The sequence below is a fragment of the Micromonospora sp. NPDC047074 genome (assembly GCF_040643815.1).
Taxonomy (GTDB): domain Bacteria; phylum Actinomycetota; class Actinomycetes; order Mycobacteriales; family Micromonosporaceae; genus Micromonospora.
Map to the genome: position 1 here is coordinate 57,672 of NZ_JBEYVB010000018.1, position 57,671 is coordinate 115,342.

Annotated in this window: 46 protein-coding genes (1 of these 46 only partly in view); 22 read left to right on the top strand and 24 right to left on the bottom strand. The window is 72.4% G+C overall.

Going from position 1 to position 57,671, the window contains the following annotated elements; translation table 11 throughout:
• Both ABZ809_RS21460 and ABZ809_RS21465 read left to right on the top strand, forming a co-directional pair.
• Positions 1-574, top strand: the 3' portion of a protein-coding gene (locus ABZ809_RS21460) for a hypothetical protein (protein WP_357564335.1). 425 nt of this gene lie to the left of the window's left edge; the window shows 574 of its 999 coding nt (coding positions 426-999); its start codon lies beyond the left edge, outside the window; it ends in the stop codon at positions 572-574.
• Between the two features lie 198 nt (positions 575-772).
• Positions 773-2,128: an MFS transporter gene (locus ABZ809_RS21465; protein WP_357564336.1), complete on the top strand. Its 1,356-nt coding sequence runs from the start codon at positions 773-775 to the stop codon at positions 2,126-2,128.
• A gap of 141 nt (positions 2,129-2,269) precedes the next feature.
• Here the strand turns inward: ABZ809_RS21465 and ABZ809_RS21470 are convergent, their stop codons facing one another.
• Entirely contained in the window at positions 2,270-3,031 is a 762-nt protein-coding gene (locus tag ABZ809_RS21470) for a FadR/GntR family transcriptional regulator (RefSeq protein WP_357564337.1), read from the bottom strand.
• A gap of 144 nt (positions 3,032-3,175) precedes the next feature.
• Between ABZ809_RS21470 and ABZ809_RS21475 the strand changes: the two genes are divergently transcribed.
• From ABZ809_RS21475 to ABZ809_RS21510, 8 genes are all read left to right on the top strand, one after another.
• The gene (locus tag ABZ809_RS21475; protein ID WP_357564338.1) at positions 3,176-4,465 is read left to right on the top strand and encodes a sugar ABC transporter substrate-binding protein; all 1,290 of its coding nucleotides are present in this window, start codon (positions 3,176-3,178) and stop codon (positions 4,463-4,465) included.
• Between the two features lie 78 nt (positions 4,466-4,543).
• Entirely contained in the window at positions 4,544-5,494 is a 951-nt protein-coding gene (locus ABZ809_RS21480) for a sugar ABC transporter permease (RefSeq protein ID WP_357564339.1), read from the top strand.
• A complete protein-coding gene (locus ABZ809_RS21485) occupies positions 5,491-6,306 on the top strand; it encodes a carbohydrate ABC transporter permease (RefSeq protein WP_357564340.1) in 816 nt (271 codons plus the stop codon). Before ABZ809_RS21480 ends, ABZ809_RS21485 begins: the two co-directional genes overlap by 4 nt.
• Positions 6,307-6,313: 7 nt before the next feature.
• Positions 6,314-7,462, top strand: coding sequence for a galactonate dehydratase (gene dgoD / locus ABZ809_RS21490; RefSeq protein ID WP_357564341.1), 1,149 nt, complete (start codon positions 6,314-6,316; stop codon positions 7,460-7,462).
• Positions 7,463-7,466: 4 nt separating this feature from the next.
• Positions 7,467-8,105, top strand: a complete 639-nt coding sequence (locus ABZ809_RS21495) for a bifunctional 4-hydroxy-2-oxoglutarate aldolase/2-dehydro-3-deoxy-phosphogluconate aldolase (RefSeq protein ID WP_357564342.1) — start codon at positions 7,467-7,469, stop codon at positions 8,103-8,105.
• The gene (locus ABZ809_RS21500) at positions 8,102-9,055 is read left to right on the top strand and encodes a sugar kinase (protein WP_357564343.1); all 954 of its coding nucleotides are present in this window, start codon (positions 8,102-8,104) and stop codon (positions 9,053-9,055) included. Before ABZ809_RS21495 ends, ABZ809_RS21500 begins: the two co-directional genes overlap by 4 nt.
• A gap of 37 nt (positions 9,056-9,092) precedes the next feature.
• A complete protein-coding gene (manD, locus tag ABZ809_RS21505; RefSeq protein WP_357564344.1) occupies positions 9,093-10,322 on the top strand; it encodes a D-mannonate dehydratase ManD in 1,230 nt (409 codons plus the stop codon).
• Positions 10,312-10,869 (top strand): gluconokinase, encoded by a 558-nt coding sequence (locus ABZ809_RS21510; RefSeq protein WP_357564345.1) that lies wholly within the window; start codon positions 10,312-10,314, stop codon positions 10,867-10,869. The genes manD and ABZ809_RS21510 overlap by 11 nt, the downstream gene beginning before the upstream one ends.
• Before the next feature lie 58 nt (positions 10,870-10,927).
• Here ABZ809_RS21510 and ABZ809_RS21515 read toward each other — a convergent pair whose 3' ends face one another.
• From ABZ809_RS21515 to ABZ809_RS21545, 7 genes are all read right to left on the bottom strand, one after another.
• Positions 10,928-11,302 carry a YchJ family protein gene (locus ABZ809_RS21515; protein ID WP_357564387.1) on the bottom strand — a complete coding sequence of 125 codons (375 nt, stop codon included), beginning with the start codon at positions 11,300-11,302 and terminating at the stop codon, positions 10,928-10,930.
• 277 nt (positions 11,303-11,579) lie between these two features.
• Positions 11,580-11,951, bottom strand: a complete 372-nt coding sequence (locus ABZ809_RS21520; protein ID WP_357564346.1) for a hypothetical protein — start codon at positions 11,949-11,951, stop codon at positions 11,580-11,582.
• A 111-nt stretch (positions 11,952-12,062) separates the two neighbouring features.
• Positions 12,063-13,094, bottom strand: coding sequence for a methyltransferase (locus ABZ809_RS21525; protein WP_357564347.1), 1,032 nt, complete (start codon positions 13,092-13,094; stop codon positions 12,063-12,065).
• The gene (locus ABZ809_RS21530) at positions 13,091-14,263 is read right to left on the bottom strand and encodes an aminotransferase class V-fold PLP-dependent enzyme (RefSeq protein ID WP_357564348.1); all 1,173 of its coding nucleotides are present in this window, start codon (positions 14,261-14,263) and stop codon (positions 13,091-13,093) included. Before ABZ809_RS21530 ends, ABZ809_RS21525 begins: the two co-directional genes overlap by 4 nt.
• Positions 14,260-15,543, bottom strand: a complete 1,284-nt coding sequence (locus tag ABZ809_RS21535; protein ID WP_357564349.1) for a tryptophan 2,3-dioxygenase family protein — start codon at positions 15,541-15,543, stop codon at positions 14,260-14,262. The genes ABZ809_RS21530 and ABZ809_RS21535 overlap by 4 nt, the downstream gene beginning before the upstream one ends.
• A gap of 66 nt (positions 15,544-15,609) precedes the next feature.
• Positions 15,610-16,314 carry a tryptophan 2,3-dioxygenase family protein gene (locus ABZ809_RS21540; protein WP_357564350.1) on the bottom strand — a complete coding sequence of 235 codons (705 nt, stop codon included), beginning with the start codon at positions 16,312-16,314 and terminating at the stop codon, positions 15,610-15,612.
• Between the two features lie 349 nt (positions 16,315-16,663).
• Entirely contained in the window at positions 16,664-17,659 is a 996-nt protein-coding gene (locus ABZ809_RS21545; protein WP_357564351.1) for an alpha/beta hydrolase-fold protein, read from the bottom strand.
• A 482-nt stretch (positions 17,660-18,141) separates the two neighbouring features.
• On the opposite strand from ABZ809_RS21545, the gene ABZ809_RS21550 reads away from it, so the two are divergent.
• From ABZ809_RS21550 to ABZ809_RS21580, 7 genes are all read left to right on the top strand, one after another.
• Complete coding sequence (locus ABZ809_RS21550; protein WP_357564352.1) at positions 18,142-21,426, top strand: DUF2961 domain-containing protein; 3,285 nt, start codon at positions 18,142-18,144, stop codon at positions 21,424-21,426.
• Between the two features lie 2 nt (positions 21,427-21,428).
• Entirely contained in the window at positions 21,429-23,555 is a 2,127-nt protein-coding gene (locus tag ABZ809_RS21555; protein ID WP_357564353.1) for a family 43 glycosylhydrolase, read from the top strand.
• 97 nt (positions 23,556-23,652) lie between these two features.
• Positions 23,653-25,272, top strand: a complete 1,620-nt coding sequence (locus tag ABZ809_RS21560) for a sugar ABC transporter ATP-binding protein (RefSeq protein WP_357564354.1) — start codon at positions 23,653-23,655, stop codon at positions 25,270-25,272.
• On the top strand, positions 25,269-26,357 hold the full coding sequence (locus ABZ809_RS21565; RefSeq protein WP_357564355.1) for an ABC transporter permease: 1,089 nt from the start codon (positions 25,269-25,271) through the stop codon (positions 26,355-26,357). Before ABZ809_RS21560 ends, ABZ809_RS21565 begins: the two co-directional genes overlap by 4 nt.
• Before the next feature lie 28 nt (positions 26,358-26,385).
• Positions 26,386-27,390, top strand: a complete 1,005-nt coding sequence (locus ABZ809_RS21570; RefSeq protein WP_357564356.1) for a substrate-binding domain-containing protein — start codon at positions 26,386-26,388, stop codon at positions 27,388-27,390.
• Positions 27,391-27,473: 83 nt separating this feature from the next.
• Complete coding sequence (locus ABZ809_RS21575) at positions 27,474-29,027, top strand: FGGY-family carbohydrate kinase (protein WP_357564357.1); 1,554 nt, start codon at positions 27,474-27,476, stop codon at positions 29,025-29,027.
• Entirely contained in the window at positions 29,024-30,658 is a 1,635-nt protein-coding gene (locus ABZ809_RS21580; protein ID WP_357564358.1) for a fucose isomerase, read from the top strand. Before ABZ809_RS21575 ends, ABZ809_RS21580 begins: the two co-directional genes overlap by 4 nt.
• A gap of 76 nt (positions 30,659-30,734) precedes the next feature.
• Here ABZ809_RS21580 and ABZ809_RS21585 read toward each other — a convergent pair whose 3' ends face one another.
• Together ABZ809_RS21585 and ABZ809_RS21590 are read right to left on the bottom strand one after the other, a co-directional pair.
• Positions 30,735-31,736: a LacI family DNA-binding transcriptional regulator gene (locus ABZ809_RS21585; protein WP_357564359.1), complete on the bottom strand. Its 1,002-nt coding sequence runs from the start codon at positions 31,734-31,736 to the stop codon at positions 30,735-30,737.
• A 233-nt stretch (positions 31,737-31,969) separates the two neighbouring features.
• Positions 31,970-33,490, bottom strand: a complete 1,521-nt coding sequence (locus ABZ809_RS21590; RefSeq protein WP_357564360.1) for a VCBS repeat domain-containing M23 family metallopeptidase — start codon at positions 33,488-33,490, stop codon at positions 31,970-31,972.
• Positions 33,491-33,936: 446 nt separating this feature from the next.
• On the opposite strand from ABZ809_RS21590, the gene ABZ809_RS21595 reads away from it, so the two are divergent.
• Together ABZ809_RS21595 and ABZ809_RS21600 are read left to right on the top strand one after the other, a co-directional pair.
• A complete protein-coding gene (locus tag ABZ809_RS21595) occupies positions 33,937-35,382 on the top strand; it encodes a VCBS repeat-containing protein (protein WP_357564361.1) in 1,446 nt (481 codons plus the stop codon).
• A gap of 20 nt (positions 35,383-35,402) precedes the next feature.
• Positions 35,403-37,469 (top strand): N-acetylmuramoyl-L-alanine amidase, encoded by a 2,067-nt coding sequence (locus ABZ809_RS21600; RefSeq protein ID WP_357564362.1) that lies wholly within the window; start codon positions 35,403-35,405, stop codon positions 37,467-37,469.
• A gap of 115 nt (positions 37,470-37,584) precedes the next feature.
• Here ABZ809_RS21600 and ABZ809_RS21605 read toward each other — a convergent pair whose 3' ends face one another.
• Both ABZ809_RS21605 and ABZ809_RS21610 read right to left on the bottom strand, forming a co-directional pair.
• Positions 37,585-38,961 (bottom strand): M23 family metallopeptidase, encoded by a 1,377-nt coding sequence (locus ABZ809_RS21605; RefSeq protein WP_357564363.1) that lies wholly within the window; start codon positions 38,959-38,961, stop codon positions 37,585-37,587.
• Between the two features lie 228 nt (positions 38,962-39,189).
• On the bottom strand, positions 39,190-39,960 hold the full coding sequence (locus ABZ809_RS21610) for a TetR/AcrR family transcriptional regulator (RefSeq protein ID WP_357564364.1): 771 nt from the start codon (positions 39,958-39,960) through the stop codon (positions 39,190-39,192).
• Positions 39,961-40,014: 54 nt separating this feature from the next.
• On the opposite strand from ABZ809_RS21610, the gene ABZ809_RS21615 reads away from it, so the two are divergent.
• A complete protein-coding gene (locus ABZ809_RS21615; protein WP_357564365.1) occupies positions 40,015-40,992 on the top strand; it encodes an ATP-binding cassette domain-containing protein in 978 nt (325 codons plus the stop codon).
• A complete protein-coding gene (locus ABZ809_RS21620) occupies positions 40,989-41,804 on the top strand; it encodes an ABC transporter permease (RefSeq protein ID WP_357564366.1) in 816 nt (271 codons plus the stop codon). The genes ABZ809_RS21615 and ABZ809_RS21620 overlap by 4 nt, the downstream gene beginning before the upstream one ends.
• Positions 41,805-41,943: 139 nt before the next feature.
• Here ABZ809_RS21620 and ABZ809_RS21625 read toward each other — a convergent pair whose 3' ends face one another.
• The 12 genes from ABZ809_RS21625 to ABZ809_RS21680 form a co-directional block, all read right to left on the bottom strand.
• Positions 41,944-43,980, bottom strand: coding sequence for a glycosyl hydrolase family 28-related protein (locus ABZ809_RS21625; protein ID WP_357564367.1), 2,037 nt, complete (start codon positions 43,978-43,980; stop codon positions 41,944-41,946).
• A 70-nt stretch (positions 43,981-44,050) separates the two neighbouring features.
• Positions 44,051-46,435, bottom strand: a complete 2,385-nt coding sequence (locus tag ABZ809_RS21630; protein ID WP_357564368.1) for a discoidin domain-containing protein — start codon at positions 46,433-46,435, stop codon at positions 44,051-44,053.
• A gap of 165 nt (positions 46,436-46,600) precedes the next feature.
• Positions 46,601-47,605 carry an LLM class flavin-dependent oxidoreductase gene (locus ABZ809_RS21635; RefSeq protein ID WP_357564369.1) on the bottom strand — a complete coding sequence of 335 codons (1,005 nt, stop codon included), beginning with the start codon at positions 47,603-47,605 and terminating at the stop codon, positions 46,601-46,603.
• Complete coding sequence (locus ABZ809_RS21640) at positions 47,602-47,928, bottom strand: TIGR04076 family protein (RefSeq protein ID WP_357564370.1); 327 nt, start codon at positions 47,926-47,928, stop codon at positions 47,602-47,604. Before ABZ809_RS21640 ends, ABZ809_RS21635 begins: the two co-directional genes overlap by 4 nt.
• Positions 47,925-48,302: a nuclear transport factor 2 family protein gene (locus ABZ809_RS21645; protein WP_357564371.1), complete on the bottom strand. Its 378-nt coding sequence runs from the start codon at positions 48,300-48,302 to the stop codon at positions 47,925-47,927. Before ABZ809_RS21645 ends, ABZ809_RS21640 begins: the two co-directional genes overlap by 4 nt.
• A 54-nt stretch (positions 48,303-48,356) precedes the next feature.
• Entirely contained in the window at positions 48,357-50,003 is a 1,647-nt protein-coding gene (locus ABZ809_RS21650) for a DUF885 domain-containing protein (RefSeq protein ID WP_357564372.1), read from the bottom strand.
• Positions 50,000-51,238, bottom strand: coding sequence for an amidohydrolase family protein (locus tag ABZ809_RS21655; RefSeq protein ID WP_357564373.1), 1,239 nt, complete (start codon positions 51,236-51,238; stop codon positions 50,000-50,002). The genes ABZ809_RS21650 and ABZ809_RS21655 overlap by 4 nt, the downstream gene beginning before the upstream one ends.
• A 10-nt stretch (positions 51,239-51,248) precedes the next feature.
• The gene (locus ABZ809_RS21660) at positions 51,249-52,232 is read right to left on the bottom strand and encodes an ABC transporter ATP-binding protein (protein WP_357564374.1); all 984 of its coding nucleotides are present in this window, start codon (positions 52,230-52,232) and stop codon (positions 51,249-51,251) included.
• On the bottom strand, positions 52,229-53,206 hold the full coding sequence (locus ABZ809_RS21665; RefSeq protein WP_357564375.1) for an ABC transporter ATP-binding protein: 978 nt from the start codon (positions 53,204-53,206) through the stop codon (positions 52,229-52,231). The genes ABZ809_RS21660 and ABZ809_RS21665 overlap by 4 nt, the downstream gene beginning before the upstream one ends.
• A 1-nt stretch (position 53,207) precedes the next feature.
• Entirely contained in the window at positions 53,208-54,128 is a 921-nt protein-coding gene (locus ABZ809_RS21670; protein WP_357564376.1) for an ABC transporter permease, read from the bottom strand.
• Positions 54,125-55,213 carry an ABC transporter permease gene (locus ABZ809_RS21675; RefSeq protein ID WP_357564377.1) on the bottom strand — a complete coding sequence of 363 codons (1,089 nt, stop codon included), beginning with the start codon at positions 55,211-55,213 and terminating at the stop codon, positions 54,125-54,127. Before ABZ809_RS21675 ends, ABZ809_RS21670 begins: the two co-directional genes overlap by 4 nt.
• A 7-nt stretch (positions 55,214-55,220) precedes the next feature.
• Positions 55,221-56,828 (bottom strand): ABC transporter substrate-binding protein, encoded by a 1,608-nt coding sequence (locus tag ABZ809_RS21680; protein WP_357564378.1) that lies wholly within the window; start codon positions 56,826-56,828, stop codon positions 55,221-55,223.
• A 306-nt stretch (positions 56,829-57,134) separates the two neighbouring features.
• Between ABZ809_RS21680 and ABZ809_RS21685 the strand changes: the two genes are divergently transcribed.
• A complete protein-coding gene (locus ABZ809_RS21685) occupies positions 57,135-57,671 on the top strand; it encodes a helix-turn-helix domain-containing protein (RefSeq protein ID WP_357564379.1) in 537 nt (178 codons plus the stop codon).

Genomic DNA, 57,671 nt, shown 5'->3' on the forward strand with positions numbered 1-57,671 from the left:
CGGGCTGTCGTACGGCCGGTTCCTGGCCACCATCGCCTCGGTCTTCATCCTCGGCCTGGGTGTCATCGCCGCGCTCAACCAGATCGGGGTGGCCACCGCGGTCACCACTCCGGTGCTGATCGCGGTGCTGGCCACCATCGGCGGCATCCTGGTCGTCGGGGTCGGCGGCGGGCTGGTCCGTCCGATGCAGAGCCGCTGGGAGTCGTGGCTGGCCCGGGCCGAGCAGGAGTCGCGGCAGATCGCCACGCACGCCCGCGCCTACCAGGCCGGTCGGCGGGACGCCGAGGCCCACCTCGCCAACGGGGCTCCGGGCGGCACCCCGGTGCCCGGCGGCGACCCGGAAGACACCCAGGTGGTCTCCGCGCCGCGCGTCGACGCCGACCCGGAGGCGACGCAGGTGATCTCCGATCCGCGGGTCGACGTCGCGCAGACCGTGCCGGCGCCCCGGCGGGGCGACCCGGACGCCACCCAGGTCACCGCCCGAGGTGCCGGCGTGCCGGCCGCGCCGACCAGCGTCGACAGCGAGGCCACCATGGTCATCCCGCCGGTGGGCGGGGAGCGGGAGCACCGCTGACCACCGCCGCCCGGGGTGGGATCCGATCAGGGATCCCACCCCGGCGTGTGTCCGGCGAATGGGCGTGACCGCCCGGGCCGGCGCGGCTACCATCGCCGGCATGACGTGGCGATGTTGATGCACTGCTAGGGGCCACTGCCGTGGGCCGCCGCGGTCGCCGTACGTCCGGCGTCCGCTTCGTCCACCCAGGAAGGTCCCATGACTGTCCACCCTCCGCGCGTCTGGAAGCCGCGCGTCCACCGCCTGGCGGCCACCCTCTACGGGTACGCGTTCCTCACCGAACTCGTCCTGCTCTACCCGCTGTACGCGCTGCTGTTCAGCGACACCGGCCTGTCGGTCTGGCAGATCTCGTCACTGTTCGTGATCTGGTCCGCCAGCAGCATCGTGCTGGAGGTGCCCTCCGGCGCGTTGGCCGACGCCGCCTCCCGACGGCTGCTGCTCTGCCTCGCGCCGCTGGTCACGGCCGCCGGCTTCGCCCTCTGGGTGCTCGCGCCCTCGTACCCGGCCTTCGCCGTCGGGTTCGTCCTCTGGGGCGCCGGCGGGGCGCTCGCCTCGGGGGCGTTGGAGGCGCTGGTCTTCACCGAACTCGACCGGCTCGGCGCCGCTGGCCGGTACGCCCGCGTCATCGGCCGGTCGAAGACGGCCGGGACGCTCGGCGTGCTCACCTCGATCCTGCTGGCCGGCCCCGTGTTCGCGGTCGGCGGCTACCCGGCCGTCGGCGCGGCCAGCGTGCTCGCCTGCCTGCTCGCCGCCGCCGTCGCCACCCGCCTGCCGGAACACCGCCACGCCGTGACCGGTACGGCCGCCGCCACCGCTGACGGCACGGTTCAGGCCGGACCGGAGGAAAGCGGACGGGACGTCGATGCCGGACCGGGGGGCAGCGGACGGGACGTCGATGCCGGACCGGGGGGCAGCGGACGGGGCGTCGATGCCGGGGCCGGCGAGGACGACGAGGAACTCGGCTGGTGGGCGAGCCTGCGCGCCGGGTTCGCCGAGGTCCACGCCGACCGGGCCGTCCGCGCGGCGGTGCTGCTGGTCGCGGTGGTCGCGGCGGTCTGGGGCGCCCTCGACGAGTACACCCCGCTGCTGGCCCGGGACACCGGCGTCGGCGAGGCGACCGTGCCGCTGCTGCTCCTGCTCACCTGGGCGGGGGTGGGCGCGGGCGGCCTGCTGGCCCCGGCGGGGGAGCGGCTGACCGCCCGTGGGTACGCGGGGCTGCTGGCGCTGTCCGCCCTGGCCCTGGCCGTCGGGGCGCTGCTCGCCCGGCCGGTGGGCTTCGCGCTGGTCGCCGTCGCGTTCTGCGGCTTCCAGCTCGCCACCGTGCTCGCCGACGCCCGGTTGCAGGCCCGGATCACCGGCGCCAGCCGGGCCACCGTGACCTCGCTGGCGGGGATGGCCACCGACCTGACGATCATCGCGGTCTACGGCGGGTACGGGCTGCTCGCCACCGGGGCCGGCAACGGCGTCGCGTTCGCGGTGGCCGCCGTCCCGTACCTGATCGTCGCCCTGCTCCTGCTGACCCGCCCCCACCGCCCGCCCCACCCCCGGCAGTAGCGCTCCGGGGCGCCCCAGCCCGTCGATCTTGCACTTTCGGCCCTGACAAAGGGGGCATTCCTCGTATTCAGAGGGCCGAAAGTGCAAGATCGCGAGGGGGGGCGGGCGCGGCGCGGGGCGGGGCGGGGCGGGGCGGGGGCGTCAGGGGGTGGGTGTTTCGCCGGTTTGTTCCCAGATGGAGCTCATCTCGTCGAAGGCCTGCTCCATGAGCTGGACCATGGCCCGCCGGGCGCGTTCGCCGTCGCGTCGCTGGATCGCCTGGGCGACCTCGGCGTGCAGTTGGAGGGCCTGCTCGTGCGGGTGGTGCGGCATGAGGTGGTGCTGGTGCCGGCCGGTGAGTACCTCCGCGATCAGGTCCTGCAACCGGACGAACATCTCGTTTCCGGACGCGACCAGGATCCGCCGGTGGAACTCGATGTCGAGCTTGAGGAAGCGTTCCTCGTCGCCGGCCTTGCCGGCGGCCCACATCTTCGCCGCGAGCCCGACGAGGTCGCTCGCCTCGTCGTGACCGACCCGGGTGGCGGCGAGCCAGGCGGCGTGCGGCTCGACGGCGGTGCGCAGCTCGGTGATCGAGCGGAGCTGGACGATGCGGCCGGCCGAGGCGAGCCGCCAGCGGATCACCTGCGGGTCGAAGACGTTCCAGGCCTCCGGCGGACGGATCATGACCCCGACGCGGCGGCGGGTCTCGATGAACCCGATCGAGGCGAGCACCCGCAGCACCTCGCGGACGACCGAGCGGGACACGGCGTAACGCTCGACCAGCTCGTCGATGTTGAGGACCGACCCGGGTGCCAGCTCGCCCCCGCAGATGGCCGTGCCGAGGCGGTCGAGGACACGTGCGTGCAGCCCGGGCTCGGCGGGAGCGAGCCGGGCGGCGGCAACCCCCGGGGAGGACGATTTCACGCGGCGGAGCATATCAGTTGGGTTTCCCACTTGTATAAGTCTGCTTTTTCGGCCTAGCATCCCGAAGTTAAGCGGATGTAAACCGCGAGGTGGCGGCCCACCCGTCCGGGCGGCGGCCACGGCCACGGCAAAGGAGAGATGGACGTGAGACGTCGCTCAGTAATCGGGACTTCCCTGGCGATGGTCGTCGCCCTCGGCCTGTCCGCCTGCGGTGGCGGCGGGGACGACGCCGGCAGCTCCAACACCGTCCGCGTGACGCTGGTGAACCACGTCTGGACGGAGAACATCAAGAAGGCCCTGCCCGAGTTCGAGAAGCAGTCGGGCCTGAAGGTCGAGGTCACCCAGCTCGGTGAGGACCAGCTCTCCGACCAGTACAACGTCAAGCTGAACGCCGGGTCCACCGACCTGGACGTGATGATGTACCGGCCGCTGCAGGAGGGGAAGCTGTTCGCCAAGAACAAGTACCTCGCCGACCTGACCGACAAGAGCAAGTCGGACAGCGCGTTCGAGATCGGTGACTTCCAGTCCGGACCGGTCCAGGCGACCACGTACGAGGACAAGCTGGTCGGCGTGCCGATCATCACCGAGCAGGAGGTCCTCTACTACCGCAAGGACCTGCTGGAGAAGTCCGGCTTCACCGCCCCGCCGAAGACCCTGGACGAGCTCAAGGCGCAGGCGGCGAAGGTCGAGGCGGACAACCCGGGCGTGGCGGGCTTCGTGTCCCGCACCGGCAAGGCCGCCGCGGTCACCCAGTTCTCCAGCTTCCTCTACAGCTTCGGCGGTGACTTCGTCGACGCCAACGGCAAGGCCTCGGTCAACACCGAGCAGGCCAAGCAGGCGTACGCCTACTACGGCGGGCTGCTGCGCGAGCACGGCCCGGAGAACATCAGCACCGACATGAGCTGGTCCGAGGCGATGGCGATCTTCACCCAGGGCAAGGCGGCCTTCTACACCGAGGCCAACTCCCTCTACAAGAACGCCACCGACCCGGCCAAGTCGAAGGTCTCCGAGACCGTCGGCTTCGCGGCCTTCCCGGCCGGCCCGGCCGGCTCGAAGCCGTACAACATCCCCTCCTGGGCGCTGGGCGTCAACGAGTCGTCCAAGAACCAGGACAACGCCTGGAAGTTCATCCAGTGGGCGGCCGGCAAGGAGCAGGCGCTGGCCCAGCAGAAGGCCGGCGTGCCCAGCGCCCGTACCTCCGTCTGGGAGAACCCGGAGGGCGCGGCGACGTACCCGAAGGACCTCGCCGAGGCCACCACGGTCAGCACCGCCAACGGCGTGGGCCACGACCGCCCGCTGGTCGTGAAGGTCGCCGAGGCGCGCGAGATCGTCGGCCAGCCGATCGTCGACGCGATCACCGGCAAGGACGCGGCCGCCTCGGCGGACGCGGCCAACGAGAGGTTCCAGAAGTTCCTCGACGACGAGGCGAAGTAGCCCGAAGCGCAGGTGGCGGAGCCGGTCGGCTCCGCCACCCCGCGTCGGGACCCTGGCCCTGACCCTTTCGGAGACCTCATGTCAGCCGTCACCACACCAGTCACCACCTCGCCCGAGGCGCGTCCGGCGCCCCCGGAGACGTCGGGCTGGTCGCGCTGGGCCAACGAGCACCGCAAGTGGCTCTTCGCGGCACCCGCCATGTTGTTCGTCGCCGTGCTGATCGTCTTCCCGGTCGCCTGGACCGGGTATCTCAGCCTGACCGACGCCGAGGGCTCGGTGCGCGCCGTGAGCTCCTTCATCGGCATCCAGAACTACCTCGACGTGCTCGGCGACACCGAGCGGTTCTGGCCGGCCGTGTGGCGCACCGCCCTCTTCACCGGCGTCGTGCTCTTCTTCGAGGTCGTCCTCGGCATGGCGATCGCCCTGCTGCTGTGGCGGCCGTTCCGCGGTGAGAAGTGGGTCCGGGTCGCGATCCTCCTGCCGCTGGTGGCCACCCCGGTCGCGGTCGGCATGATGTGGCGGCTGATCTTCGACCCCAACATCGGCATGGCCAACCAGATGCTCGGCTGGGTCGGGATCGGCCCCCAGCCCTGGCTGTCCGGGCAGTCCTCGGCCCTGCCGACGACGATGTTCATCGACATCTGGCAGTGGACCCCGATGGTCGTGCTGATCCTGCTCGCCGGCCTGACGTCGCTGTCCGACGAGCCGCAGGAGGCGGCGCTGATCGACGGCGCCAGCACCTGGCAGCGGTTCCGGCACGTCACCCTGCCGCTGCTGATGCCCACCGTGATCGTCGCGATCCTGCTGCGCGGCATCGACGCCCTGAAGACCTTCGACATCCTCTACGCCACCAAGGGGCGCGGCGGCGGGTCGTTCCACGAGGTGGAGACCCTCAACGTGTACGCCTACGGGCTCAGCTTCGACTACAACGACTACGGCGTCTCGTCGACGGTCCTCATCATCTTCTTCCTGATCATCATCGGGGTGATGTGGGCCCTGACCTCCCGCAAGAAGGGGCTGAACCGATGAAGCTGCGCAGGCCGTACAAGGTCTTCCGGACGGTCGCCCTCGTCCTCGTGGTGTTGTCGCTGATCGCGCCGCTGGTGTGGATGGTCGCCGCCTCGCTGAAGACGAACGTCGACATCTACGACACCGAGAAGGCCTTCGTCTTCTCCCCGACGCTGGACAACTACGCCAACGTCCTCCAGCAGGCCAACTACATCCAGTTCATCGGCAACAGCCTCTGGGTGGCGCTCGCCGCCACCGTGCTGTCGCTCGTGCTCGGGGTGCCCGCCGCGTACTCGATGAGCCGCTTCAACATGAAGAAGTCGGCGCTCGTCGTGCTCATGGCGCGGGTCATCCCCGGCGTCTCGCTGCTGGTGCCCTGGTACTACGTCTTCTCGAACCTGCAGATGGTCGGCGGGTTCACGGTGCTGATCCTCAGCCACATGTTCGTGTCGCTGCCGTTGATCGTCTACATCATGATGGGCTACTTCGACGGCCTGCCGGCCGAGTTGGAGGAGGCGGCGCTCGTCGACGGGCTGACCCACATCGGCGCGTTCCGCCGGATCACCCTGCCGCTGTCGGTGCCCGGCATCGCCACGGCCGGCATCCTGTCGTTCATCTTCTCCTGGAACAACTTCATGTTCGCCCTCGTGCTCTCCGGGGCCGACACCAAGACGCTCCCGGTGGCGATCTTCGACTTCGTCGGCTACGCCAGCATCGACTGGGGCGGCCTGATGGCGGCGGCCACCGTGGTCACCCTGCCGATCATGCTGATCGCCCTGTTCGTGCAGAAGTACGTCGTCTCCGGCCTCACTGCCGGCGCCACGAAGGGCTGAGGACACCATGACCACGATCGCACGGGTGGAGACCTTCCTCGTCGCCCCGCGCTGGCTGTTCGTCCGGGTCGAGACCGACTCCGGGATCGTCGGCTGGGGCGAGGCGACCTGCGAGGGCCGGTCCGAGACCGTCCGCACCGCCGTCGAGCAGCTCAGCGAGCTGCTGGTCGGCCGGGACGCGCTGCGCATCGAGGACCACTGGCAGGTCATGACGAAGGGCTCGTTCTACCGGGGCGGGCCGATCCTGGCCAGCGCCGTGGCCGGGCTCGACCAGGCGCTGTGGGACATCGCCGGCAAGCACTACGGCGCGCCGGTGCACCAGTTGCTCGGCGGCCCCGTCCGGGACCGGATCCGGGTCTACGGCTGGGTCGGCGGCGACGAGCCGAACGAGGTCCGCGACCAGATCAGCGCCGCCGTCGAGACGGGCCTGACCGCGGTGAAGATGAACGCGTCCGGGCGGATGAGCGCGGTCGCGTCCGTCGCCGAACTCGACGGCGTGGTGCAGCGGGTGGCCGCCGCCCGCGAGGTGCTCGGCGACGAGCGGGACGTGGCGGTCGACTTCCACGGCCGGTTCACCCTCGCCACCGCCCGCCGGGTCGCCCCGCTGCTGGAGCCGTACCGGCCGTTCTTCCTGGAAGAGCCCGTGGTCCCGGAGAACTCGCACCTGATCGGCGAGTTCGTCCGCTCGACCACCACGCCGGTGTCGACGGGGGAGCGGCTCTACAACCGGCAGGAGTTCCTTCCGGTGCTCCAGGCCGGCATCGCGGTCGCCCAGCCGGACCTCTCGCACGCCGGTGGCATCACCGAGGTCCGCAAGATCGCCGCGCTGGCCGAGGTGTACGACGTGCAGCTCGCCCCGCACTGCCCGCTCGGGCCGATCGCCCTCGCTGCCTGCCTCCAGGTCGGGTTCGCCACACCCAACTACCTGATCCAGGAACAGAGCATCGGCATCCACTACAACCTCGGCGCCGAGGTGCTCGACTACTGCCTCGACAAGACCCCGCTGACGTTCGTCGACGGGTACGTCGAGCGGCTCACGGCACCCGGCCTCGGCATCGAGATCGACGAGCACGCCGTGCGGACGGCCGACAAGCGCGGGCACGCGTGGCGCAGCCCGACCTGGCGGCACGCCGACGGCTCCTACGCGGAATGGTGACCAGATGACCGTCGACCTCGCCGCCGAACTCACCGCCGCCCGCGTCCTCGCGATCATCCGCGGCACCGACACCGCCGCCGCGATCGCCGCCGGCACCGCTCTGCTGGAAGAGGGCGTACGCGTCGTCGAGGTGGCCCTCACCACGCCGGACGCCGTGCGGGCGATCGAGGCACTGCGCGCGGTCGCGCCTGCCGGGTCCCTGGTCGGCGCCGGCACGGTGCTCACCGCCGCCGACGTCGAGCGGGTGGCCGCGGCGGGCGCGCAGTTCGTGGTGACGCCCGCCGTGGTCGAGTCGATCCCCGCGGCGGCGCGCCGGGGCCTCCCGGTCGCCGCCGGGGCGCTCACCCCGACCGAGGCGTACACCGCGCTGCGGATGGGGGCGTCGGTGGTCAAGCTGTTCCCGGCGTCGGTCGGCGGCCCGGCCTACCTCAGGGCGGTGCGCGACCCGTTCCCGCAGATCCCGTTCGTCGCGGTCGGCGGCGTGGGCCTGGCCGACGTGCCCGGCTACTTCCGGGCCGGGGCGATCGCCGTCGGCCTGGGCGGCCCGCTGGTCGGCGACGCCGCCTCCGGCGGCGACCTGGACGCGCTGCGGGCCCGGGCACGCACCTACCTGGCCGCGGTGCGGGAGCCGGCCGGATCATGACCGCACCGGATCTGCTCACCGTCGGCGAGGCCCTGGTGTCGCTGCGCTCGGCCGGCCCGATCGCCGCCGGGGGCCCGCTGACCATGCACCTGGCCGGCGCCGAGTCCAATGTGGCGGTCGGGGTGGCCAGGCTGGGCCACCACGCCGCCTGGGTCGGCCGGCTCGGCACCGACGAGTTCGGCGAGTACGCGCTGCGGCAACTGCGCGCCGAGGGCGTGGCCGTCGACGGGGTGACCCGGGATCCCGACCGGCCGACCGGCCTGATGTTCCTGGAGCGGCGTACCGCCGACGTGACCCGGGTGCAGTACCACCGGGCCGGGTCGGCGGGCTCCGCGCTGGGCGCCGACGACCTGCGGGCGCCGCTGGCCGCCGGGGCGCGGATGCTGCACCTGAGCGGGATCACCCCGGCGCTGTCCGACAGCGCCCGGGAGGCGACCCGGTGGGCGGCCGAGGCCGCCGCCGCGGCGGGCATCCCGGTCTGCCTCGACGTCAACCACCGCGCCCGCCTCTGGTCCCGCGACACCGCCCGCGCGGTGCTCACCCCGCTGGCCGGGTACGCCTCCGTCGTCGTCGCGTCCGCCGACGAGCTGGATCTCGTCGGCGAGCCGGGTGCCGACGAGCCGGCCGTCGTGGCGGAGCTGTTCCGGCGGGGCGTGCACACCGTCCTGGTCAAGCTGGGCGGCGACGGCGCCCGCGCGTACACCCCGGACGAGGTCCGGCACGTCGGCGCGCTGACCGTCACCGCCGTGGACGCCGTCGGCGCCGGTGACGCGTTCACCGCCGGTTACCTGTCGGGCTGGTTCGACGGGCTCGACCTGAACGGTCGGCTGCGACGCGCGGCCACCCTCGGCGCCTTCGCGGTCTCCAGCCCGGGCGACTGGGAAGGCCTGCCGCGCCGCGCCGAACTCTCTCTTCTCGACGGCCACGAGGCCGGAGCCGTCCTCCGCTAGCCGCCCCGAGCACCCCGAAGGAAGAAAGGCAGACCCCGTGAAGATCGTCGCCGCTGACGTCATCGTCTCCAGCCCCGACCGCAACTTCGTCACCCTGAAGATCACCACCGACGACGGCATCACCGGCCTGGGCGACGGCACCCTCAACGGACGGGAACTCTCCGTCGCCTCGTACCTGCGTGACCACGTCGTGCCGCTGCTGATCGGCCGGGACGCGCACCGCATCGAGGACGCCTGGCAGTTCCTCTACCGGTCGGCGTACTGGCGGCGCGGGCCGGTCACCATGGCCGCGATCGCGGCGGTCGACGTGGCCCTGTGGGACATCAAGGCCAAGGCCGCCGGCATGCCGCTGTACCAGCTGCTGGGCGGGGCGTCGCGCACCGGCATCATGGCCTACGGCCACGCCTCCGGCCGGGACCTTCCCGAGCTGTTCGACTCGATCCGCCGGCACCTCGACCTCGGCTTCCGCTCGATCCGGGTGCAGACCTCGGTGCCGGGCATCAACGCCGTGTACGGGGTCGCCGCCCAGCCCAGCGCCGACGGCAAGCGTTACGACTACGAGCCGGCGCAGCGCACCCCGCTGCCGGCCGAGGAGGACTGGGACACCCGCTCCTACCTGCGGCACCTGCCCGGCGTGTTCGAGGCCGTCCGCAACGAGTTCGGCCCGGAGCTGCCGCTGCTGCACGACGGCCACCACCGGATGACCCCGATCCAGGCCGCCAAGCTCGGCAAGGCGCTGGAGCCGTACGACCTGTTCTGGCTGGAGGACTGCACCCCGGCGGAGAACCAGGAGGCGCTGCGGCTGGTCCGCCAGCACACCACCACCCCGCTGGCGATCGGCGAGATCTTCAACACGGTCTGGGACTACCAGACGCTCATCCGCGAGCAGCTCATCGACTACGTCCGCTCCGCCGTCACCCACACCGGCGGCATCACGGCCATGCGCAAGCTGCTGGACTTCGCCGCCCAGTACCAGATCAAGTCCGGCATCCACGGCCCCACGGACATCTCGCCGGTCGGCATGGCCGCCGCGCTGCACCTGGACCTGGCCATCCACAACTTCGGCATCCAGGAGTACATGCAGCACGGGCCGCTCACCAACGAGGTGTTCCGGCAGTCGTTCACCTTCGCCGACGGGTACCTGCACCCGGGCGAGCAGCCCGGCCTCGGCGTCGAGCTGGACGAGGAGGCCGCCGCGAAGTTCCCGTACGTGCCGGCGTACCTGCCGTTCAACCGGCTCCAGGACGGCACCGTCCATGACTGGTGAGCCCGGCCCGCGCGGCGCGGGCCCGACGCGGCACGTCATCGTGATGGGGGTGTCCGGGGCGGGCAAGACGACAGTGGCCCGGGGCGTCGCCGCCCGTGCCGGACTCACCTTCGCCGAGGCGGACGAGTTCCACTCGCCGGCCAACGTGGCGCGGATGCGGGCCGGTGTGCCGCTGGACGACGCCGCGCGCCTGCCCTGGCTGCGCGACCTGGCCGGGTGGATGACGGCGCGTGCCGCCGAGGGCGTGTCTACGGTGCTGGCCTGCTCGGCGCTGCGGCGGTCGTACCGTGACGTGCTGCGCCACGGCCCGCCGAGCGTCGAGTTCGTCCACCTGGACGGGTCGGCCGAGGTCATCCGGGAGCGACTTGCCCAGCGTGCCGGGCACTACATGCCGGCGAGCCTGCTGGAGTCGCAGCTGGCCACCCTGGAACAGCCCGACCCGGACGAGTCCGTGCTGGTGCTCGACGTGTCGCTGACGCCGGAGGAACTCGTCTCGGCCGCGCTCGACCGGCTCGGCCTGTCGACCGGCGTCGCCGCGAAGAGGTGACCGCCGGGCCCGGGGCCGGCGGCCGGGCCGCACTGCCCGCCGCCGCCGGCACCGGGCATCAGTCGGGCAACCCGTCGAGGTAGACCCAGCGGCCGTCCTCGCGGACGAACCGGCTGCGCTCGGCCTGCGTCCCGGGCCCGCCGCCGTCGCGGTGGTGGGCCCGGAACTCGACGGTGCCGGTGGCGTCGAACAACCCGCCCCGCTCGGTGTCGACGATCTCCAGAGCGGTCCACCGCACGCCGGGATCGAGGTCGAGCCGGCGCGGCCTGGTCGAGGAGTGCCAGCTGCGCAGCAGGTACGCGGGATCGCCGACGGCGAAGGCGGCGTACCGCGAGCGCATCAACGCCTCGGCGGTCGCCGCGTCGGCCTCCCCCCGGTGCAGCCGCCCGCAGCACCCGGCGTACGGCTGCCCGGAGCCGCAGGGACAGGGCATCCGGTCCTGGTCGTCGGCCGTCCTCCGGCGGGTTCGCTTCGCCACCGGACCATTCTGGCCGACGGCTCACCGCCGCCGACGTCCGCACCCGCTGCCCAGCGTCCGCGCCCCGCCGCCCTGCCACCCCGCCGCCCTGCCGCCCGCGATCTTGCACTTTGTGCCCACGGTTTGGGGCGTATGTCGGCTTTGCGGGGGCAGCAAGTGCAAGATCGCGGGGGGTGGGCGAAGGGCAGGGCGGGATCGCGTGTGCACCCCGCCGCACTGGCGTCCGCGCGGGTCAGCGGGCGCTCGACCGGGGCGTACGCCGGCTGCCGAAGGACTCCATGGTCGTCGCCTTGCGGGCCGGGGCCTTCGTGGCCGCGCCGGCGCGGGTCGCGGCGGCCTTCGTCGCCTTCCGTGCGGGCGCCTTCTTGGCGGGGGCGGCGGTGGCCGGTGCCTTGCGGGCACGGGCGGGGGCGGCGGTGGCCGAGGTGTCCTTCTTCCGGGCCACCCGGGCGGTCGTCGCCGTGGGCTTCCCGCCCGGGGACTTGGCCGCGGTCGCCCCGGTGGCCCGTTTCGTGGCCGTCGCCACCTTCTTCGCCGCCGTCGCCCGCTTCATCGGGGCCTTGCGCGCCCCGGTGGCCTTCCTGGCCCGTCCTGCGTCCGCCATCGTCGCTCCTCGGAATCGGCCCTGGGCGCAGGGTCTTCCCCCGGCCCCGGCGGTCAAACGCCGCCGGGCGGGCGTGGCGGGGGAGCGGCCCCGCCACGCCTGCCCGGCGGGTCACGCCCCGGCCACCGGCTTGTACGCGCAGACCACCTCCCAGCCGCCGGGCAGCACGGCCACCCGGTCGAAGCCGACCTCCTTGAGCAGGCCGGTGTAGAACTCGACCTCCCGCAGCCGGCTGACGCAACTGTCGACCCCGATGAGGAAGTAGCTCCAGAAGAACTGCATCGCCAGGCGGTCCGGGGTGCGGAACTCCTCGCAGATCACCAGCAGGCCGCCCGGTTCGAGGGCCGCGTACGCCTTCTCGACCAGCCGGCGGGCGACGTCGTTCGGCCAGTCGTGCAGCACCCGGACGAACGCCATGGCGTCGTAGCCCGTGGGCAGCGGCTCGGCGAAGAAGTCGCCGCCGACGAAACCCAGCCGGCCGGCGTGCCCCGTACGGGCCCGGGTGGCCTCCACCAGCGGTGCCACGGCGGGCAGGTTGTACACGTCGACCCGCAGCCCCGGGGCGTCGTCGAGGACGTGCGCGGCGAGCGTGCCGTCGCCCCCGCCGACGTCCAGCAGTCGGCGCCGGTCCGACCACAGCAGGTCGGCGTTGCGGTGCACCGTCTCGATCACCGGGCCGAGACCGACGGCCATGCTGCGCTCGAAGTCGGCGGTCTGCTCGTCGCTCTTCGGGGGCCAGGCGAAGTCGTCGTCGCTCATGCTCACCTCGCCGCGCAGGCTCTCGGCCAGCCGACCGTGCAGCCGCCGCCAGGGGTAACGGTCCCGGTCGCGTTCGACGGCGCCGGGGCCGACGACCGCCGTGACGGCGTCCCGGAGGCCGGGCACCGCGCGGTACGTGGCCGTCGTGATGTCGTCGCCCGGCTCGCTGCGCTCGACGACGCCGAGGCTCTCCAGGCAGTCGAGGAACTTGTAGAGCCGCAGGGGCCGCACGTCGAACCGGGCGGCCAGCTCGCCGAGGCTCGCCGGCCCGGGCTCCAGGGCGTCGAGCAGGCCCGTGCCGAGCGCGGTCTCCAGCACGTCCATGGCCTTGGGCCCGTTGGCGAGCAGACTCATCAGCGCCCGGGGGGACAGCGTGACCTTCACCGTTTCAGCTCCTCTTCCAGGGCATCCATGAACGTGTCGATCTCGTCGAGGGTGTTGTAGACGTGCGGGCCGACCCGCAGGTGGCCCCGCCAGCTGCAGACCATGTCGCGCGCGACCAGCCGCCGCTTGACGGCCTCGCCGTCGGCGACGTCCAGGCACACGACGCCGCCGCGCCGGTGCGCCTCGGTCGGGCTGACCACGTCGATGCCGGCCGCCGCGGCCCGGTCCAGGACCCGTTGCGTGCAGGCGAGCGAGTGCCGGCGGATCGCGGCGATGCCGACGCCGGCCAGCAGGTCCAGGCCGACCTGGGAGACCAGTGAGGTCAGGGGGAACGGTGTCCCGCCCGCGAACCGTCGGGCCCCGTCGGCCCAGCCGGTCGACGGCTGGAACGTGAACGCCCGGTCGCCGGCCTGCCAGCCGGTCGCCGCCGGCTCCAGCTCCGGCACCAGGCCCGGGCGGACGTAGAGGAAGGCGGTGCCGACCCCGCAGAGCCACTTGTGCGCGCCGCCGAGGACGACGTCGACGCCGAGCGCCGCCACGTCCAGCGGCATGACCCCGACGCTCTGGAAGGCGTCGACGACCACCAGGGCGCCGACGTCGTGGGCGCGCCGCACCAGCCGGGGCAGGTCGATGGTGGCCCCGGAGGAGAAGCTGGCGTGCGGGACGCACACCAGCAGGGTGCGCTCGTCGATCCGTGCCTCGATGGCGTCCTCGTCGAACCGTGGGCCGCCCGAGCCGACCACGTCGAGCCGGGCGCCGTAGCGGCGGAACGCGTTCCAGATGAACGGCACCGTCGGATACTCCAGGTCGGTGGTGACGACCCGGTCGCGCGGCGGTCGGTAGTCGAAACAGGACGCCACCCGGGCGAGCAACGTGCTCAGGTTCGCGTCGGTGACCACGCTGCCGGCCGGCGCGCCGATGAGGGCGGCGACCGAGTCGGCGTACCGGTCGAGGCCGACGTGCCAGCCCTGCCAGACCTCGTCGCGCCAGCTCCGCAGCGTCTCCCAGTAGCCGGTGAGGACTTCTTCCGCGCCTCTGGGCACCGCGCCGGTGGAGTTGTTGTTGAGATAGACGGCGGTCTGGAGCAGGGGGAACTCGGCGCGCAGGGCGGCGTGCGCGGTGGCGTCGAGGCACTCGGGCACGTGCGGTTGCGGTTCGGGCGGGCTCACTCGGGGCTGCCTCCGGTCGGCTCGGTCGGGGACGGGGGTCGGGAGTCGTCGGCGACGGAGGTGAAGACCGGAATGGACCGGACGGCGGCCAGATAGGGCGTGCCCTCCGTGTAGCCGGTGCCGGGACGGGGGCCGAGCATCCGGGTCGCGAGCCGGTGGTGTGTGCGCCGCCACTGGAGCAGCGCAGCGGCGAACGACCGCATCTCCTCCTCGACCCGCTCGCCGCCGGGCGCGGCGAGCAGGCCGTCACGCACCGCCGCCCGGAACGCGTCGTCGATCGACGGCCGTCCGGCGTGCACCAGGTCGCGCACCTCCGGCACCTGGTGGTACGCGGCCGAGTCCAGCCGCGACCCCTCGGGCGTACGGCACAGCGCCTCCATCAGCTTGTAGGAGCGGGACTGGATGGCACTCGCCCCCTCGGTGTACTCCCGGAACGTCCGGAACGCCTCCGGCTGCATCGTGGCCAGCAGCGAGAACAGCGGCCCGGCGGCGGTGAGCTGCTCCCGGGCGTACGCCAGCCGCTCGGCCGCCGGCCCCGCGCGGCCGGCGGCCAGGGCGGCGATGGTGGCGCGCAGCTCGTCGGCGATCCCCGCGAAGAGGCACTCGTACGCCTGGAGCACCCGGATGAACAGGTACTCGTCGTGTGTCACGTGGACCGGCAGCATGCTCAGCCGCAGCACCAGCTCCCCGACGGGATCCGGGTCGGCGGCGAGGGCCCGCAGCTCGTCCGGGGTGGCCACCGGCTCCCGGTCGGGGACCGTGCCGGCGAGCCCCATCCGGACGAGGGCGGGGGAGGCGGCCCGTACGCCGAGCCGGTAGCGCTTGACCACCACGTCCCGGCTCGGGCGCTGCTCGGGCAGCAGGTCGGTGGCGCCGGAGGCGGCGGTCAGCTCGAAGGCCAGGGCGTCGGCGACCAGGCGGACGAGGAGCCGGTCCCGGTCCCGCCGGGCACCGACCGGGTCGGCGGCCGGCCCGTCGTCAACGTCGTCCCCGCAGGGCAGCCGGAGCAGTCGCAGCGCCAGGTAGCTGCGGTAGTCGTACCGGCCGTCCCACTTGTCGAGCGCGGCGTCGAGGAAGTCGCCCAGCAACCGGGCGTGGGGGTCCCGCGCGGCCGCCGGCACCGTCGAATGCGCACGGGCCTGGTCGAGCAGGGCCAGCAGTTCCTTCTCGACGAAGTGTTTACCGACCCGGTGAAACTCCGCCAGCACGGCGGAGTATGGGAAACTGTCGGGCTCACCGGCACCGGACAGCCAACTCGTCAGTTCACGCACGAACCGCACCTCGACATTTCGGTCGCCACGCAGACGGGTGGGGAGGGATTGACAATTTCTGGTGGGCGAGGATTGTCAGGGACGGCCGACCTGTGATTCGTTACCGGATCCGTCGGTGAGCTTCAGGCGGGCCCGCCACAGTTCGGGGAAGAACCGGTACCCGACGAGCTTGGCGAGCATCGTCGCCTCGGCGCCGTCGGGAGCGTGGCCCCCGACACGCAGGGCGAGCTGGTAGTGCCGCGTCCGCCACAGCGACACCCGTTCGTCCCATTCGACGAGCGCCTCGGCGAGCCGCTGGACGGGGTCCGCCGGATCCGGTCGGCCCAGTGTGGCCGGGTCGACTCCCTGGGCTTCCAGGTGCTCGGCGAACGCCCGGCCGAGCTGCCGGCTCGTGGCCTGGACCTGCCGCCAGCCGGGTGACTCGGCGCCGGATCCCTTGCCCAGCGCCGGTTGCATGGCCTGGAAGTCGGCCGGGGACAGGTGCCGGAACATCTCCAGTTGGTCGGTGACCAGCCGGATCCCGAGCGTCGCCCGGGCCAGCAGCGACTCGGTGACCGCCAGCTCGCCGGCGCGCAGCCGGGTGACCGCCTCGGCCAGCTCGGCGGCGGCGAGCTTCAGCCACAACTCGGTGGACTGGTGCACCACCTGGAAGAGCAGCTCGTCGCGGTGGAGCATCTCCTCCGGACGCCGTTGCAGGTCGAGCAGCGCGTCCAGCCGCATGTAGCGCGCATAGTCCGTGGCGCCGTCGCCAGGCAGCACAGGTGAGTGGTCCCGCTTCACGGAATTGTGTCCCCTTCGGTTGGCGTCGCCGCATCGGAAACCGACGGTGCGACAGCGCGTGCGGCGGCCATTATGCAACGACGAAAGGCAATGTGTCACGTCTCTGTCGCGGCCCGTGTCCGGTTTCGGAAAGGGGAGGGTTTCCGCCATTTTCGGCGGCATTCAAAGGCGGTTTGTTAGCACGTTCGGTCGACATTCGTCAATCGTGGTGAACGGCTGACACGTCACACGGCCGGCGGGTGGGTGCGGGGTTGGGTCGACGGTTCCCGTCGGGCGGGGCACGAGAAAGCCGCCGCCGTACCGGGGGTGTCCCGGTACGGCGGCGGCTGGCGGTGGCGCGGCGGCCGGGTCAGCCGGCGCGGCGGAGGCGGCCGAGCATGCCGTTGAGGTCCTGGACGAACAGCTCGTGGCGGAAGTAGTGGCCGCCGGTGGGCTCGCGCCACTCGTGCGGGATGCCGGCGCGGCCGAGCGCGGCGCGGAACTCGCGCTGGCCGGCCAGCACCTGGGTCTCGTTGACGGTCTCGAACCAGTTGACCGGGTTGGGCGAGGTGCCGGCGACGAGGAAGATGCGCTTGTTGCGGTAGCTCTCGATGCGCTGGATCGGGTTGTCGGCGGTGACCCGCGCCTCGTCCCACAGGGGCGCGCCGTAGACGGTGCCGCCGCCGAGGTCGAGGGCGGCCGAGGTGGCGTTGGCCCAGTGCACGACGAGGCCGAAGTCGCGGCGGAGGCTGGCGGGGCCGGAGTGGGAGCTGACCGAGCAGAAGTGCCCGTAGTACTTGGCGGTGTACTTGAGGGCGCCGAAGCCGCCCATGGAGAAGCCGGCGACGGCGCGGCCGTTGTACTCGGGGAAGGTGCGGAAGTTCTGCTCGATCCAGGGCAGCAGCTGGGCGATGTGGAAGGTCTCCCAGTTGCGGGGCCCGGTGTTGCTGTGCACGGGGTTGGAGTACCAGCCGGTGGAGGCGTCCGGCATGACGACGATGAGCTCCCTGCCGGCGGTCAGGTTGATGATGTTGTCCTGCATGTGGAAGGTGCGGAAGTCGGCGTTCCCGCCGTGCAGCAGGTACAGCACCGGGTAGCGCTTGCCGCTGGTGTGGTAGCCGTCGGGCAGCAGCACGTTGACGGCCGGATCCCACTCGATCGCGTCGGTGGCGAAGCGGTAGTACTGGAGGCGGCCACCGTTCTCGTTGCGGTCCACGATGCGCAGGCCGTGCCCGTCGCCGGCGGCGCTGGCCGCCGAGGGCGCGATGAGCGTGCCGCCGAAGGCCCCGGCGGCGGCGACTCCGGCCGCGCCGGTCAGGAGCCGGCGGCGGCTGAGGGCTGCGCGGGGGGCGGGGATGTTGTCCATGGGATCCTCCATCAGGGACGTGTCAGGTGCGCCGTCACGGGCCTGCCGAGCGGGGTGGCGCGGTGGGCAGGCGGTTTCGCCGTCGCGACCGAGCCGGCCGTGTCGGCTGCCGGCGGGATCACCACCGCACCGTGCCGGCACGAGAGAAACCGATTTCCCGGTACAGTCTTGAACGTCGATGGATGATTGTCCAGTCGGGGGAGCGATCGAATCGGGTCGAGGTCGGTGGCCGCCGAGGCCGCGGACCCTCGGTCCCCGGGCCGTGACGGAGTGTCCCGTATTCACCCGCTCCGCCCCGCCTGCGGGGGTGGGCTCCGGTGGCCGTGGTGGGCCCCGGTGGGGGCGCTAAACGGGACCGTCGCGGGTGAAGGAAGATTTCGTCACTCATGCCGGGCGGGCAAGTATTGACAGTCATCGACTATGCCAGTTAACTCGCGAGCAATCGATTTCTTGTCACCGACGGCGCTCCCGAAGGGACACCCATGAGGCTACGTACCCTCCGCTGGCTCGGCGCCGCCACGGCGGCGCTGGTGACCATCACACCGGGAGCAGCGGCCGCCGCCGCGCCCACCACGCCAGGAGCAGGCGCGGCCGTCCTGGCCGTCGCCGACGACAAGGGCCCGGTCGGCTGGGACGCCTACCGCAGGCTGGACCGGCTGCCGGAGCTGGCGGCGGGCACCCGGACCCGCCAGTTCTCCAGCTTCGACCGCGCCGGCGCCAACGACGACGGCTTCGTCGGCACCTACTCCTGCCTGCGCCAGTCGAACGGCTGCGTCCTCGCCGAGGACCGCGGGCCCGGTGAGGTGCAGTCGATCTGGTTCACCCGCGACGAGGGCAACGTCAGCGCCACCGGCTGGATCCGCATCGAACTCGACGGGGTCGTGGTCGTCAACAGCAGCCTCCAGGGCCTGGTCAACGGAGCGCTGGGCAGCCCGTTCGTCGCCCCGCTGGTGAGCAACGCCGACCAGACCTCCGGCGGCGTCACGGTCAAGGTGCCGATGCCCTACCGCGACTCCATGCGGATCACCACGCAGAACAATCCGCTCTTCTACCACGTCACGTTCCGCGAGTTCGCCGACCCGGTGGGGATCACCCGGTTCGACCCCGCCGACCCCGCCACCGACGTGCTGGACAGGCTGCGGGCCGCGGGCACCCGGGATCCCAAGCCGGCCCAGGCCGGTGCGGGCACCACGAGCGCCACGGTGTCGGTGCCCGCAGGCGGCCAGGCGACGCTGGCCACGCTCACCGGCCCCCGCGCGGTCACCACGCTCCGGCTGCGGGTGCCCGACGCGGTGGCGAGCGAACCCGTCCTGTCCGGGCTGCGCCTGCGCATCACCTTCGACGGCCGCCGGACCGTGGACAGCCCGGTCGGCGAGTTCTTCGGCGGCGGGCTCGGCGAGCGGCGCGTACGGTCGCTGATGTTCGCGATGGACGACGCGCCCGGCGGCTGGTACACCGCGTGGTGGCCGATGCCGTTCCGGTCGAACGCCACGGTGGTGCTCGCGAACACCACCGGCACGCCCGTCAGCGGGGTCCAGGCGGAGGTGACCTCCGCGCCCGGTACCCAGTGGACAGCCGCCCTCGACCCCGCCGGCGCCGCCGGTTACTTCACCACGCAGTCCCGGCGGGCCGAGACGGTCGGCGGCAGCGACTGGATCTTCGCCGACACCATCGGCCGGGGCCGCTTCGTCGGGGTCTCGCACACGATGCGCGGCCACATCGTCGGCGGCAACACCCGCAACTACCTGGAGGGTGACGAGCGGGTGTACGTCGACGGCTCGCCGACGCCGCAGATCTACGGCACCGGCGCCGAGGACTTCTACGAGTCCGGGTGGTACTTCAACCGGGGCGAGTACAGCGGCGTCTTCACCGGCAACACCGCGCATCTCTTCCGGGCCGGCGGCTGCGTGGACGAGTGCGACGCCGCCTACCGCCTGATGATCGGCGACGCGGTCCCGTACGCCACCGCGCTGCGCTTCGGCATCGAGCACGGGCCGGTCAACGACATGCCGGCCGACTACGCCTCGACCGCGTTCCTCTACACCCAGCCCACCGTCGCGATGCGGCGCAGCGACACGCTGGTCACCGGCGACGCCGCCAGCCGCGCGGCGCACGGCTACAGCGACGGCGCGGCGACCCAGTACGCGCTGACCGCGCCGTTCGAGGGCGACGACGACAACGTCACCGTCACCGGGCAGGTCCGCGCCACCACGGCGGCGGTCAGCTTCCGCGTCGCCGTGGATCCGGGCAACCAGGGGGTCCGGCTGCGCCGGCACAGCGACCAGCAGAGCGGCTACCAGCAGGCGAACGTGGCGGTGGACGGCGCCCCGGCCGGGGTCTGGTCGCAGCCGCTGGGCAACGCCCGCCAGCGCTGGCTCGCGGACGAGTTCGTCCTGCCGGCGGCGCTCACCGCGGGCCGGACCTCGGTGACCGTCACGCTGACCCCGGTCGCCGGCTCGCCCGCCTGGACGGCGGCGCGGTACCTCGCCGACAGCATGGTGTCGCCGCGCGCCGACACCACCGCGCCCGGTGCCGTGGCCGGCCTCACCCTGGCCGGCGGCCGGATGCACGCCCTGGGGCTGTCCTGGGCCGAGCCGTCGGACGACGTCGGGGTGGCCAGCTACCGGATCTACTCCGCCACCGGCCCCGGCGTCGCGATCACTCCGGCCAACCTGGTCGGGACGTCGCGCGCCACCACCTTCCGGCACGGTCCGCTACCGGCCAACCAGACCCGCTACTACCGGGTCGTGGCCGTGGACGTGGGGGGCAACGCCGGCGCCCCGTCGGCCGAGGTGTCGGCGACCACCCGGGCGCGCAACACCAGCGACCTCGACGGTGACCGGCGCGACGACGCGGTGGTCTTCACCAGGGGCGGCGCGGCGGACGTGTTCGCCTCCCTCTCCGACGGGAGCCGTTTCGTGCAGGACGGCTGGAAGTGGAACGACTTCTTCGCGGTGGGCGAGGAGGTGCCGTTCACCGGCGACGTCAACGGCGACGGCCGGGCGGACGCCATCACCTTCACCCGGGGCGACGCTGCCGACGTCTACGTGGCGTTGTCGAACGGTTCGGGCTTCGGACCCGGGGTCAAGTGGCACGACTTCTTCGCCGTCGGCACCGAGGTGCCGGCGGTCGGCGACGTCAACGGCGACGGGCTGACCGACATCATCACCTTCACCCGGGGGGACGCTGCCGACGTCTACGTGGCGTTGTCGAACGGTTCGGGTTTCGGGCCCGGCGTCAAGTGGCACGACCACTTCGCGCTCGGTGCCGAGACGCCCGCCGTCGGCGACTTCAACGGCGACGGGCGCGACGACATCGTGACGTTCACCCGGGGCACCCACGAGCAGGCGGACGTCTTCGTCTCGCTCTCCGACGGCACCCGCTTCGTCGAGGACGGTTGGAAGTGGCAGGACCGCTTCGCGGTCGGCAGCGAGGTGCCCGCGGTGGGTGACGTGAACGGGGACGGCCGCGACGACATCGTCGCGTTCGGCCAGGGCACCACCGGCGACGTGTTCGTCTCCCTCTCCGACGGCGGCCGGTTCGTGCAGGTCGGCTGGAAGTGGCACGAGCTGTTCGCGGCCGGGACGGAGGTGCCCGGGCTCGGCGACGTGAACGGGGACGGCCGTGCGGACGCGGTCTCGTTCACCCGTGGCACGGCGGCGGACGTGTTCGTCGCGGTCTCCGAGGGGGGCCGGTTCGCGCCCACCCCCCGCAAGTGGCACGACCGCTTCGCCACCGGCACCGAGTTCCCCCGGCCGAGCGTGTGACCATGCGACTCTTCCGCGTGTTCTGTGTGGCCCTGCTCGGGGCGGCCCTGGTGGCCGCCCCGGCGGGACCCGCCGCCGCTGCCGACGAGCCGATCCGCGTCGAGGCGGAGTCGCTGTCGGTCGTCTCGGCCACCGCACCCGTCGAGTCCCAGCCGAACTGTTGCGGGGTGGCCTGGTCGGGCGGGCGGCAGCTGTGGCTGCGCGGGGCCCGCGCGGGCGACTCGGTCACCCTCGCCCTGCCCTCGGTGCCGGCGGGCCAGTACGACATCGGGGGCGTGCTGACCCGGGCCGGCGACTACGGCACGGTGCGGTTCGCGATCGACGGGGTGGCGGTCGGCCAGCTCTTCGACGGGTACGCCCCGAGCGTCCAGCGCACCGGGGCGGTGCCGCTGGGCTCGGCGTCGCTGACGGCGGGCAGCCACCGGCTGACCGTGACGGTGACCGGTCGCGCGGCGGCGTCGACGGGGTTCTTCGCCGGCCTGGACACGGTCACCCTGCGCCGCGTCGGCCCGCTGGCCGCGGTCACCTCGACGCCGTACGAGACGGTCGCGGAGACGCCCGCGCGCGGCACGCTCACCCGGGTCTACGACCCGAGCGTCGGCGAGGCGGTGTCGTGGTACTACAACGACCACACCATCGTGCGCAACCAGCAGACAGGGCTGTGGCACGTCTTCGCGATCACTCACGCGGAGCCAGGTGCGCCGCTGGACGAGAAGACCTTCGGCCATGCCACGGCGCCCACCCCGACCGGGCCGTGGACCAAGCGACCACCCGCGCTGACCGCCGATCCGGCGGCGGGCGAGCAGTGGATCTGGGCGCCGCACGTTGTCTACGACGCGGGCGTCTACCACATGTTCTACGCCGCCGGTAATCCGGACTTCGCGAACTACCGCATGCACCTGGCCACCTCGACCGACCTGTTCACCTGGACCCGCAGCCCCGCCAACCCGTTGTTCACCGACGGGTGGGAGGGCCGCGACCCGATGGTGACGCGGGTGGGCGACCGCTGGGTCATGTACTACACGGCGACATCCAGCCCGACCGGCGGCAACCATGTCGTCGCGTACCGCACCAGCACGGACCTGCGCACCTGGAGCGCCCGTGCGATCGCGTACTCGTCGCCGCACACCGGGCAGGCGGCGGGCCAGACCGAGTCGCCCTTCGTGGTGCGCCGGGGGGACTGGTACTACCTCTTCGTCTGTTGCGACGGCACCGACTACGGCGCGGCCTACCGGCGTACCGCCGTGTACCGGAGCAGGGATCCGTTGCGGTTCGAGGGCGCCGACAAGGTGACGGTGCTGGACGCGCACGCCGCCGAGGTGGTCGTGGACGGCGCCAACTGGTATCTCAGCCACGCGGGCTGGGGCCAGGGCGGGCTGTGGCTGGCCCCCCTCACCTGGTCGACGGGGGTGGTCGCGCGCGGCTACACGATGCACACCGGCTTCCTCCGGGCCGACGTCCGGACCTGGCCGCACGCCCGGATCGCCGCGCTGGCGGTGGACCCGGCCGGGGGCGGCGCCCACCGCCCGGCACTGGACTCGTCGCACCGCGGCACCGGGCCGTACCTCGCGGTCGGTCGCTTCGACGTGACCGACCGGGCCGGTCCGCCCGCGCGGGTCGAGGTGTCGGCCGACGGCTCCCGGATCAACCTGGTCGGCATCGGATTCGGCGACGAGCCGGTCACCGCCGACTGGTTGCTCACGGTGGCGCCGCGGTGGACCGGGCCGGCGTTGCAGAGCGACGTCACGTGGTCGGTCAACGGCCGGCCCAGCGCGCCCGTGTGGGAGGTCGCCTTCAACGTCGACGGCGCGCTGCCGGCGGTCGGCGACCCGGCGGTGCGGGCCCGGCCGACCGGCGACGTGACGGGCATGCCGGCGTGGACGATGACCACCGGCGCGGGCCTGTCGGTGGTCGCCGCGCACCGGTGGGCGTCGGCCTGGCGTGGCGACAACACCTGGTACGACGCCGGCCACGCGATGGCCGCCTGGCAGCCGCTGTGGCGGTCGGGCGGCACGTCCTGGGAGCCCGGCAGGTACCCGGGCGGCACCTGGCGCTTCGCGGCGAGCGGGGTGGGCGGTGACGTCGGCTTCGCCGACGGGGTCTACGCGGCGATCAACGCCACCCCCTGAGGCGTCCGGTGGGGACGGTCGCGCGGGTCTTGACAGTGTGACGGCCGTCTCATACGTTTCCTGATCGGAAATCGATTTCTCGCCGGGAGGGGCTCGCATGGGTGACCAGGCGGTCGTCACGATGACCGGCATCGCCAAACGGTTCGGCGGGGTCGTCGCCCTGGCCGGTGTCGACTTCGCGGTGCGCGCGGGCGAGGTGCACGCCCTGCTGGGCGAGAACGGCGCGGGAAAGTCGACCCTGATCAACATCCTGTCCGGCATCGTTACCGACCACGACGGACAGATCGCGATCGACGGCCGGCCTGCGCGTTTCGCCGGCCCGGCGGAGGCGCAGGCCGCCGGCATCGCGACCATCCACCAGGAACTCGACCTCGTGCCGGCGCTGTCGGTCGCGGAGAACCTGGTCCTCGGCCGGGAGCCGCGCACGCCGCTGCGCACCCTCGACCGCAAGGCGATGGTCCGGGCCGCGCGGGAACAACTGGCCCGGCTCGGCGTCGACATCGACCCGCGCCGGCCGGTCGGCTCGCTGCGCGTCGGCGAGCAGCAGCTGGTCGAGATCGCCAAGGCGCTGTCGCTGCACGCCCGGGTGCTCGTGATGGACGAGCCCACGGCGGCGCTCGCCGACGCGGAGGTGCGGCGGTTGTTCGCCACGATCGCCGGCCTGCGCCGGCACGGGGTCGGCATCGTCTACATCTCCCACCGGATGGAGGAGATCGAGTCGATCGCCGACCGCGCGACGGTCCTGCGCAACGGCGGCGTCGCCGGCACCGTGCGGCCGGGCCGCACCGACCGGCAGCGGATCATCGCGCTGATGGTCGGGCGACCGGTCGAGTCCCTCTTCGACAGCGGCACGACCGACAGCGGCACGACCGGCGGGGACGCGGCCGGGGACGCCGCCACCGGCGCGGCCGGCAGCCGCCCGCCCGCAGGCGACGCCCCGGCCCCGCTGCTCGAGGTCGACGACCTGGCGGTGCGGCCGAAGGTCGTCCGGCCCGGCCGCTGCGAGCCGGCCGGCATCCATCTCACCGTGCGGCCCGGCGAGATCGTCGGCCTGGCCGGCCTGATGGGCGCCGGCCGCACCGAGCTGCTGGAGACCCTCTACGGCGCGGGGTCCCCGGGCCGCCGCACCGGCGAGGTGCGGCTGGCCGGCCGCCCGTACGCCCCGCGCGACCCACGGGCGGCGTTGCGCGCCGGGGTGGGGTTCGTGCCCGAGGACCGGCGGCGCTCGGCGCTCGTCCTCGAACACCCGGTGGGCCGGAGCATGACCCTGACGGCCCTGGGCCGGCTGACGACCGTCGGGTTCGTCCGACGCCGACGGGAACGCGCAGCGGTCCGGCGCACCATCGCCGAGCTGGCGATCAAGACGCCGTCGGCGGCGGCCCCGGTGGGCGCGCTCTCCGGGGGCAACCAGCAGAAGGTCGTCTTCGCCCGGCAACTGCTCGCCGAGCCGAGGCTGTTGCTGCTCGACGAGCCGACCCGCGGGGTCGACATCGGCGCGAAGGCGGAGATCTACCGGCTGCTGCGCCGGCTCGCCGACGGCGGCATGGGCATCCTGCTGGCCTCCTCCGAGTTGCCCGAGCTGCTCGGCGTCTGCGACCGGGTCGTCGTGCTGCGGCGCGGCCGGGCCGTGGCCGACCTGGCGGCGGCCGACAGCACCGGCGAGGAGATCCTCGCGGCGGCGATGGGCGGCACCGCCGCCGGAAGGGACGACCGATGACAGACACCCGGGCACCGGACCCCGCGACGTCCGACGTGCCGCCCGCGACGGGCACGGCCGGGCTGGCCGGCTCCGCCGGCAGGTGGTTGCACCGTCCCCGCAGCCGCCGGGAGCTCGTCGACCGCCTCTTCGCCGTGCAGAGCCTCTTCGCGCTGCTGGTGGTGTTCGTGGTGGCCATCGTGGCCTCGCCCACCCGCGACGGCGAGATCCTCTTCCTGTCCGCCGGCAACCTCGGCAACATCGTGCGGGCGGTGTCGGAGATCGGCATCATCGCCGTCGGCATGACGTTCGTGATCCTGCTGGGCGGCATCGACCTCTCGGTCGGCGCGATCCTCGGGCTGTCGGCCGTCGGCGTGGCGACGCTGATGGTCGACTCGGGGCTGGGCATCCTGCCCGCCGTCGCCGTGGTGCTCGTGATCGGCGCGCTGTTCGGGGCGTTGCAGGGCTACGCGACCGCGCGCCTCGGTGTCCAGTCGTTCATCGTCACGCTCGCCGGCCTCCAGGTCGCCCGCGGCCTCGCGCGGATCTGGTCGGGTGGGCTCGGTGTCCCGATCGCGTACGGGGACGGCCCGCAGGAGGCCCCGCCCGCGTTCGAGATCCTCAACGGTTCCATCAACGGTGTCGTTCCGGTGCCGGCGGTGCTCTTCGTCGCGATCGGCGTGGCCGCGATCGTGGTCCTGCGGACCACCGCGTTCGCCCGGCACGTCTACGCGATCGGCGGGAACGAGAAGGCGGCCCGGCTCTCGGGCGTGCCCGTGACCCGGGTCAAGATCGCCGTGTTCGCCATCGCCGGGCTGCTGGCCGCGGTGGCCGGCATCATCCACGCCGGGCAGCTCAACCAGGGCAGCCCCAACGACGGCGCGGGATACGAGTTGGACGCCATCGCCGCCGTGGTCATCGGGGGGACAAGCCTGGCCGGCGGCTCGGGCTCCATGGCGGGCACCCTCGCCGGTGCGCTCCTGCTGGGCATCCTCAACAACATCCTCGCCCTCAACAACATCGACGCCAACGTGCAACTGCTCATCAAAGGACTGGTGATCGTGGCCGCCGCCGCCCTGCAGAAGCTGCGGCACAGCATCACCTGAAGCCCACCGACACCGAGGAGCCACCCCCATGCGTACCCGTACCGTCCTGCTCGCCCTGCTCACCACCAGCGCACTCGTCGCCTCGACCGGCTGCAACGTCGAGACACCGTCCGAGAAGGCCGGCGGCGACACCGGCGCCGCGAAGTGCGGCGCCGGAAAGGACTTCCTCATCGGGATGTCGCAGGCCAACAACGCCGAGCCCTACCGGCAGGTCATGAACAACGACGTGGAGACGGCGGCGAAGGCCGTGACCGGCTTCAAGGTGGTGGTCGCCGACGCGGCGCAGGACAACAGCAAGCAGGTCGCCGACGTCGAGAACTTCCTCACCCAGAAGATCGACCTTCTGGTCATCTCGCCCAACGAGGCCAAGCCGCTGACCGCGGTGGTCAAGAAGGCGTACGACCAGGGCGTGCCGGTCATCGTGCTGGACCGCAAGGTCGAGGGCGAGGCGTACACGGCGTTCGTCGGCGGCGACAACGTCGCGATCGGCAAGGCGGCCGGCGAGTACTACGCCACGACGCTGCTGCCCGGCGGCGGCAAGGTGATCGAGATCGCCGGGCTGCCCGGCTCGACGCCGGCCGCCGAGCGCGCCCAGGGCTTCCGCGACGGCATCGCGAGCAACCCGAAGATCCAGATCGTCGCCAGCCAGCCCGGCGACTGGCTGCGGGAGAAGGGCCAGTCGGTGGCGGACGCGCTGCTCAAGGCCCACCCCGACGTCGCCGCGATCTACGCGCACAACGACCCGATGGCCGAGGGCGCCTACCTCGCGGCCAAGGCCGCGGGCGTCGAAACGAAGATCAAGTTTACCGGGATCGACGCGTTGCCCGTGCCGTCGGGCGGCATCAAGGCCGTCGAGCAGGGCCGGCTCGCCGCCACCTTCCAGTACGCCACGGGCGGGCGGGAGGCCGTCGACCTGGCGAAGAAGATCCTGGTGGACTGCGCCAAGGACGTGCCCCGCACGACCACCCTGGACACCCTGCGGATCACCAAGGAGAACGCCGTCGAGGCGTACGCCAGGCTCGGCGGCGCCTGACGGCGCCGGCCGGGTGCGGCGTGCCGGCGCCGCACCCGGCCCGACGGAACAGGTCGTCAGTGCAGCAGGGACGGGGAACGCACGTGAACGGAACATCGGGCGGCGGCACCACGGCCGCCGTGATCGGCGTCGACATCGGCACGTCCAGCAGCAAGGGCGTGCTCGTCGACCTCGACGGGCGGCTCATCCGCTCGGCCACCGTCGACCACCGGGTGGATCGCCCCCGACCCGGCTGGGTGGAGATGGACGGGCGGCTCTGGTGGCAGGAGTTCGTCGACCTCAGCCGGCGGCTGCTCGCGCCCGGCGACGTCCGGGTCCAGGCGGTCGGGGTGAGCGGCATGGGGCCGTGCGTCCTGCTCACCGACGCCGCCGGCACGCCGCTGCGACCGGCCATCCTGTACGGCGTCGACACCCGCGCCACCGCCCAGATCGAGCGGCTGACCGACCGGTACGGAGCCGACGAGATCCTGCGCCGGTGCGGCTCGCTGCTGTCCACCCAGGCCGTCGGCCCGAAGCTCGCGTGGGTGGCGGACACCGAGCCCGAGGTGTTCGCCGCGGCCCGGCGACTGTTCATGCCCGCCTCCTGGCTCGTCCACCAGCTCACCGGCCGCTACCTGCTCGACCAGCAGTCGGCCAGCCAGTGCACCCCGCTCTACGACACCGACGCGCGGGACTGGTACCGCCCCTGGGCCGACGAGATCGCCCCCGGGCTGGAGCTGCCGCCGCTGCGCTGGCCGGGCGACGTGGCCGGCACGGTGACCGGCCGGGCCGCCGCGGTGACCGGGCTCCGGCCGGGCGTCCCGGTGGTCACGGGGACCATCGACGCCTGGTCGGAGGCGGTCAGCGTCGGCGCGCAGAACGTCGGTGACCTCATGCTGATGTACGGCAGCACCATGTTCCTGGTGCACACGGTCCCGCGGAAGCTGACCAGCCCGGCGCTGTGGGGCACGGTCGGCGCGCTGCCCGACACCCGGAACCTGGCCGGCGGCATGGCGACCTCCGGTGCCATCACCGCCTGGCTGCGCGACCTGTTCGGCGCCCCCGACTTCCCGGAGCTGCTCGACCTCGCCGAGCGCTCCGGCCCGGGTGCCCGGGGGCTGCTCATGCTGCCCTTCTTCGCCGGCGAACGCACGCCCATCCTCGACCCCGACGCCCGGGGCGTGATCGCCGGTCTCACCCTCTCGCACAACCGCGGCGACCTCTACCGGGCGGCGCTGGAGGCGACCGGTTTCGGGGTGCGGCACAACGTCGAGACGATCGAGGCGGCCGGCGGGGACATCCGCCGGATCGTCGCCGTGGGCGGCGGCACCCAGGGCCGGCTCTGGACGCAGATCGTCGCCGACATCACCGGCCGCCCGCAGCAGATCCCGTCGCAGACCATCGGCGCCAGCTACGGCGCCGCGTTCCTGGCCGCCGGCACGCTGCGGGACGTCTCGATCGACGCCTGGAACCCGGTCCGCGAAACCCGGGAGCCGAACGCCGAACTCGCCCCGCTCTACGACGAGCTGTATCGACGGTACGCGGAGCTGTACGCCGGCTCCAGGCCCGTCGTGCACGCCCTGGCCGCCCTACAGACGCGCCAACCGGTGCGAACCCAGCCCGCCCGCCAACAGCCAGCCAAGGGAGTCGCCTCGTGACCAACTACACCATGCCCGTGCTGGTCGAGCCGCCCGCCGCCGAGCCCCGTACGGTCTACACCGTCGCCAGCGGCGACCTGCGGCCGAGCGCGAACGTCACCTGCTGGCCCACCCAACAGCGGCTGGAGTCCGACCTCGGCGCCGCCGTCGCGGCACTCGGGTGGCAGGTCCGGCGCGGCCACGGCGTGGACCCGGTCGCCGGGCACGGCTTCGTCGACAGCCAGCGGGCCGGTATCGAGATCTTCAAAACCATCCCGGTCGACGCGCCCCTGATCGTGGTGGAGGCGGTCTGGCAGTACAGCCACCACGTCCTGGCCGGGCTGCGCCGGCACCGGGGGCCGATCCTGCTCGTGGCGAACTGGAGCGGGCAGTTCCCCGGCCTGGTCGGGCTGTTGAACCTCGCCGGCAGCCTGACCAAGGCGGGGGTGCGCTACTCGACGCTGTGGAGCGAGGACTTCACCGACGACTGGGCGCGCGACGGGCTGCGCGCCTGGCTGGAGACCGGCGAGGTGGTGCACGACGAGAGCCACGTACGCGACCTGCCGCCGCTGCCCGCCGGCCCGGAGGTCGACCTCGGCGTGGCGCTCGCCCGGCAGCTCGTCGCCGAGCGGGCCATCATCGGGGTCTTCGACGAGGGCTGCATGGGCATGTACAACGCGATCATCGACGACGAGTTGCTGAACCCCTTGGGCATCTTCAAGGAGCGACTGTCGCAGAGCGCCCTGGTGGCGGAGATGGCACGGGTCCCCGACGAGGAGGCGCGGGCGGTCCGCGCCTGGCTGGACGAGGCCGGGATGACGTTCCACACCGGCACCGACGAGGCGACCGAACTCACCGAGGCGCAGTTGCTCAGCCAGTTCAAGATGTACGTCGCCGCGCTGCGGATCGCCGACGACTTCGGCCTCGACGCGGTGGGCATCCAGTACCAGCAGGGGCTCAAGGACACCGTGCCGGCCAGCGACCTGGCCGAGGGGCTGCTGAACAACGTGCAGCGCCCGCCGGTGCGCAGCCGCGACGGGGCGCGGGAGCTGTACCCGGGCGCCGCACTGCCGCACTTCAACGAGGTCGACGAGGGCGTCGCCGTCGACTCGCTGGTCACCAACCGGATCTGGACCGCCATGGGCCTGGACCCGGCCACCACCCTGCACGACATCCGGTGGGGTGAGCGCTACGGCGCCGAGTTCGTGTGGGTGTTCGAGATCTCCGGCTCGGTGCCGGCGGCACACAACGGCGGCTACGCCCGGTCGTACAGCATGCGTCAGCCCCCGATGTACTTCCCGCTCGGCGGGGGAACCCTCAGCGGGGTGTCGAAGCCGGGGGAGATCGTCTGGTCCCGGGTGTTCATCATGGACGGCGTACTGCACGTCGACCTCGGCCGGGGCACCGTGGTCGAGCTGCCGGCGGAGGAGACCCGACGCCGGCTCGACGCCACGACCCCCCAGTGGCCGATCATGCACGCGGTGCTGCACGGGGTGGACCGTGACCAGCTGATGGCCCGGCACAAGGCCAACCATCTCAACGTCGTCTACGCCCCGGACGCGGCCACCGCCGACCGTGGCCTGATGGCCAAGGCGGCGCTCTTCGCCGAGCTGGGTGTGCGGGTGCACCTGTGCGGCAAGGTCGACATCTGACCCGTACGGGCACGCCGGGGATCGCCCCGCCCCGTCGGCCGGTGCCTGTCGCCCCGGCCGGCGGGGCGGGAACGGTCTACCGCTGCGGGCGGGACGAGCTCTCGCGTACCTGCAGGCCCGTGTGCAGGGTGACCGTCGAGGGCGTCTTCGCCGGGTTGGCGATCCGCTCGGTGAGCAGCATGGCCGCGACCCGCCCCAGGTCGTAGGTGGGCTGGGAGACGGTGCTCAGGGAGGGTCGTACCAGGTGCGCCCAGGGGATGTCGTCGAAGCCGACCACGCCGCACCGGGTGGGCACGGCGATCCCCCGGTCGAGCAGGCACTCCATGGCACCCACGGTCATCAGGTTGTTGGTGGCGAACACGGCGTCCGGCGGCTCGCCCGCGTCGAGCAGCGACGCCATGGCCCGGTAGCCGCCCTCCTCGCGGAAGTCCGCGTACCGGGTCAGGTCGTCGGGCACGGCCAGGCCGTGCGAGCGCAGCGCCCGCTGGTATCCGCGCAGCCGCTGCACCGCAGTGGAGATCCGGCGGGGACCGGTGATGCAGGCGATCCGGCGGTAGCCGCTGTCGATCAGGTGGGCGGTGGCCTGCTCCGCACCGTGGGCGTTGTCCACCAGGACGGTGTCCACCGCCACGCCGCGCGGTTGCCGGTCGATCGCCACCAGCGGGATGCGGGCCTCCAACAGCCGGTTGATCAGTACCGGCCCGCCCGACGAGGAGATGATCACGCCGGCCATCCGCTCGGCGATGGCCGCGTTGACGTACCGGGACTCCTTCTCGGGATCCTCGTCGCCGTTGCACAGCACCACCGAGAACCCGGCGCCCTGCGCCACGTCCTCGACGCCACGGACCATGGACGTGAAGAACGGGTTGCCGATGTCGGAGATGATGACGGCCCAGAGCCGGGTCTGGCTGCGGCGGAGGCTGCGGGCCACGGCGTTGGGCCGGTAGTCCAGCTCCTGGACCGCCTGGCGGACCCGGGCGGCCATGTCCGGGTCGACCGACACCTGACCGTTCAACACCCGCGACACGGTCGAGGGCGAGACCTGCGCCTGCCGGGCCACGTCGTAGATCGTCGTCATCCGGCTACCTCCGTCGGCCCTGCCCGAGAACCCCTCGGACCCACCGCCGGAGGCGGTCGCCTCGATCTCCCGCGCCCAGGACGTGGCCGTCCCGGCTTGCAGGGGATCCTATACCAGCGCAGCAATCGATTTCCGTCGTGCCGGACGCCGTCCTGCGGAGCAAGTTTTCCCTGTTCGAGAGCGGCGATCGGCGGCAGGGCGGGCCCCCCGGCCCCGCCCTGCCGCCGGTGGGTTCAGAGCGTGGTCTCGCCGTTGAGGCCGAAGAAGTCGTGCCACTTGGCCCCGCCGCCGAAGGCGCTGCCGGTGGAGAGTCCCACGTAGACGTCGTTGGTGGCGCCCTTGCTGAACACGACGATGTCGTCGCGGCCGTCGCCGTTGACGTCGGCGAGGTAGGGGAATTCGCCGGCGAGGCAGAAGAAGTCGTTCCACTTCACCGTCGTGCCCACGAAGCCCGTGCCGTTCGACACCGCCGCGTAGACGTCGGCGTCGGCGTTGCAGGTGAAGGTGACGATGTCGTCGCGGCCGTCGCCGTTGATGTCGCCGACGCGGGGTTGTTCGGTGCCGACGGCGAACAGGTCGTGCCACTTCTGGCTGGCGCCGAACGTGGTGCCGGTGGACAGGGCCACGATCACGTCGGACGCCGTCGCGGGCCCCTGGGTGAAGGTGATGATGTCGTCGCGGCCGTCACCGTTGACGTCACCGAGAGCCGGGTACTCGCCGGCGATCGAGAAGTACTCGTGCCACTTGACCGCCGTCCCGGCGAACGACGAGCCGGTGGAGAGGGCGACGTACACGTCCCCGGCGCCGTCGTGGGTGAAGGCGACGATGTCGTCCTTCCCGTCGCCGTTGACGTCACCCACCGCGGCGACCTCGGCGTTGGGGGCGAACCAGTCGTGCCATTTCGTCGCGTTCGCGAACGCCGTACCGGTCGACGGCGCGACGTACACGTCGGCGAGCGACCCGTGGGTGAAGGCGACGATGTCGTCCCTGCCGTCGCCGGTGAAGTCGCCCGAGAGCACCGTCTCGCCGGTCAGGCCGAAGAAGTCGTTCCACTTCACGGACGTCCCGGCGAACGACGAGCCGGTCGACGACGACACGTAGACGTCGTTGAGCGACCCGTGGGTGAAGGCGACGATGTCGTCCCTGCCGTCGCCGGTGAAGTCCGTCGGCGAGCCGGCCAGGTACCGGCCGCCGGTCGACGATCCGCCGCAGTTGTCGCTGACCAGGAACCGCTGGTGGTACTGGCCGGGATACGGCGCGAGTGACACGCCGTTGATCGTGATCGTCTGCCCCACGCCGTTGTGGAGCTGCTCGTAGTGGATGTGCGCGCCGGACGAGTTGCCGGTGCTTCCGGTCAGGCCGATCTGCTGGCCCTGCTGCACGTACGCGCCGTCGGGCACCGAGTAGGCGCTGAGGTGGAAGTAGTAGGTGGTCCAGCCGCCGCCGTGGTCGATGACGATGTAGTTGCCGGCGCCGCTGGGCTGCGAGTACCGGCGGGCCACGCCGGCGGCGGAGGCGACCTGCGGGGTGCCCGAGGTGACCGCGCCGTCGGCCCGGACGAAGTCGAGCGCCAGCCGCACCTCGGCGCTGTGGTGGCTGTAGGTCCACCGTTGGCCGCAGGGGAAGGGGGCCTTGAAGTTCGGCGCGGCGAGCGCGGGCGAGGGGGTGGCCACCACGCCGGTCAGGATGGCCGCGGCCAGGGTGAGCAGGGCGACCAGGGTACGACGCACGATGTCACTTGGATGGCGAGACATGCCGTGACTCCTGTCAGGGGGACGATCGGACGGGTCGAGGCGCTGCCGGCGACCGGTCGTCTCGCCCCTGTCACGGGCTGAACCGGGCGGGTCGGCCGTCGGGGAGAGACGGGACGTCACCCCTCGGGGCAGTCGGGTGGCGCCCCGTGGCAGCTTGTCGGCGCTGGCCGCATGTCTACCGCTGGCCAAGAGTGAAGCCGGCGAGTTCGGCCCATGTCAATACCTGACCGATTGGTGGCGCCGGTTGGAGTTTTCCGCCGGGTTCCGGTCCCGGCCCGGCCCGTGGCGTGCGTCTATTGACATCCGCAACTCTGTTCAGGACACTCGTCAGCAATCGATTTCTTGCTCCACCCGCACGCTGACCGCATCACGCTCGTCCGCCTGTCAGACACCCTCTCCCGGACGCCTGCCCACCGCCGCCAGCGCACCTTTCCCCGAGGAGCACCGTGAGACGTACACCCCTGGCGATGCTGGTCGCCCTCTGCACGGCCGTCGCGGCCGTCGCGGTGGGCGCCCCGGCGTCCGCCGGCCCGATCGGCACCCTCGCCTGTCCGTCCATACCCGCCAACCACGACCCCGCGGTCAACGTGGTCGTCTACCGGGTCGCCCGCGCCCACAACGCCAACGACAAGGTGCTGCTCTCCGCCTTCGAGGCGGGCTGGGTCGAGTCCCACATGAACAACCTGCCCTGCGGCGACAAGTCCTCGCTCGGCGTCTTCCAGCAGCGCTGGGACTACGGCTGGGGCACGCCGGAACAGATCATGGACCCGGTCTACGCCACCACGCAGTACGTCACCCGTGCCATCGTCTGCGACCGCAACAACCCCGGCTACTCCGCCGGCCAGGTCGCGCAGTGCGTGCAGCGGTCGGGCTTCCCCGACCGCTACGACCAGGTGGCGGCCAAGGCACGTTCGTTGCTCAACGAGGCGGCCCGCACGCACCAGATCGCCGGTGGCTCGCCGACCGACGTCAACGGCGACGGGCGCGACGACGTCCTCACCTTCACGCAGAACGCCCTCGCCGACGTCTACGTGAGCACCTCCACCGGCGCCACCTTCGCGGGCACCTCGCAGAAGTGGCACGACTTCTTCTCCATCGGCGGGGAGACCGCGTCGACCGGCGACGTCAACGGCGACGGCCGCGACGACGTCGTCACGTTCGCCCACAGCAACACCGGCGACGTCTACGTGGCGCTGTCCAACGGCTCGTCCTTCGGCGCCAGCCAGAAGTGGCACGACTGGTTCGCCCCGGGCGCGGAGATCGGCGCGGTGGGTGACGTCAACGGCGACGGCCGTGACGACATCGTGACCTTCACCCACAACCCGGCCGGGGACGTGTACGTGGCGCTCTCCACCGGCTCGTCGTTCGGGGCCGGGCAGAAGTGGCACGAGTTCTTCAGCCCGTTCGGGGAGTTCCCGGCTCTCGGTGACGTCAACGGCGACGGCCGCGACGACATCATCACCTTCACCCAGGGGCCCGCGACGGCGTCCGACGTGATCGTGGCCCTGTCCACCGGCACCACGTTCGGCGCCAGCCAGAAGTGGCACGACCTGTTCGCCGTCGGCGCCGAACAGCCCCGCGTCGGCGACGTCAACGGCGACGGCCGCGACGACATCGTCACCTTCACCTGCAACGCCGACGCCGACGTCTACGCCGCCGTCTCCACCGGCACCTCCTTCGCCGGCACCACCATCAAATGGAACGACTTCTTCTGCCTCGCCGGCGAATTCCCCTACCTCGGCGACGTCAACGGCGACGGCAAGGACGACATCATCGTCTTCACCAAGGGCGCCACCAACGACGTCTACGTGGGACTCTCCACGGGCAGCGCCTTCGGCGGCAGCACCAAGTGGCACGACTTCTTCGGCCTCAACGGCGAGGCGACACTGTGACGCCTGAACCGGAGGTACCCATGACAGCGAAACACCCGGGCTGGCGTCGCGGCACCGTCGCCCTGGTCGTCGCGGCACTTGCCGGTGCCGTCGTCGGCCCGTCGACGGTCGCGGCGGCCGCTCCGACCCGCACCGCCCTGGACACGGCCTTCACCCGTGCGGCGCACGAGTTCGACGTGCCCAGGGACCTGCTGGTCGCGGTCGGCTACGGGGAGTCCCGCCTCGACGCGCACGACGGCAAGCCCAGCCAGGCCAACGGCTACGGCGTCATGCACCTGGTGAGCAACCCCGTCCGGCACAGTCTGGAACGGGCGGCGGAGCTGACCGGGGAGCCGGTCGCGAGACTGAAGTCGGCGACACCGGCCAACATCCGGGGCGGCGCGGCGGTGCTGCGCGACCTCGCCGACGCGCAGGGCCTGACGGCCGGCGACCGTGACCGGATCACCGCCTGGTACCCGGTGGTCGCCGCGTACGGCGCCGCGACCGACGACGCCGCGCGGCTGTACGCGGACCACGTCTACGAGCTGCTGCAACGGGGCGTCCCGGGGGCGGCCCCGGTGCGGCCGCACCGGGTCGAGCCGGAACGCGGCCGCCTCGCCACGGTGGCGGCGACCGGGAGCACCCAGGCGCCCGCCGCCGTCGCGGCCGCCGTTCCCGAGTACGGCCCGGCCCGCTGGATCGCCGCCAACGGCGCGAACTACGCGGCCGGCCGGTCCAGCCGCATCACGACCGTGATCCTGCACGTGACCCAGGGCTCCTACGCGGGCACCATCAGCTGGTTCCAGAACCCGTCGTCGGGCGTCAGCGCGCACTACGTCATCAAGTCGAGCAACGGCGAGATCACCCAGATGGTGCGGGAGGGCGACACCGCCTACCACGCCCGATCCGGGAACGCCTACGGCGTGGGCCTGGAACACGAGGGCTACGTGGACAACCCGGCGTGGTTCACCGACGCGATGTACCGTTCGTCGGCCGCGCTCGTGCGCTACCTCTGCGACAAGTACGGCATCCCGAAGAACCGCACCGGGATCAAGGGGCACAACGAGATTCCTGGCAACGACCACACCGACCCCGGACCTAACTGGAACTGGAACTACTACATCTCGCTGGTGAACCAGGGCGGCGGGGGCGGGGCGAAGTACCTCGCCGGCTCGCCGACCGACTTCTCCGGTGACGGCAGGGACGACGTGGTCACGTTCACGCACGGCTCGCTGGCCGACGTGTACGTGTCGACGTCGACGGGCGCCGGCTTCGCGGGGACCTCGGTCAAGTGGAACGACTACTTCGCGCTGTCGGGGGAGACGCCGCTGACGGGTGACTTCAACGGCGACGGCAAGGACGACATCGTCGCGTTCACGCACGGCTCACTGGGTGACGTGTACGTCGGGCTGTCGACCGGCACCGGTTTCCTGCCGGGGGCGAAGTGGCACGACTGGTTCGCCCCGGGTGCCGAGGTCGCCGCGGTGGGTGACGTGAACGGTGACGGGAAGGACGACATCGTGACCTTCACGCACGACGCCGCCGGGGACGTGTACGTCGCGCTCTCCACGGGCTCGTCGTTCGGGGCCGGGCAGAAGTGGCACGAGTTCTTCTCGATCGGCGGCGAGTACCCGGCTCTCGGTGACGTCAACGGTGACGGCCGCGACGACATCATCACCTTCACCCAGGGGCCGGCGACGGCGGCGGACGTGATCGTGGCCCTGTCCACCGGCACCGCGTTCGGCGCCAGCCAGAAGTGGCACGACCTGTTCGCCGTCGGCGCCGAACAACCCCGCGTCGGCGACATCAACGGCGACGGCCGCGACGACATCGTCACCTTCACCTGCAACGCCGACGCCGACGTCTACGCGGCGGTGTCGAACGGCACAGGCTTCGTGGGCACGACGGTGAAGTGGAACGACTTCTTCTGCCTCGCCGGCGAATTCCCCTACCTCGCCGACGTCAACGGCGACGGCCGCGACGACATCATCGTGTTCAGCAAGGGCGCCACCAACGACGTCTACGTGGGACTCTCCACCGGCAGCGCCTTCGGCGGCGGGGCCAAGTGGCACGACTTCTTCGGCCTCAACGGCGAGACCACGCTCTGACCGACCGGATCGCGGGCGGGGCTGCCGGTCGACGACCGGCAGCCCCGCCTCGCGAGGCCGGCCACCCGCTCCAGGCCGGTCGGATCCGGCACGTGAGCGCCGGGCGGCGACGCCGTCAGAGGGTGTAGAGGATCTTCACCCCGCCGAGGCTCGTCGCCGAGACGGCCGTGCCGCGAACGCCGGAGTTGAGGTTGCGCCAACCGGTGCTGCTGGCGGCCTCGTGGACCATGCCGCCGGCCACGGTGTAGACGATCTTCACGCCGTCGAAGCCGATCGCGGCCAGGGCGTCGGGACTCACCCCGGAGATGCCGGAGTTGAGGTTGCGCCAGCCGTTGTTGCTGGCGGCCTCGTGGACCATGCCGCCGGCGACGGTGTAGATGTGCTTCACTCCGCCGAGGTTGATGACGGCGAGGGCGTTGGGACTGACCCCGGCGATGCCGGTGTTCTGGTTGCGCCAGCCGGCGTTGCTGGCGGCCTCGTGGACCATGCCGCCGGCCACGGTGTAGACGATCTTCACGCCGTCGAGGTCGATCGCGGCGAGGGCGTTGGCGCTGACTCCGGAGATGCCGGTGTTCTGGTTGCGCCAGCCGTTGTTGCTGGCGGCTTCGTGGACCATGCCGCCGGCGACGGTGTAGATGTACTTGACGCCGTCGACGTTGATCACGGCGAGGGCGTTGTTGCTGACCCCGGAGATGCCGGTCCAGAGGTTGCGCCAGCCCGTGTCGCTGGACGCCTCGTACACCCGGCCGTCGTTGACGGTGTAGAGCAGCTTGTTCGTGCCCATGACCATCGAGGCGACGGCCGAGCCGGTGACGCCGTTGACTCCCAGCATCTGCCAGCCGCTGTGGCTGCCGGATTCGTACGCCTGGCGGTTGCTGCTGACCTGCCCGCAGTTCTGGCTGGTCAGGTTCCGGGCCGGCGTGGTGGGGCCGGAGACGTACAGCGGCCCGGTGTGCGGGCTGCCGTCGGAGGTGATGCCGGAGGGCGCCCCGTTGAAGTACGCCTCGGTCTTCACGCCGTCGCGCGTCTGCTCGTAGTGCAGGTGCGGGCCGGTGGAGTTGCCGGTGCTGCCGACCCGGCCGAGCTGCTGGCCGGTCGAGACCCACTGCCCGGCCCGGACCATCGGCGACTCGATCATGTGCGCGTAGCTGGTCCGCCAGCCACCGCCGTGGTCGATGGTCACGTACCAGCCGCCGCCGCTGGTCCAGCCGGCGAACGTGACGGTCCCGGCGTACGAGGCGAGGATCGGCCGGCCGTTGCTGGCCCCGCCGGTCCAGGTCATGTCGATGTCGTAGTCGTCGTGGCCGTAGTAGGTGGCCAGCCGCCAGGTCTCCCCGCAGGGGAACGGCAGCTGGAAGTGCGGGCGAGGGCCGGCGGCCTGGGCAGGTGTGGAGACGACAGCGGTGCCGCCGGCGATCGTGAGGACCGTGGCACCGGCGGTGGCCAGCGCCAACCGGGCCGAGGCGAGGACGCGGGCGAGTGGACCCGTCATGGAGAAGTGCCCTCCGGGAGGAGCGTCGAGGTAGAAGGGTGTCGATCATACGATCGCACTGTCTGGAATGTGTGAGCCCTACGGTTCCTCGTCATGATCGAGGTTCCCTGGCGCGCGATCCGTGCGGCGCGGGCAGTCCGGCCCGACGGGGCAACGGCCGCGCTGGGCGCGGGCCGTCGCCTCCCGGCGCAACTCGGCCCGGCGGATTCCCGCCGAGTGGCGGGGCGGCTAATCGCCGCGGTCTTTCCGCCTTTTTCGAGGTGCCGGTGCTGGAGGCTCGGCCGCTGGTGGGATGGCCGCGGCGATGCAGTCGAGGACGCGTTCCAGCCCGTGCCGGAACTGCTCGTCGCGGCTCAGGTGCGGCCGGCGCGCCTGCACCACGATCTTGGTGAAGATCGGGTATTCCCCACTCTTCATCAGCTGCTCGACACGCGGGCCGCTGCGCACCATCCACTCCGGCTCGCCGAGTCCGCTGCGGCGGGCCTCCTCGGCCCAGCCGATCTCATCGCGGACGGCGCTCTCCACGTAGCCGGTCAGCAGGGCGATAAGGCCGAGGTTCTCGTCGATGGAGACGTGGACGTCGAGGGCGCCCATCACCCGTTCGATCACGAGTAGCTGGTTGGGGCCGTAGCTGGGGAGTGTCCGGCGCACGGTGGCGATCCACGGGTGCCTCAGCCACATGGCCCGCAGCCCGTCGGCGTAGCGGGTCAGGTCCGCGCGCCAGTCGCCGGAGGGCATGCCCTCGAGGTCGATCTCGCCCTGCAGCCGGTCGGCGATGAGCTCGATGAGGTCGTCGCGACTGGGGACGTACCGGTAGAGAGACATCGCGCCCGCGCCGATCTCGGCGGCGATCCGCCGCATGGTGGCAGCCTCCAGCCCTTCGGCGTCGGCGATTCGGATCGCCGCCTCGGTGATCCGGGCACGGCTGTAGGCCGGTTTCGGCCCGTAGGCCGGGCGCTCGGGCCGCATCCAGACGTTCACGTACTCGGCGTCTGTCACCGTTCCACCCCTCCTGGTTGCGTACATGGTACCCAGTCGCCTAGCGTGGCCGCCATGACCGCGTACAACGTACCCAGTGGGGGAGGGGCCATGGCGGACCCGATCGTGGTCGCCGAAGGGCTGCACAAGTCCTTCGGCGACACCCAAGCGCTGCGGGGGCTGGACCTGAGCGTTCCGCGAGGAACGGTCTGCGGCGTGCTCGGACCCAACGGCGCGGGGAAGACCACCGTGGTGCGCATCCTGGCGACCTTGTCCGATCCCGATGCGGGGCACGCCCGCATCGCCGGGTACGACGTCGTCCGCGAGGCCGGCAAGGTACGGGAGAGAATCGGGCTCGCGGGCCAGTACGCCGCCGTGGACGAGAAGCTCACCGGCCGCGGCAACCTGCGCATGTTCGGACGCCTCTACCACCTGTCCCGCCGCGAGGCGCACCGGCGGGCCGACGAACTGCTCGACCGATTCGGGCTGATGGACGCCGCCGACCGCACGGTCGCCGGCTACTCCGGCGGCATGCGGCGCCGCCTGGACCTGATCACCAGCCTCATCCTCCGCCCCGAGGTGCTCTTCCTGGACGAGCCCACCACCGGCCTGGACCCGCGCAGCCGGGGCGAGATCTGGGACAGCATCCGCGAGCTGGTGGCCGATGGCACCACGGTGCTGCTCACCACGCAGTACCTGGACGAGGCCGACCACCTGGCCGACGACGTCGTCGTCATCGACCACGGGCGGGTGATCGCCACGGGCACGCCCGACGAGCTGAAGGCCACGATCGGGGACCGCCTCGATGTCACCCTCGAAGACCCCGCCGCGCTGCCTGCGGCGGCGACCGTCCTGCACACCCTGGTCGGCACCGAACCCACGACTGATGCCGACCGGCTCAGCGTCGCCCTGCCTGCCACCGGCCTTCGCCTTGCCGACATCGTGCGCGCGCTCGACCACGCCGGAGTCGCCGCCGCCGACGTGAGCCTGCGCCGCCCCACTCTCGACGAGGTGTTCCTGCGCCTCACCGATCGCAAGGAGCCCGTCCGATGACCACCCTCACCTCACCGCTGAGTCGTTTACGCTGGACGTTCACCGACGGGCTGACCCTGATCGGTCGCGAGCTGGGACGGCTGCGGCAGGAACCCGGGCAGATCGTCGCCGCGCTGATCTTCCCGGCCGTCATGGTCGTGCTGTTCGGGTATGTCTTCGGTAGCGCGATCCAGGTGCCCGGCGATGACTACCGCGAGTACCTCATGCCCGGCCTGTTCGCGATGGTGACCTTCTCCGCTTGGTTGGGGGTGATGACGCGGACGGCCAGCGACGCCTCCCGCGGGGTGATGGACCGGTTCCGTTCCATGCCGATGGCGCGCCTGGCGGTGCCGTTCGGGCAGACCGGCGCCGATCTGCTGACCGGCCTGCTGATGCTGGCCATCATGGTGGGTACGGGCCTGCTGGTGGGCTGGCAGCCGCACCGCGGCCTGATCTCCACGGCCCAGGCGTTCCTGCTGATGATCGTGCTGCGGTACGCGCTGAGCTGGGTGGGTGTCTATGTGGGCCTGGCGGTGAGGAACGAGCAGGTCGCCGACGCGATGGTGCCGCTGGGCCTACCGATCGCGATGCTGTCGAACGCGTTCGTCCCGACCGGCGGCATGCCGGGCTGGCTGCGCCTCCTGGCCGACTGGAACCCGGTGAGCGCGCTCACCGCCGCCTCACGTGGGTTGTTCGGCAACCCCGGTGTCCCGTCCGGAAACGTGGCCTGGCCACTCGCGCATCCGGTGGCCGCCGTCCTGCTCTGGTCGGCCGCGCTGCTGGCGGTGTTCGTCCCGCTGTCGCTGCGTGCCTACCTGCGCAGAGGACGGTAAAGGTGCGGGAGTGACAGATGTCCATCCAAGGAGTACCGGAATGCGATCCCGCTTCGCCTCCGACCTGGCGCTGGACACCCGCCTGGCAGAGACCTGGCCGGCGCGGTGGGCGGCGACGTCCACCGCCCACCGCGAGGGCTCACCAGGCCGACGGTGGCGGCGGCGGCACGACCGGCGGGCGGTCGTCGCAGGTGATGGTGTTCGGCAGGAGCCACGGCGCCAGCCAGCCGCCGTCGTTGCCGCCGAGGTCGGTGAGGGTGAACTCCGAGCCTGCCGGGGTGAAGTGGAACGAGCCGCAGTTGTTGACGCCGACCGCGCCGACGTTGCGGGCGTCGACGTTGTCGAACGACGCCGAGCCCGCCGAGCGGGCGCTCACCACCGAGGTGCCCGTGCCGTCGACCCGGATGTCGCGGAACTGGACGTTGGTGATCGAGTACAGGTCCTTCACCGGCCAGTCGCTGACCAGCATGATGGCGTTGTAGGTGTTGTCGAGGTAGCTGTCGCCGACCACCTCGATCCTCGCGTCGATGTCCCGGTCGAGCGCGTAGAACCAGATCGCCCCGAGCCCGATCTTCCAGTTCAGCTCGTACGTGCCGGCGCGGGCGGTGGTGTTGCCGGTGACGAGCAGCCGTCCGGTGAACGGCTGCGCGCCGAAACGGGAACCGACCTGGATCGCGCTGCCCTCCCGCACCGGGTCGGCGACCAGGTTGTTCGACACCGTGAGGTCGGTGCCGCCGTAGAGGGCGATGCCGTTGGCCAGCACCGGCGACTGCACGGTGTTGTGGTCGAACGTGTTGCGGGCGTTGCCGACCTTCTCCGACCACATCGCGAGCCCGTCGTCGCCGCTGTTGCGGACGAAGGTGTGGGCGACAAGCGAGTCGGTGACGCCGGTGTGGAAGTTGAGCCCGTCCGCGATCTGGTCGACGATGATCGTGTTGGTGACCCGTACGTTGCTCATCGGCCCGTCGAACCAGATGCCCACCTTCGTGTGCCGCAGGTGCAGCCCGTCGATGGTGGAGTCGCTCATCGCGCCGCCGATCGCGTTGACCTGGTCGGTGTCGATGCGCTCCCGCACGTCGCCCTCGATGGCGAAGCCGGAGAGGTGCACGTTGCGGCTGCCGCCGTCGGCGGCGTCCCTGCCGTAGAAGCCGACGCCGGTGTGGACCGAGCCGTCCGGCGCGGGCGTGGGCAGCGCGACCTCGCGTCCCTTGACGATCGTGTACCAGCTACCGGCGCCCTCGATCGTCACGTCGTCGACGATGATGTGCCGGTTGACCTGGTAGGTGCCGGGCGGCAGGTAGACCGGCACGTCCGCCCGCCGGGCGAAGGCGATGGCCCGGTCCAGGGCGGGGGCGGAGTCGCGGCGGCCGGTCGGGTCCGCGCCGAAGGCCAGCACGTTCGCCGCGCGCAGCCGCACGCGCGGCGGGCCGACGAGTTCGGAGTCCAGCAGGTCGATCACCGTCCACGCCGCGTTGCTGCCGGCGGGGGCGGTGAGCCGGACCCGGTCGCCCGCCTGGTACGTCCGGCCGAGCAGCAGGCGCTGCTCGTCGTAGAAGTGGCTGGGGCGGAACGGGGTGGGAATGCTCGGGTACGGCGTGGTCTCCGCCGGCACGCACGAGCACTCGGTGATCCACCAGTCCGGGTGCAGCAGCCCGGCGTCGGGATCGTTGGAGAACGGGTACTGGTTGTAGAGCCAGGAGTACTGCGAGGTGAGGGTCATCGTCCGGACCCGCCGGTCGTTGACCGCGACGTCGAGCGGGGCGGTGATGCCGCCGCCGCCCGGGGCGTCGGGGATGCTGTACCGCACGGTGATCGCGTTCGCCGCGCGGGGCAGCGTGAACTCGACGTGCTGCCCCGGGGTCAGCCGGACGGCCCGCCGGCCGGAGGCCTCGGCGGGCAGCGTGTAGGCGGTGCGGTCGGGGCCGATGACCTCACCGTCCGTGCTGGCGTTCTCCGCCTCCTGCTCGACGAAGGCGACGTCGGCGCCGCGCCCGGCGACGAGTCGCGGGTCGAGGGCGGCCCTGGTCACGACGGGCCCGGCGGACGGGTCGGCGGCGGCCGGGCCGGGCGCGCCGGCCAGGACGCCGAGTGCGGTCGCGAACGCGACGGCGGCGGCGACCGCCGCCCGGGGCCGCCGGGACGGCCGTCCGGGCACGGTGGATCTGACTATGGACATGTGCGGACTCTTCTCGTGGTGGGACGGGTCCGCCCGCGCGGCCGGGCCGCGCGGGCGACGGTGACGGCCGCTATGCGGCGTAGACCTCGATCTGGGACAGCTGCGCCGCCGGCCAGCCGGTGTTGGCGGTGACGCGGATCCGCACGTACCGGCCCGGCGTCGCCGGGACGGCGATCGTCACCCGGTTGCCGGTGGCCGGATCGAAGACGTGGGCGGCGGACGCGACGGCGGTGCTCCAGGCGGTGCCGTCCGGGCTCGTCTCGACCGAGAGCGTCTGGGTGCGCCGCTGCCAGGCGGCGGCGGGCGGGAGCCGGAGCACGACCTGGCCGACGGCGACGGTCGTGCCGAGGTCGACCCGCACCCACTGCGGGAAGGCGTTGCCTGCGCTCTCCCAGTAGGTGTCGGCGTTGCCGTCGACGACGTTGGCGCAGCCGTAGGCCTGCACGTGGCTGCTCTCGGTCACCGCCCTGCCCCGGGCGAGGTCGGCGCCGGGTGCCGCGTCGGTGGTCACCGACACCGCGTTGGACGGCGCCGAGGACGCGCCCGTCGTGTCCACCGCGACCACGGTGAAGGTGTACGCGGTCTGGGGCGTCAGCCCGCCGACGGTGGCGGAGGTGCCCGCGACGGACGCCACGGTCTGCCCGTCGCGGCGCACCTGGTAGCCGGTCACGCCGTCGGGGTCGGTCGAGGCCGTCCAGGCCAGCGACACGCTCGTCGAGGTCCGCCCGGTCACCGTGAGGCCGCCCGGCGGGGTGGGCGGGGTGGGCGTGCCGGTCGCCGCGTACACCCCGACCCGGGCGAGTTGGGCCGCCGGCCAGCCGGTGTTGCCGGTGACGGTGACCCGGACGTGCCGGGCGGCGGTGGACGGCACGGTGAGGGTCGCGGTGTTGCCGGTCGCCGGGTCGAACCTGACCCCGGCCGGCCCGGCGAGCGTCGTGAAATTCGTGCCGTCGGTGCTGCCCTGCACCGTCAGCGTCTGAGTGCGCGCCTCCCAGCCGGCGGGCACGGCGAGGACGATCCGGGCCACCGGGTGGCTCGCGCCCAGGTCGACCCGCCACCACTGGGGGAAGGCGCTGTTGGCGGACTCCCAGTAGCTGTTCGGGTCGGCGTCGACTGCGTTGCCGGCGGCGAACGGGCCGTTCTGGCTGCTCGCCGACGCCGGCCGGCCCGCGGCGAGGTCGCCGCCGGGCGGCGGGCCGCCGCCGACGACGGGCGGCGTGGGCCGTACGGGGGTGAGGGCGAGCTGGCCCTTGAACATCCGGCCGCCGTCGGCGGTGATCCGCAGGTAGTAGTCGGCCGAGCAGGCGGTGCCGTCCTCGTCCAGTGCCCGGATGCCCGCCCCCGCCGGCGTGGTCGCCTGCGTCTCGCTGGTCTTGGCGATCTGGTTGCCCTCGTTGTACTCGTCGAACATGGAGACGTAGAGGCCCTGGGCGCCCAGCCGGGTCATGTTGTAGAGGTGCCGCCAGTAGAAGTCGCCGTGGCGGCGGTGCCCGGACGACAGGTCGCCCGGCATCACGCAGGGCTGGTAGTCGATGCCGTGCGCGGCGCAGTCGGCCAGGTCGGGGACGTTAACGTTGGTGTGGAACCAGTCGAGCCCGTCGAGGGTGCCGGTGCGGCCGACCATCCACGGCGAGAGCATGTGGAACGCGTGGTAGACGTCCGAGAAGCCCGGTCGGGAGTCGTTGACGCCCTGCCGCCAGTAGGTCGGCACGCCGCCGATGACGTAGCAGCCCTGGGCCTTGAACCAGTTGACGACGTCGAGGCAGGCGGCGGGGGCGAACGGGCGGCCGTCGTCGTTGAAGCCGAATCCCCAGATACAGACCACCGGCCGGCCGTTCTGCCGCGCGTACGCCGGTGAGGCGGTGTGCGCGGACATCCGGGTGGTCCAGTCCTCCTTGATCTGGGACTGCATCGCCGTCCAGCCGGTGACGTCGTACATGATGTAGAACTTGCGGCCGAAGCGTTCCGCCGCGCCACGCACCTTGACCGCCATGGCGTCGCGGGTCGGCCCCTCGTCGCCGAACGGGTTGAACCGTTGCAGCGCGGCGGTGTCGCAGCCGTGCTCCTGCATCCAGCGGAAGTGGGTGTCGACGGTCTGCTGGTCGTAGGAGGAGAAGAGCTGCGCCGGCTGGCCGTTGCCGAGCGGCGGGTACGCGGTGGTGTAGCCGCGGGTGTACTCCCGCATGTCCGGCCAGGAGACGATCGTGGTGTTGGCCGGGGCGGGCGGCTGGAACCGGTCGCGGCTCCAGTGCCACCAGCCGCCGATCGGCGCACCGTCACCCGGGCAGCTGAACCAGCCCTGGTAGCCGACCGACACCTTGCCGACGACGTCGCCGGGCGGGCTGGCCGCGAAGGCCGTGCCGCGCAGGGCGGAGACCAGGTCGGTGGGGGAGACGGCGGCGAGCGCCGAACCCGCGGCGAGGGATCCGATGAGTCTCCGACGGGACACCGCCATGGCCGTCTTCCTTCCGGTCGCGGAAAGGTATCGATGGCCATGGTGCAGTAGGCGACTCCACAATGCAAGAGCGAGACCCTGCGCTGAAAGAACGCGACCGGGCGCGGAAATTAGTCAGGATGGGGGCGGGTCGGGAACCCCTTCCGGCCCGCCCCCACCGCGGCGTCACTCCCTGAGCAGCGGCAGCACCCGGCGGCCGAGCAGGTCGACGCCGCCGGCCGGGGTCAGCCCGTGCGGGGTGCCGAACTCCACGCGGGTGGCCCCGGCGTCGAACACCGCCGCGGCCTGCGCGGCGACGTGTTCCGGGGTGCCGGAGAAAGCGAACAGGTCGAGCAGGTCCCCGCCGATCAGCGCGCCGGCGAGGTCGTGCTCCTGGCGGGCCACGTGCTGCTGGATCCGCGCCAGCAACTCCGGGTCGATGTCGACGTTCGGGTCGAGGGCGGCGACCACGGCGAGGTACATGGCGACCTCCGTGCGGGCCACCCGGCGGGCCAGGGCGCCGTCCTCGTCCACCACGGTGACCGCCCCGATCACCACACCCACCTGCTCCCGGCCGGCGGGCGTGGCCTCGTCCAGCCAGGCCCGCATCGTCTTGGCCATCGCCGGATTGGCCGACCCGCCGACCTTGATCTCCGAGGCGAACGCGGCGGCCGTCCGGGCGGTCTGCTGACCCCAGGTGCCCACCAGGACCGGCACGTCGGCGCGGACCGGGGCGTAGCGCAGGGCGGTGCCGGGCGCCACGGTGAACTCCCGGCCGGCGAAGCCGCCCTCGTCGCGGGAGAGCAGCAGTCGCACCACGTCGACCGTCTCGGTGATCCGGCGCAGCGGCCTGGCCTGCGGCACCCCGACCTGGTCCAGCCAGGTGCCCCGCGCCAGCCCGAGGTAGGCCCGCCCGTCCGACGCCAGGTCCAGGGCCGCGACCTGCCCGGCGATCTCCACCGGGTGCATGGTGAACGGGTTGAGGCAGGCCGACCCGAGCCTGATCCGCCGGGTGTGCCGGGCGGCCACCAGCAGCGGGAAGATCGGCGGCTGGTACATCAGGTCGCCGAAGACCGACAGCACGTCGAAGCCGTGCCGTTCGGCGAGTTCGGCCAGCGCGGCGTACTCGTCGGCGCTCTTGTCGGACTGCAGCCCGATGCCGACCAGCCGGCGTCCGTCGTCGGTGCTCACGTCAGTTCTCCAGTCGGAATCTGGCGCCGGCCGGTCCGCTCGATGCGCAGGATGACCCGCTCGTCGGGGTCGGGGCAGGCCACGTGGCAGTCCCGGGCCAGCCAGTCCTCCGGCGGCAACGGGCGCTGCTTGGCCGGCAGCAGGGGCAGGCACGCGGCGAGGGCGTAGAGGCAGAAGTGCTTGCCCGTCGGGATGCTGAGCCGGTTCGACTCGGTCAGGTCGATGTAGTCACCCGGCTGGAGGCCGCAGACGGACCGACCCTCGATCCGCTCCACCACGACCCGCAGGTCGTAGAGGTCGGTGACCGGTTCCTCGGCGCTCATCGGACCGCCTCCGCGTGGTGGTGCACGATCCGCCAGCCCCGCTCGTCGCGGCGCAGCACGTCGGTCACCCGGAAACAGTCGTCCGGCTGCCCGGTCGCGTACCTGGCCCGCAGGACGTAGCGGACCAGGCCGGTGTCGTCCCACGACTCGACCCGGAACTGCTCGGGCGCGACCGAGGTGGGGGGCGCGGCCGGGCCCCGGTCCGCCGCCCGGCGGTCCCGCAGGTCGTCCAGGGCGGCCAGCCCGTCCAGCAGCTCGGGTGCGTCCGATTCCCAGATCGTCAGCTCGGGGTGCAGGCGGGCGTCGAACGCGGCACGGTCGCCCAGCGACCGGTACATGTCGGTGATGGCGGCGGTGAGATCGTCAACGGTCATCGGGACTCGCTTCCGGACGGGAGGGCGGACGGGGCGGGGGTGGTGCGGCGGTTGTCAGGACAGCTCGGCGAGGCGGGCGCGCAGCGGGTCGAGCCCCATCGGCCCGAGACGCAGGGCGCGGTGGTGGAACCGCTTGCGGTCGAACCCGGCGCCCTCGCGGCGCTCGACCTCCCGGCGGGCCTGCTGCCACAGCCGCGCCCCGACCTTGAAGGCCAACGCCTGTGCCGGCCAGCCGAGGTACCGGTCGACCTCGAACCGTGCGGTCGCCGGGTCCAGCCCGGCCACCCGGGTCAGGAAGTCGACGGCCAGCTCCGGGGTCCACCGGCGCGCGTCGGTGAAACCCGTCCCGGCGGGGATCGGCACGTCCAGGTGCAGGCCGAGGTCGATGACCACCCGGGCGGCGCGCCACATCTGCCCGTCGAGCATCCCGAGCCGCTCGCCGGGCCCGGCGTAGAGGCCGAGTTCGTCGGCGAGGCGTTCGGCGTAGTGCGCCCAGCCCTCGGCGTACCCGTGCACCTGGCACAGCGACCGCTGCCACGGGTGCAGGTCGGCCGTGGTGAGGGTGATCGCGTGCTGGAGGTGGTGCCCGGGCAGCCCCTCGTGGCAGAGCGTGCCGACGTGCCGCCACACCGGCACCGTCGACTCGCCGGGAGGCGTCGACCACCAGATCCCGCCGGGGCGGGTCAACCCGGCGTCGGGCGGGGTGTAGTACATGACCCCGGAGGCGGCGGGACTGATCCGGCACACCACCCGGCGGGTGGCGGCCGGGATGTCGAAGTGCGGGCCGTCCAGGGCGTCGGTGAGCTGCTCGGTGCGCTCCCGCAGCCACCGCTCCAGCTCTCCTCCGACGGGCACCCGGCCGGCCGGGTCGGCGTCCAACCCGGCCCGCGCGGCCGCCACGTCCGGGTAGCCGAGTTCGGCGGCGACCGCGCGCTGCTCGGCGGCGGTGCGGGCCAGCTCCGCCCAGCCGTACTCGTACAGCTCGTCCAGGTCGACCCTCGCGCCGAGGAAGCTGCGCGCGGTGACGGCGTACAGGTCGCGGCCGACGCCGTCGACCTCGGTGGCCCGGGGCGCCAGCTCGGTGCGCAGGAACGCGGCGAACTCGGCGGTGGCGGCGCTGGCCAGTTCCGCCCCGGCGGCCAGCTCGCCGGCCAGCGGCCCGCCCGGGTAGCCGGCGACCAGCCGGCCGTAGAAGTCGTCCGAGGTGACCCAGGCGGTGCACTGGTCGGCGACCGCCAGCACCTGCCGGCGGGCGACCAGGTGCCCCCGCCGGGCCGACCAGCGCAGCGTCTCGGCGTACTGGTCGAGGGCCGTGGGCACCCGGCGCAGGTGCGCGGCGACGACGGCCCAGTCCTCGCCGGTGGCGCGCGGCAGGTTGTCGAAGACCTGCCGGACCAGGTGCACCGGGGTCGCCAGCGGGGCGAGCAGCCGGGTGGTGAAACCCGCGTCGTACAGGTCGATCTCGCTGGCCAGCCGGTCGCGCAGCGCGCCGGCGAGGGCGTGCTGCGCGGTGCCGTCGGCGCGGGCACCGGCCGCCGCCGTGGCGGTGCCACGGGCCAGCTCCGCCCGGGCGGTGAAGCCGTCGGGGGAGAGGTCCGCGAAGTGCGAGTCGGGGGTACGACCGGCCGCCTCGGCGGCCTCCGGGTCCAGTCCGGCGAGCGCGTCGAGGTACCGGTCGGCGACCTCGACGATCGTCGTCATCGGGCGACCCCGAGGCGGCCGTGGTCGTCCCGGTATCCGACGCCGCCCTTGAGCACGGTGTGCAGGGTGCGCAGCGCCGACACCGAGCGGGTGGGGTCGTCGCGCAGGACCAGCAGGTCGGCGTGCTTGCCCACCTCGACGCTGCCGAGCGTGTCGGCCTGGCCCAGCCACTGCGCGGGGCGGATGGTGGCGGACTTCAGCGCGTCGGCGACGGGCATCCCGGCGTCCACCATGAACTCCAGCTCGCGCACGGTCGCGGTCGTCTCGTCGTAGCCGGCGTGCGGCGGCATGTCGCTGCCCAGCGCGATCGGCACCCCGTTGCGGATGGCGTGCTGGAGGCTCTCCCAGTGCCGGGGCCCGGCGCCCAGGGCGCGGTCCATCAGCCAGCCCGGCACGCCGGAGTCGCGGAAGAACTGCTCGCAGCGGCTGACCACGATGGTCGGGACGTACCAGACGCCCCGCTCGGCCATCAGGCGGGTGACCTCGTCGGTCAGCTCGTAGCCGTGCTCGACGCAGTCCAGGCCGAGTTCCACGGCGCGGCGCACCGACTCGGCGGGTCCGGCGTGCGCGGTGACCTTGCGGCCCCAGTCGTGCGCCACCCGGATCACCGCCGCCAGCTCGTCGTCGAGCAGCTGCGGGGTGTCGATCGACTCGAACTCGCCGGCGATGCCGCCGGAGATGCACACCTTGATCAGGTCGGCGCCGGCCCGGATCTGCTGGCGGGTGAGCCGGCGGAACCCGTCCGCCCCGTCGGCCTCCAGGGCGTCGGCCTCCCAGCCGTGCCCGCCCGTGCAGCAGAGGGCGTGCCCGGCGGTGAAGATCCGTGGGCCGTCCACCGCGCCGCGTTCGATGCCCTTGCGCAGGGCGAAGTCGGCGTACCGGCTCTCGCCGACGAGCCGGGCGGTGGTGACGCCGGAGTGCAGCGTCCGGCGGGCCGAGTCGGCCATCAGCAGCACCAGCTCGGCGAGGTTCGACCGGTGCACCTCGTCGCCGAAGTGCCCGGGCAGGCCGAGCGAGAGGTGGACGTGCATGTTGGTCAGGCCGGGCATGACGTGGTCGCCGCGCAGGTCGACCACCCGGGCGCCGCCCGCCTCGGTGAGGACGTCGTCGACCGGTCCGACCGCGCGGATCGTGCCGTCGGCGCCGATCCAGATGCCCTGGTCGCGCTGGAGGTCGTCCCGGACGCCGTCGTAGAGCGCGAAGTTGACCAGGACCTGTTCGGTGGGGATGTGCATGCGGTGTCCTCTACGCGGCGGGCACGGCGGCCGGGGCCACCGTGGGGTCGTTGAGCCAGCAGGCGGCGCTGCGGCCGCCGAGGTCGAGCGTGGGCGGCTGCTCGCCGCACGGCCCGAAGGCGTGCGGGCAGCGCGGCCGGAACCGGCAGCCGGCCGGCGCGTGGGCCGGGTCGGGCACCTCCCCGGCGAGTGTCCTGGGCAGCTGCGGGTGCGCCGAGATCTGCGGCACCGCGTCGATCAACGCCTGGCTGTACGGGTGCCGGGGCGTGGACCAGAGCTGGCGGGTGGGCGCGGTCTCGACGATCCGGCCCAGGTACATCACCGCCGTGACGTCGGCGATCTCGTGCACCAGGGACAGGTCGTGCGAGATGAACAACATGCCCATGTCCAGGTCGCGGACGAGCCCGACGAGCAGGTTGACCACCTGCGCCTGGGAGGAGGCGTCCAGCGCGGTGACCGGTTCGTCCGCGATGATCATCCGAGGTTCCGGCGCCAGGGCCCGGGCGATCGCGAGCCGTTGCCGCTGGCCGCCGGAGAACTGGTGCGGGTACCGCTGCGCCGCCTCGGCCGGCATGCCGACCCGGTCCAGCAGGTCGAGGACCCTGCCCCGGCGGGCCGCGCCGGTCACCGTGTCCGGCACCCCGTCGAGGAGCTGGGCGCCGATGGTGCGCCGGGGATTCAGCGACGCGTACGGATTCTGGAAGACCATCTGGAGCCCGACCTCCGGCCCCGGGCGGCGCCGCCAGCGCAGCGGGGTGACCGGCTGGCCGGCGAACCGGATCGTGCCCGCGCTCGGCGCGGCCAGGCCGACCGCGACCCGGGCCAGCGACGACTTGCCGCAGCCGGACTCGCCGACCAGGCCGACGATCTGGCCGGGCGCCACCTCCAGGCTCACCCCGGCCACGGCCCGCACCGGCCCCCGACCGCGCGCCTTGTACTCCACCTCGACGTCGCTGATCTCGAGCAGGCTGCCCGATCCGATCGGCTCGTTCATGCCGCCACCTCCAGGTGCGGACGGACCACGCAGGCCACCGACCGGTCGGGGCCGGCGGAGGAGAGCGGGGGCGGCGCGGTGCCGCAGGACGGCTCGGCGTACCCGCACCGGGGCTGGAACGGGCAGCCGGGCGGCGCCTGCCCCGGGGCCGGCGGCCCGCCCGGGATGGGCCGCAGCGTGCCGACCGCCTGGGTGCCGTGCGGGCGGGCACCGAGCAGCGCCGCCGTGTAGGGGTGCCGGGGGGCGGTGAGCAGCGCCCCGGTCGGCCCGGTCTCCACCACCCGTCCCGCGTAGAAGACGTAACCCCGGGTGGTCAACGCGCTGAGCACCCCGAGGTCGTGGGTGATGAAGGCGACGGCCAGCCCGGTCTCGGCGCGCAGCCGGTCCAGCAGCGCGAGGATGCCGGCCTGCACCGTCACGTCCAGCGCGGTGGTCGGCTCGTCGGCGATCAGCAGCCGGGGCCGGGCGGCCAGGGCGATCGCGATGGCTGCCCGCTGCCGCATGCCGCCCGAGAACTGGTGCGGGTACGCCCGCACCGCCCGCTCCGGGTCGGGGATGCGGACCTGGTCGAGCAGCTCCACGGCCCGCCGGTCCGCCGCCCGCCGGTCCATCCCCAGGTGGACCCGCATGTGTTCGGTCAGTTGCCGGCCCACCGTGAGCATCGGGTGCAGCGCCGCGGTCGGGTCCTGGAAGACCATCGCGATCCCGGCGCCCCGCACCTTCTGCCAGCGCCGGGCGTCCAGGCCGAGCAGTTCGGTGCCGTCGAACCGGGCCGACCCGGTGACCTTGGCCCCGGCGGGCAGCAGTCCCAGCAGGGTCTGTGCGGTGAGGCTCTTGCCGCAGCCGCTCTCGCCCGCGATGCCCACCAACTCGCCCTCGCCGACGCTGAACGACACGTCGTGCAGGATCGGCAGCGGCCCGGTGGGGCCGGGCAGGGTGACGGCCAGGGAGTCGACGTCGAGCAGGGGCTTCATCTCAGCGTCCCTTCGCGTAGCGGGGGTCGATCCGGTCGCGCAGCGCGTCGCCGAGCACGTTGAACGCCATCACCACGGTGAGGATGGCCAGACCGGGGAACACGCTGACCCACCACATGGAGAGGTCCTGCGAGCCGAGCGCGACCATCGAGCCCCACTCGGCCGCCGGCGGGCGGGGGCCGAGGCCGAGGAAGGACAGCGCCGACAGCAGCAGCACCGCGTTGCCGAGTTCGAGGGTGGCCAGCACGATCGCCGGTCCCACACTGTTGGGCAGGACGTCGCGGCGCAGCGCGCGGACCGGGCCCACGCCGAGCAGCCGGGCGGCGCTGAGGTAGTCCTCGCCGCGCATGGTCAGCACGGCGCTGCGGATGACCCGGGCGTAGACCGGCCAGGAGACGATGACCAGCGCCAGGACGGCGTTGCGGGTGCTGGGTCCGAACGCGGCGGTCACCGCCATCGCCAGGATGATCTGCGGGAACGCGAAGACCAGGTCGGTCAGGCGCATCAGCGCCTCGTCGACGAACTTGCCGACGTAGCCGGCGACCAGCCCGAGCAGGCCGCCGATCAGCAGGGCGAGCGAGACGATGGCGAGCGCGAGCGGGATCGACAGGCGCGAGCCGTAGACCACCCGGCTGAACACGTCCCGGCCGAGGGAGTCGGTGCCGAACCAGTGTGTGCCCGACGGCGGGGCGTAGGCGTCCGGGCTCTGCGCCAGCGGGTCGTACGGCGCGACGACCGGGGCGAGCAGCGCCACCAGCAGCCAGCCGCCGAGGATGACCAGGGCCGCCACGGCGATCGGCTGTCGCCAGATGGGCCGCGCCGTCGAGCGTCCCCGCAGCCGGCCGCCCAGGAAGCGGCGCCGGGTCAGCGCGGCGGTCGCCTTGGGGTCGGGCGCCACGGGATCGGGTGCGAGTGCGGTCATGACAGTCGGATCCTCGGGTCGATGAGCCCGTACAGCAGGTCGACCGTGAGGTTGACGAGCGTGTAGACCAACGCCACGAACAGACTGACGCCGAGGATCGCGGGCAGGTCCAGCGCCGTGGCGCTGCGGTAGGCGTACTGGCCGAGGCCCGGCCAGCCGAAGATGTTCTCGACCAGCACCGTGCCGGACAGCAGCGAGGCGAACGCCAGCCCGGAGACGGTGATCACCGGGACCAGCCCGGCGCGCAGCAGGTGCCGGCGGAACACCACCCGGGTGGGCAGGCCCTTGGCGTACGCGGCCCGGATGTAGTCCTGCTGGAGCACCTCCAGCATCGACGAGCGGACGAACCGGACCAGCATCGCCACGGTCAGGCTGGTCAGCACGAGCACCGGCAGGACCAGGTGCTGCGCGGCGTCCCAGGCGACGTCCCACTGGCCGGCGAGCGCGGCGTCGACCGTGTACATGCCGGTCACCGTCGGCGGCGGGCTGAAGTCGGTGGAGAGCCGGCCGCCGCTGGGCGCCAGGCCGAGCTGGTAGAAGAAGACGTAGAGCACGACGAGCGACAGCCAGAACGGCGGGGTGGACAGGCCCAGCAGCGCGCCGACCCGGATCAGCTGGTCGGTGACCCGGCCGCTGCGCACGGCGGCGAGCATGCCGATGCCGGTGCCGATCAGCAGCGCCAGCACCATGGTGGGGATGGCCAATTCCATGGTCGCCGGCACGTACTGGAACAGGTCGTCCATCACGGCCCGGCCGGTCTGCTGGGAGATGCCGAGGTCGCCCTGGAAGAGGTTGCCGAGGTACTGGAAGTACTGCACGTACAGCGGCTGGTCCAGGCCCCACTTCTCGCGGAACGCGGCCACCGTGGCGGGGTCGTTGAGCGCCTGGTCGGAGAGGTTGGCCGTGACCGGGTCACCGGGCACCACGGTCACCAGGCCGAACGTCACGATCGTGACGCCCAGCAGCAGACCGGCCGTGATCGCCACCCGCTTGGCCAGGAACACCAGCAGCGACCGGTGCGGCCGAGGCCGGGACGCGGTCGTGGTGACCGCGCCCGGCTCGGCGTCGTCGACTGTCGTCGTCATGAGGTGGTTACTCCCGGCCGACCGCGGCCAGGTCGACCTGCCAGCCCGCGGCGGTGTAGTCGGTGCCGGTCAGGTCGCCGGTCGCCACCACGGTGGAGGAGTTGTTCGCCAGGACGATGTACGGCGAGGCGGCGTTCATCGCCCGCTGCCACTCCTGCATGGCGGTGGCCCGGGCCGCGAGGTCGAGGGTCGAGGTGACCTTCTTGCCGGCCTCCACGACGGCCGGGTCGGCGCGCTCGACGGTCCAGCCCGAGCGCAGCGCGGTGGCCTGGCCGGGGGACATGTTGTTGATCAGCGAGTCGGCGACCGGGTAGTTGAGGCTCTGCGGGGTGAACCCGAGGGCCATCTTGCCCGTACGCATCTCGTCGAGGAACGTGGTCAGCGGCTGCGGGGTCAGCTCCAGCTTGATGCCGGCCTCGGCGGCGTCGCCCTGCACCTTGGTCGCGACCGTGCCCAGGTCGACGCCCTTGTACGTGATGGCCGGGTAGTTGAACTTGACCGTGGGGTTGGTCAGCCCCGCCTCGGCGAGCAGCGCCTTGGCCTTCGCCACGTCGCGCTTCGACTCCTCACCGGCGGGCAGCGCGCCCGGGTAGGCCGGGGCCACCAGCCCGGCGCCGGGGGCGGCGCCCTTGCCGTACAGCCCGGCGATGCCCTGGTAGTCGATCGCGGCGCGCAGCGCCTGGTTGAACTTCGCGTTCGAGCTCACCGGGGACACGGCCGGGTCGGCGTTGAGGAAGAGGAAGTAGACCGTGTCCTGCATGGAGGTGGTCTTCAGGGTGTCCGGCAGGCCCTCCAGCAGCTTGCCGGAGATGTCCAGCGCGATCTCCGAGCCGCTGGCCCGCTGCATGGTCAGCTTCTGGGTCTGCACGTCCATGTTGCGCAGCACGACCCGGCCGTACGCGGGCTTGGTGCCCCAGTAGTTGGGGTTGGCCTCCAGCACCACCTGCGCCGACGGGTCGTACGACTTCAGCACGTACGGGCCGCTGCCGATCGAGTTCTTGTCGAGGTACTGCTGCGCGCTGTCGCTCTTCGCGGCGTCGGCGGCGTCCGTCGCGCCGTTTTCCTTGGCGACCTTGGAGTTGACCACGCCGGTCGACGGCATCGAGAGCACCACGGGGATGTTCGGGTCGGCGGTCGCCGAGGTGACCACCACGGTCCGCTCGTCGGTCTTGGCGAACGTGAGGCCGCCGACCATGACCGCCGGGCTGGCCTTGACGTTCTTCAGCCGGTTCAGGGAGAAGACCACGTCGTCGGCGGTCAGCGGGGTGCCGTCGGAGAACTTCACCCCCTCGCGGAGCTTGAAGGTGAAGGTCTTGGCGTCGGCGGAGGCCTCGTACGACTCGGCCAGCGCGGGGACGGGCTTGCTGACGTCCGCGCCCTTGAAGGTCAACAGGGTGTCGTAGAGGGAGTGCACGGCCGTGAGCCCGGTGGCCTCGTAGATCCGGCCGGGGTCGAGCGTCTTCAGGACGAACGAGGTGTTGACGGTCAGGGTCTTGGCCGAACCGCCGTCACCGTTTCCTCCGCTGCCGCCCGCGCTGCACGCGGTGCTGGAGGCGATGGCCAGCGCCGTCAGAGCGATCGCTCCGACGCGGAGCCGGCGAGGGGACACCGACATGCTGTTCCTACCTTCGTGTGGGCCGGCCCGCGCTGCACGGGCTCTGGGGGCGGGCCGGACCCGGCGACTTCGGTGACGCCGTGGGCCTGGCCGGTTGGTGCCGCCCGACGACGGATCCTCGGGTCTTCGCCGATGTGCCGTCATGGGGTTGGATGTACCCGGACAGGACGCCTGTCCGGTTCGTGCCTCAACGCCGCTTGTTTAGTTGCGCCAAACACAGTTTACCTTCTGTTTGACCATGCTAGACAGCAGCGTATAGTTACGTCAAACATTTCTAGCCACACTGTTCAAAGACGAGGAAGACGCATGCTCGGTGACCAGCTCCGCGACCTGCGCCAGCAGCACTCCCTCACGCTCCGTCAGCTCGCGGCCGCAGCCGACGTCTCTCCCGCCCTGCTCAGCCAGATCGAGAATGGCGCAACAGACCCCAGTTTGGCCACTCTCCGTAAACTCGCCAAGGTTTTTGACACCTCGATCGCGGCGTTGTTCTCCGAGCCGGATGCCCCGCTGGTGCACATCAGCCGTCCCGGCTCGCGCTCCCGGCTCGCCGCGCCGCCGGGACAGATCGCCTACGACCGGCTCACGCCGGGCCGCGGTGACCTGGAGGTGCTGGAGGCCGAGCTGGCACCCGGCGACGCCAGCTCCAACGAGCCGTGGGCACACCCGTCGACCGAGTGCGCGATCGCCGTCACCGGCGAGATCGTCGCCGAGATCGGCGGCGAGTCGTACGTGCTGAAGACCGGCGAGGCGATCACCTTCGACTCCCGGCTGCCGCACCTCTACCGCAACGCCAGCGACCGGCACGCCCGGCTGATCATCGCGGTCACCCCACCCACCCCCTGA

What these genes read in the sequence shown, in the direction of transcription:
- ABZ809_RS21520 (WP_357564346.1), bottom strand. Translation starts at nt 11,951, where the DNA reads ATGGCGGACGCAGGACGGGCCAGGAAGGCCACCGGGGCGCGCAAGGCC.
- ABZ809_RS21585 (WP_357564359.1), bottom strand. Translation starts at nt 31,736, where the DNA reads ATGACGACGATCTACGACGTGGCCCGGCAGGCGCAGGTCTCGCCCTCG.
- ABZ809_RS21545 (WP_357564351.1), bottom strand. Translation starts at nt 17,659, where the DNA reads ATGGACAACATCCCCGCCCCCCGCGCAGCCCTCAGCCGCCGCCGGCTC.
- ABZ809_RS21675 (WP_357564377.1), bottom strand. Translation starts at nt 55,213, where the DNA reads ATGACGACGACAGTCGACGACGCCGAGCCGGGCGCGGTCACCACGACC.
- ABZ809_RS21630 (WP_357564368.1), bottom strand. Translation starts at nt 46,435, where the DNA reads ATGGCGGTGTCCCGTCGGAGACTCATCGGATCCCTCGCCGCGGGTTCG.
- ABZ809_RS21625 (WP_357564367.1), bottom strand. Translation starts at nt 43,980, where the DNA reads ATGTCCATAGTCAGATCCACCGTGCCCGGACGGCCGTCCCGGCGGCCC.
- ABZ809_RS21550 (WP_357564352.1), top strand. Translation starts at nt 18,142, where the DNA reads ATGAGGCTACGTACCCTCCGCTGGCTCGGCGCCGCCACGGCGGCGCTG.
- dgoD (WP_357564341.1), top strand. Translation starts at nt 6,314, where the DNA reads ATGACCACGATCGCACGGGTGGAGACCTTCCTCGTCGCCCCGCGCTGG.
- ABZ809_RS21555 (WP_357564353.1), top strand. Translation starts at nt 21,429, where the DNA reads ATGCGACTCTTCCGCGTGTTCTGTGTGGCCCTGCTCGGGGCGGCCCTG.
- ABZ809_RS21495 (WP_357564342.1), top strand. Translation starts at nt 7,467, where the DNA reads ATGACCGTCGACCTCGCCGCCGAACTCACCGCCGCCCGCGTCCTCGCG.
- ABZ809_RS21650 (WP_357564372.1), bottom strand. Translation starts at nt 50,003, where the DNA reads ATGACGACGATCGTCGAGGTCGCCGACCGGTACCTCGACGCGCTCGCC.
- ABZ809_RS21685 (WP_357564379.1), top strand. Translation starts at nt 57,135, where the DNA reads ATGCTCGGTGACCAGCTCCGCGACCTGCGCCAGCAGCACTCCCTCACG.
- ABZ809_RS21680 (WP_357564378.1), bottom strand. Translation starts at nt 56,828, where the DNA reads ATGTCGGTGTCCCCTCGCCGGCTCCGCGTCGGAGCGATCGCTCTGACG.
- ABZ809_RS21640 (WP_357564370.1), bottom strand. Translation starts at nt 47,928, where the DNA reads ATGAGCGCCGAGGAACCGGTCACCGACCTCTACGACCTGCGGGTCGTG.
- ABZ809_RS21465 (WP_357564336.1), top strand. Translation starts at nt 773, where the DNA reads ATGACTGTCCACCCTCCGCGCGTCTGGAAGCCGCGCGTCCACCGCCTG.
- ABZ809_RS21515 (WP_357564387.1), bottom strand. Translation starts at nt 11,302, where the DNA reads ATGCCCTGTCCCTGCGGCTCCGGGCAGCCGTACGCCGGGTGCTGCGGG.
- ABZ809_RS21570 (WP_357564356.1), top strand. Translation starts at nt 26,386, where the DNA reads ATGCGTACCCGTACCGTCCTGCTCGCCCTGCTCACCACCAGCGCACTC.
- ABZ809_RS21510 (WP_357564345.1), top strand. Translation starts at nt 10,312, where the DNA reads ATGACTGGTGAGCCCGGCCCGCGCGGCGCGGGCCCGACGCGGCACGTC.
- ABZ809_RS21480 (WP_357564339.1), top strand. Translation starts at nt 4,544, where the DNA reads ATGTCAGCCGTCACCACACCAGTCACCACCTCGCCCGAGGCGCGTCCG.
- ABZ809_RS21500 (WP_357564343.1), top strand. Translation starts at nt 8,102, where the DNA reads ATGACCGCACCGGATCTGCTCACCGTCGGCGAGGCCCTGGTGTCGCTG.
- ABZ809_RS21620 (WP_357564366.1), top strand. Translation starts at nt 40,989, where the DNA reads ATGACCACCCTCACCTCACCGCTGAGTCGTTTACGCTGGACGTTCACC.
- ABZ809_RS21565 (WP_357564355.1), top strand. Translation starts at nt 25,269, where the DNA reads ATGACAGACACCCGGGCACCGGACCCCGCGACGTCCGACGTGCCGCCC.
- ABZ809_RS21615 (WP_357564365.1), top strand. Translation starts at nt 40,015, where the DNA reads ATGACCGCGTACAACGTACCCAGTGGGGGAGGGGCCATGGCGGACCCG.
- ABZ809_RS21600 (WP_357564362.1), top strand. Translation starts at nt 35,403, where the DNA reads ATGACAGCGAAACACCCGGGCTGGCGTCGCGGCACCGTCGCCCTGGTC.
- ABZ809_RS21560 (WP_357564354.1), top strand. Translation starts at nt 23,653, where the DNA reads ATGGGTGACCAGGCGGTCGTCACGATGACCGGCATCGCCAAACGGTTC.
- ABZ809_RS21665 (WP_357564375.1), bottom strand. Translation starts at nt 53,206, where the DNA reads ATGAAGCCCCTGCTCGACGTCGACTCCCTGGCCGTCACCCTGCCCGGC.
- ABZ809_RS21645 (WP_357564371.1), bottom strand. Translation starts at nt 48,302, where the DNA reads ATGACCGTTGACGATCTCACCGCCGCCATCACCGACATGTACCGGTCG.
- ABZ809_RS21670 (WP_357564376.1), bottom strand. Translation starts at nt 54,128, where the DNA reads ATGACCGCACTCGCACCCGATCCCGTGGCGCCCGACCCCAAGGCGACC.
- ABZ809_RS21605 (WP_357564363.1), bottom strand. Translation starts at nt 38,961, where the DNA reads ATGACGGGTCCACTCGCCCGCGTCCTCGCCTCGGCCCGGTTGGCGCTG.
- ABZ809_RS21485 (WP_357564340.1), top strand. Translation starts at nt 5,491, where the DNA reads ATGAAGCTGCGCAGGCCGTACAAGGTCTTCCGGACGGTCGCCCTCGTC.
- ABZ809_RS21590 (WP_357564360.1), bottom strand. Translation starts at nt 33,490, where the DNA reads ATGTCTCGCCATCCAAGTGACATCGTGCGTCGTACCCTGGTCGCCCTG.
- ABZ809_RS21655 (WP_357564373.1), bottom strand. Translation starts at nt 51,238, where the DNA reads ATGCACATCCCCACCGAACAGGTCCTGGTCAACTTCGCGCTCTACGAC.
- ABZ809_RS21660 (WP_357564374.1), bottom strand. Translation starts at nt 52,232, where the DNA reads ATGAACGAGCCGATCGGATCGGGCAGCCTGCTCGAGATCAGCGACGTC.